The following is a 55,399-nucleotide window of genomic DNA, read 5'->3' on the forward strand; positions in this document are numbered from 1 at the left end:
CCAGTATGATCCCTGCACCGAGGCACGCAATCCGAATCATCAACATTTCAGAAAACCTCCATGCCTGAAGTCCCGGTGAGCGACGATGATGCGACGTCGCTTCGGGAGGTCACCATGGACTGGTTCTGCACTCATCGGACTCTGTGTCGTGGCGTGGCCGCGCTCGTGCTGCCCGCCGCGCTGATCGCGACGATCGTCGTTACCGCACCCTCCGGCACCGCCGCGCCTGATCCGCTGACCGGTGTGGTCGATTCGATCGCCGGCATAGCGGGCATCGAGCTGCCTGCCACCTACGGGCCCGAGACGGCGATCGTGGTGCTCGGATACGGGCTGCTGCCCGACGGCACGATGCGGGCCGAATTGGGTAATCGCTTGCATGCGGCCCTGATTCAGGCCTACATGTCACCCGAGTCCCCGGTGATCGTCACCGGTGGTAACCCGCGCAACGGTGTCACCGAGGCTCAGGTGATGGCGGACTGGCTCAATGTTCGCGGCATCGCCGGGCACCGGCTGCACGCCGAGACCGAGGCCGGATCCACGGTGCAGAACGCGGAGTTCTCGGCGCGCATGATGGAAGCCCTCGGCGTGCACAAAGCCGTCCTCATAACCTCCGCCGACCACATGCGCCGAGCTCTGGACAATTTCCTGGCCGCCGGCATCCCGGTAGTCGCCACGATGACACCGGACGTAGCCCCCCTGTGGGCCCAGCCGTACGGCACGGAGAAGTAACGCATAGGGCACAGAGAGGTAGTAAGTGACCCCCGCTAACCGATAGCCGCGCCGATGTCGGTGACGCCGTTTACTATGCGACTGGCGTCATCGCGGGTTGCGATGACGCTGTCGATGTATGGCAGATAGGGGATTTCGATGGACAGGCCACTGTGGGCGCCGGAGGGTGTCGACATGCGGCATCCGAGCCCGGCTCGGATGTACGACGCCTTGCTCGGTGGTTCGCACAATTTCGCCGTCGACCGGGATGCCGCGGAGACAGCGATCAGGCTCGTACCCGACCTGCCTCGGTTGGCGCTGAGCAATCGCGCGTTCCTGCGCCGTGCTGTCCGTTTCATGCTCGATTCGGGGATCCGGCAGTTCCTCGACATCGGGTCGGGCATCCCCACCGCGGGCAATGTGCACGAGATCGTGCACGAGCTCGACCCGGAGGCGCGGGTGCTCTACGTCGATATCGACCCCGTGGCGGTCGCCCATTCGCGAACCATCCTGCAGGGCAACGAACGTGCGGGCGCGATCGAAGCCGACTTGCGCAAGTCCGCCGACCTGGTCGACGCCGTGCGCGGGACCGGGCTCATCGACTTCGACGAGCCGGTGGGATTGCTGCTGATCGCGGTGTTGCATCTGGTACCCGATGTCGACGATCCGGTCGGTAAGGTGGCCGCGCTGCGGGAAGCTGTGGTACCGGGTAGTTTCATAGCCATTTCACATCTCACGTCCGAGCTTCGCCCTGATGACGCCGGTAAACTGGGTACGCACTCGGTGAACCAGTCCAAGGTCGGAATTCATTTCCGGTCCAAGGATCAGATCGTCGCACTGTTCGAGGGATGGGATTCGGTCGAGCCCGGCGTTGTCGAGCTGCCGCTGTGGCGGCCCGAGTCCGAGCGTGATCAGCACGAAAAGCCCGGCCGTTCACTAGGCCTGGGTGGAGTCGCGATCAAGAAGTAGACCGCCTGACATGGCGGTGCGATAGACGATGACAGGTGGATGAAGCAGTGGGGTCGTGGGAGCTGGCGCAGCGGTGGGCGGATGCCCTCGACGGCGTTGTAGCTCCTACTCTCAACCGCTCGCAGATCGAAGACATGCTGGCCGCCCTCTGTACCGGTCTGATCGACGCGGCGCGCGGCGGGGACGATCCGGATATCGCGCGCCGGGCCGCTCGGATGCTGGTCGCCGCCAACTACCGTGATCCGGCGGCGGTCAGCCGTTCGGTACCGGTGATGTGCGCCGATCTGGTCGAGATCGCCTCGGAGGGCCCCAGCGACCCCGCGCTGCCGCGGATTCGCGACCGGGCGATCCGGCTGGCCGCCGACTTCGCGGCAGGCTTCACCGCGGCGCTGCGGGCCGCCGCGCTGGCCGAGCAGGAGGCAACGCTGGCCGCCGTGCTCGCCGCGGCGCAGGAAGCCGAGAACCGCCGAGCGCTGTCGGAAGCCCGTTTCGAGGCGGTTTTCGACGGCGCTCTCGTCGGTATCGGCACCGTCGACATGTCCGGTCAGGTGGTGAACTGCAATGCCACCATGGCCCAGATGCTCGGCCGGACCCCGGAGACGATGCCGGGCCGGACCGTGGCCGATATCCTCGGCCCCCACAACCTGAACTTCGCGTTCGAACAACTCCAGCACATGGTCGCGGGCGAATCCGAGAGCTTCCGCACCGAGACCGAGCACCTGCACACCGACGGCCGGGTCACCGCGATCGACCTGTCGATGTCGGCGGTGCGCGGAACCGACGGCAGTATCGAGTTCCTGATCGGCGTCGCGGTCGATGTCACCGAGCGCAAGCAGCTCGCCGACCGCCTGTGGCACGATGCCAATCACGACGCGCTCACCGGTCTGCCGAACCGCCCGCACCTGTTCAACAGACTCGCCGACGCGACATCCCCGATCGGGGTCTGCTACCTCGATCTGGACGGCTTCAAGGAGATCAACGACCTGTGGGGTCACACGATCGGGGACCGTGTGCTGCAGGTCGTGGCCGACCGGATGCGCGACGCGGTGCGCCCGGCCGCCGCGTTCGCCGCCCGCATCGGCGGTGACGAGTTCCTCGTGCTGGTCGAAAACTGCTCCGGTGAAGCGCAATTGGCGAAGCTGGCCGACGAGCTGCTGACAGCGCTGACCGAGCCGCTGGCGATGGACGGACACACGCTCGCCGTCGGCGCCAGTATCGGGGTCGCCTTCTTCGAGCAATTGCCCGGCGCCGTAGACGAATTGGTGCACGCGGCCGACGCGGCGATGTATCGCAACAAGAACGACGCGCGCCGCGATCCGGCCCGGTAGCGGCCGGGCCGGAATCGATCAGACCGTTTCGCGCCGGCGCTCCGCCGCCCGTGCGAGTGAGCGATCCCGCTGTTCCTCGAAGCGCGACACGTCCCCGCGCAGTCGCTCGAGGAATGCCGCCAGATCCTCGCGAGCCCGCTCGCCGCGCGCGCCGAAGTCGTTGCGCTCGAAGATTTCCCACTTACGCAACACCGGCATCAGGACTTCTTCCAGATGCTGGCGCAGGTCGTAGATGCCGTGCTTGGCCATCAGCACGCCGTTGCGCCGCCAGCCCGGCATGCCCGCGCCGGGCATCTGGAAGTTCTGCACGATGGTGTTGATCGCCTCGATGGTCTGGTCGGGAGCCAGGTCGAGCGAGGCGGCGCACAGGTTGCGGTAGAAGATCATGTGCAGGTTCTCGTCGGCGGCGATGCGGGCGAGCATGCGGTCGGCGATCGGATCGTCGCAGACTCGACCGGTATTGCGGTGGCTGACCCTGGTGGCCAGTTCCTGGAAGGTCACATACGCGACGGAGAACAAGAATCCGGCACCGGTCGAGGTGTGGATGTCGAAGCCCGGCGCCTTGTCGTCCACGACGGCCATCGCCGAATATCCGTTGGTCATGTGGATCATTCGTGCCTGCTCGAGCGCGACCGGGTCGACCCCACGGGTCACCACGAGGTAGTCGCGCAGGACGATCCCGTGGCGGTTCTCCTCGGCGGTCCAGCGGCCTACCCAGGTGCCCCAGGCACCGTCCTTGGAGAAGTTCTCGGCGATCTCACGGTGGTAGGAGGGCAGGTTGTCCTCGGTGAGCAGGTTGGTGACCATCGCCGCCTTGGCGAGTTCGCTGAGGGCGGATTGTTCTGGGTCCCAATCGATTCCGCCCATGGCCGCGAAGTTGCGGCCGCGGTCCCACGGCACATAATCGTGCGGGTGCCAGTCCTTGGCCATCGAAAGATGGCGGTTTACATTGCTCGCGGCGATGGGTTCCAGCTCGATCAGTAGTTCCAGTTGGGTCAGGTTCCTGGCCACGCTCGTTAGCCCTTTCCGGTTAGTGAAAAGCGAGAGTTGCGTCGGTCCGGTAGTGTTGCCCGTCGTCACAATAGACCCGGCGCATCGCGCCTGGAAACGACACGGTGCTCCTCGGCACTGTTCGGAATTTGGGCGCGTCGCGTCGTGTGCATATACGCTCCACCAGTTCAGCTCCATCAGCGGTTCCCGTTCAGTCGTGGCATAGCTAGAGAGAGTGAGCGAAAAATTATGACGGACATCGTGGTCACGAGCCTGGCGGCGACCACGTCGATCGCGGGCGACGTCGACTCGACCTGGAAAGGTCTGCTCAACGGCGAGAGCGGAATCGACGTCTTGGAAGACTCCTTCATCGACGACTTCGAACTTCCGGTGCGGATCGGCGGCCACCTGAAAGTGTCGCCCACCCTCTCGCTCACCCGCGAAGAGGCGCGCAAACTGTCCTACGTCGAACAGATGGCGGTGGTCCTCGGCCGCGAGGTGTGGCGCAACGCGGGTAGTCCCGAAGTGGACCGCGACCGGCTCGGCGTCTCGATCGGCACCGGCCTCGGCGGCGCGGAATCGCTGATCTACGCCCGCGACCGGCTCCGCAACGGCGGCTACCGCAAGGTCTCCCCGCTTACCGTGCAGGCCATCATGCCCAACGGCCCCGCGGCCTGCGTCGGCATCGAATTGGGTGCGCGCGCAGGGGTTTCCACGCCCGTTTCGGCCTGCTCGTCGGGCTCGGAGGCCATCGCCAACGCGTGGCGGATGATCGTGATGGGCGATGCCGACATCGTGGTCACCGGTGGCGTCGAGGGTTCCATCCAGGCGGTGCCGATCGCGGCGTTCACGCAGATGCGGGCCATGAGCACCCGCAACGACGATCCCAAGGCGGCCTCGCGCCCCTTCGACGCGGACCGCGACGGGTTCGTCTTCGGCGAGGCCGGCGCGATGATGGTGATCGAGACCGAGGAACACGCCAAGGCGCGTGGCGCGACGATCCACGCGCGCCTGCTCGGCGCGGGCGTCACCTCCGACGGATTCCACCTCGTGGCACCGGATCCCGAGGGCACCGGCGCCGCGCGGGCGATGACGCGGGCGATGCAGACCGGCGGGATCAGCCGCACCGACGTCACTCACATCAATGCCCACGCCACCGCGACCCCGATCGGCGATACCGCCGAGGCCAATGCGATCGCCAAGGCCATCGGCTCGCACGCCTCGGTGTACGCGCCGAAATCGGCACTCGGGCATTCGATCGGCGCGGTCGGTGCGCTCGAATCGGTCCTGACCGTGCTCAGTGTGCGCGACAGTATCGTTCCGCCGACCCTGAATCTGGACAATCAGGACCCCGCTATCGATTTGGACGTCGTATCGGGTCAGGCGCGGCGCGGTCGCATCGATTACGCGGTGAACAACTCCTTCGGTTTCGGCGGTCACAACGTGGCGATCTCGTTCGGGCGGTATTGACGATTCGCCTATCCGTGGCGGGTTCGGAGTCAATGTGCGTTGAAAAGGATTGGGAATGATCGGCGAGACTTTCGACGACTATGTAGACGAACTGGGGACTATCCGGATTCCCGGCGATCAGACCTTGATCGACTTCGTCGACAAACACAGCGAGGCCAACGGGGACGACCTGGCCTACCGCTTCATCGACTACTCAACCGAACGTGAGGGGAAATACCAGGAACTGACCTGGCGCGAATTCGGCGTGCGGCTGCGCGCGGTGGCCGCGCGATTGCAACAGGTGACAAAGCCGGGTGACCGGGTGGCGGTGCTGGCGCCGCAGGGGCTGGACTACGTCGTCGCGCTGTTCGCGGCGGTGTACGCGGGGAATGTGGCTGTGCCACTGTTCGATCCGGAGGAGCAGGGGCACAGCGACCGGCTGCACGCCGTCCTCGGCGACTGCGAACCCGCCGCAGTGCTCACCGTCGGCAGCGCGGCCGCGGGGGTGCGCAACTTCTTCCGCGAACAGCCCGCCGCGCAACGGCCGAGAATCATCGCGGTCGAGGCGATTCCCGACACCGTCGGCACGCGGTGGCGCAGGCCCGACATCAATATCGACAGCGTGGCCTACCTGCAGTACACCTCGGGATCCACTCGGGTGCCCGCCGGTGTCGAGATCACCCACCGCTCGGTGGGGACCAACCTGCTGCAGATGATCGATGCCATCGGGATCACCGAGAACGCGCGCGGGGTCACCTGGCTGCCGCTGTTCCACGACATGGGACTGCTCACGGTGATCCTGCCGACCATCGGCGGCAAGTTCATCACCATCATGTCGCCGAGCGCGTTCGTGCGCAGGCCCGCGCGCTGGATCAAGGAACTGGCCGCACAGGCCGACGGTGCCGAAATCTATTCGGCGGCACCGAACTTCGCCTTCGAACACGCCGCGATGCGCGGGTTGCCCAAGGGTGACGAAAGCCTCGACCTGTCGAATGTGATCGGCCTGATCAACGGCAGCGAGCCGGTGTCGGTGGCCTCGATGCGCAAGTTCAACGAGGCTTTCGCGCCGTACGGGCTGTCCAAGACCGCGATCAAGCCGTGCTACGGGATGGCCGAGGCAACGCTGTTCGTCTCGGCGACCAAGCGCGATGACGAGGCGCGCGTGGTCTACGTCGATCGTGGCCAGCTGAACGACGGCCGGATGGTGGAGTGCGACGAGCATGCCGCGAACGCGGTGGCGCAGGTGTCGTGCGGACACGTCGCGCGGTCGCAGTGGGCGGTGATCGTCGATCCTGGCACCGGGGCCGAGCGCCGCGACGGCGAGGTCGGCGAGATCTGGTTGCACGGTGACAATATGGGCATCGGGTACTGGGGGCGGCCGGCGGAGACCGAGGAAACCTTCCACAACCGGGTGAGCGCGCGCCTGCCGGTCGGTAGTCGCGCCGAGGGTGCGCCCGATGACGCGAAGTGGATGCGGACCGGCGATTACGGCGCCTATCACGGCGGCGAGCTGTTCATCACCGGGCGCGTGAAGGATTTGGTGATCGTCGACGGGCGTAACCACTATCCGCAGGATCTCGAGTACTCGGCGCAGGAAGCCAGTACCGCCCTGCGGCCCGGTTTCATCGCGGCCTTCTCGGTGCAGGCGGGCCAACTGCCCGCGCCGGTGCTCGAGGCCGGGCCCGTGTCCGATCCGGCGGCGGAGCAATTGGTGATCGTCGCCGAAAGAGGTACGGGTGCGGCGAAACTCGAGCCGGGGCCGATCACGGACACGGTGCGTGCGGCCATCGCGCGCAGGCACGGGGTGATGGTGCGGGATCTGCTGCTGGTGCCCGCGGGGTCGATTCCGCGGACGTCGAGCGGCAAGATCGCCCGACGAGCCTGCAAGGCCGCGTATCTGGACGGCACGCTGCGCGGCGGATACCGGCAGCAGGCATATCCGGACGCTCCGGAGGAGTGAGGACCGTTCGGCCACTGGATATTCCCGGTGGCCGAACGTGTCACCGGGCAGCTCAGTTGACGCAGGGGATGGTGCTGTCGATAGTGGTGGACAGCGGTTTCCCCGCGTCGGGCAGTGGCGTCGATCCGGATGTCGTGGTGGTCGGGGGCGTGGTCGTCGATGTGGTCGGGCTCAGCTCGGTGGGCAGGGTGAAGTCGGAGCCGAGGGCGATCCGGACCCGTCCGTCCTCCACCGATGGCGACGCGGACACCGGTAGTCCACCGAGGAGTTCCGCCAGTGCGCGCGCGTCGTCTTCGGCGCCGAGGCCGTAGGTGACGGTCGAATACTGACCGTCGCTCGAGTCACCGTTGCCGATCACGCCCGCACCGTAGCCGCGGGTTGTCAGCGCGGCCGAGAGCGCCGCGGCCTGACCGCTCGCCGAGCCCACATTGTGCACATCCACCACGCTTGCCGGAATCGGGGCCGTGGTAGAGGTTTTCGGTACTTCCTGGCCGAACGCCGCCCGGACCTCCCGTTTGATCGCGGCCGGGTCGACGATGTTCACGTCCTGACCGTCGATCACGTCGTAGCGCAGCACCGGCAGCGTGTGGAACTCCACCGGCACCGACCCGGCGGCGCCGAGGTCGCGGGCGAAGTCGAACAGATTCCAGCCGTCGGAGAGCACCACATCGCGGTGCGCCACATCCATCAGCGCCGACAGCTTGCTCAGGTTGGTGAGCGTCCCGGAGTCTTTGAGCGACTTGGCGACCGAGGTGAGAAACGCCTGCTGGCGGTGGGTGCGATCGAGGTCGCCGTTGAGCAGGCCGTGGCGTTGGCGAACGAACGCGAGGGCCTGCGAACCGTTGAGATGCTGCCTGCCCGCGGGGAAGACCGCACCGGAGAACTCGCTGTCGTCGACGGCGTGGTTGAGGCAGACGTCGACGCCGTTCAGCGCGGTGGCCAGGTCGTAGAAGCCCGCCAGGGAGATCTCGGCGAAGCGGTCGATCGGCACGCCGACGAGATTGCGGACAGTGGTGACGATGGACGCGCGTCCGGCCTCACGGCCGCGGCGCTCCAGCACCACCGGATCCTTCTCGCCCTGCTCGATCAACTTCGCTTGCACCGCGGCCTTCTTCAGGCCGTACGCCTCTTTGATCTTGATCTGCTGGTACCCGGGAATGCCGGTCACCGGAACGTAGTCGTCACGCGGGATGGAGAAGGCAACGACCTTGCTCACGTCGGCCGGAATGTGGAGCAGGATCAGCGAATTCGCGTTGTAGCCGCCCTCGGTGCCGTCACCGGCGTGCAACTGGTCGAGAATCTCCTTCGGCAGGTCGTTGCCGTTGAGGTCTTTGCGGGTGTCCAAGCCGATCAGCAGGATGTTGACGGCGCCGCCGCCCGAACGCGGCGCGTCCTCACCGATCGCGGTGGAATGGGTGAAGCCGGAATCGAAGTCCTGCTTGGCCGACCAGGCGAGGCCGGTGCCCGCGAGTACCGCCAGCGCCGTCGTCGCCACGAGCATCCTGGCCATGATCAATCCGGCGCGGCGGGCGCTTCCACGCCGGGGCGCGCGGTGGTCGACGATGTGACTGCCGACGCGCTGTGGCCCCCGCCTTGTCGTCTCCCGGGGCGCCCCCACCGGAAATTCGTTGTCCCCGTTCACCGCAGTGCGCTACCTGCCTGCCACTGTTCCCACGGCACACTCCAGTCGCCGTTCTGCCACACCTCGAGCGGGGCGCCGCCGGTATTCCTGATGTCGACCACGTCGCCGGGTTGGGAGAAATCGTAGAACCAGCGCGCGTTCTCGCCGCTGAGATTGAGACAGCCATGTGAGACGTTGGTGTTGCCCTGCGCCCAGATTGTGTCGTCGAGTTGGTGCAGATAGATGCCGTCGGTGCTGATCCTGGTCGCCCAGCCGATGGATTCCTTGTAGCCGAGCCGCGAGTTCACCGGCAGGCCGTAGGTGGAGGAATCCATGATCACCGGGTTCGCCTTGTCCATCACGGTGTAGACCCCCGGCTGGGTCCAGAAGGTGATGGTCTTGCCCGCGACGGTCTGGCTGCCGCCCATACCCAGTGAGGTCGGCATCGTCTTGATCAGTGTGCCGTTCTCGTACACCTGCACCTGCTTGTCGTTGTCGTCGACGATCGAGACGTGCGAGGGGCCGATGGTGAAGCTGGTCCTGGTGTCTTCCTGGCCGTAGAGGCCGCCGCCGAGGTCTTTGCCGTAGATGTCGGCGGCGAGCGTGACTTTCGTCCCCGGCGCGTAGTAGTTCGCGGGGCGCCAATGGGCGTTGCGATTGTCGAGCCAGTACCAGGAGCCGGCGACGGGCGGGTCGGTGGTGACCGACAGGTGTTTCTCGGCCGTCGCTCGATCCGGCATGTCTTCGTCGAAGTGCGCGACGACGACGGTGCCGACGCCGAAGGTGCTCGACGGGGAGAGTTCGGTACCGCCGGTGGTTCGGAAATAGACCTTGGTCTGGTTGTTGGGTGCCAGGGTGGTGAACGACGAGGTGATCGGCCCGACCCGGCCGGTGACGGTGACCGCCTCGGCCGTGACCGTGTAGGTGTGGCCGTAGCCGAGCGGTTCCGACGGCTTCCATGCCGACTGGTCGGGGGTGAGGATGCCCTCGACCGTGCCGCCCTGCTCGTTGGTCATCGTGACCGCGGTGAGTTGCCCGTCGCTGGTGCTGACCCGGACCGGGGCGAGCGGATCGAACTCGGTCGCGCCGTCGACCGGTGCGACCGAGATCGCCGGTGCCGGTGGGGCGGCGGATTCGGGCTCGGAGTCGGTGGGCGAGCTACCGCAGGCCGCGACCAGCACCATGAGCGCGGCGGCGAGGCCTGCGCGAAAACGTCGTCCTGACATGCGCTCTCCTGTGCTCGGCGCCGCTCAGCTCCGCAGCTGACCTCGACCCCGGTCTCTCCTCACTGGGCGACCCGGCCGTGTACGGCCGGCGGGCGTGAAGCGATAGCGCCAACCAGCGTAGCTCCGTTCACCGCGGGCGGGTCAGTCCTCGCTGGTGGCGCGTTCGCCGAGAAACCGGAGCAGGGCCGGATCGGCGGAGGTGAAGCGGTCTACTTCCTGTCCGCCGGTGCATTCGTAGAGGGCGATGGTCACCGCGTCCGGTCGGCGCCCGACGACCCGCCAGATCGCGCCGGAATCCTGCCAGCGGACGAGGGTTTCGACAGGGTCGGCGCTCACCCGATCCACCGTAGTGCGCCGCGAAGGCGGAAGGGTTGTCGCTCAGCTTCGTTCGCGGTAATTCGCGGCCACGAGCGCGAGACAACACGCGGCGGTCGCGGCGGTGACCAGGTACATGGCCGGGTAGCCGAAACCGAGGCTGCTGTGCAGGGCCGACAGGACCGCGGGCACGCCGAAGCCGAGGTAGCTCACCGAGTAGAAGACGGCGTTCAGGCCGGCCAGATCGCCGGGGCCCGCGATGCGTTCGATCTGTTGGAGGCCGGCGACGAGGCCGATGCCGTAGCCGCTGCCGAGCACGACGGCGGTCAGTAGGGTCACCCAGATGCTCAGGGTGGCCGCTGTCCACGCGGCCAGGACCATGCCCGTGGTGAGCAGCACCAGCGCGATCACCCCGGCGCGTGCGGTGCCGGGGCGGTCGATGCGTCGCGCCGCCGATTGGATGGTGAATCCGCAGCCGAGCGTCACCATGGTGACCAGGGCGGAGAAGGCGATCGGGGCCTGCTGCACGCGTGGCGACATCAGGGTCGGCAGGACGGCGTAGGCCGTGGCGTTCGCGGTGAACAACCACAGCGCGATCGGCACCGCCACGCGCAGGAATCGTCGGTGCCCGGCGGCGGGGATCTTCAGGTCGTCGCGCAGTCTGCCCGGACTCGCTCGGCGGGTCACGGTTTCCGGTGTTCGAGCCACCCAGAACGCGGTCGCGACGCAGAGCGCCGCGTTGACGAGATAGGCGGTCGAATCCGGCAGTGGACCCCACTGCGCGAGGGTTCCCGCCACGCCCGCGCCGAGGGCGAAGCCCGCGGTGAGGCTCATCGCGGATCGGCGGGCCCCTTTGCCCGTGGCGGCCGCGGCGAACGGCGGTTGCGACAGTTCCTTGAGCCAGCTGCCACCGACCGCCATCGCCAGTCCGAGCGCGACGCCGCACAGCATCCGCCCGGCAGCCAGCATCGGCACCGAGGCCGCGCCCGCCGCGAGCAGCAGCGAACCGGCCGCGGCGATCAGCGGTGCGGGCAGCATCAGCGGGCGGCGGCCGAACCTGTCCGAGAGCGGGCCGCCGATGAGCAGGGCGGGCACGATGCCCAGGACGTAGTAGAACAGCAGCAGGTCGACAGCGGTCAGCGCGAGACCGTGGGCCTTGTACATCACCAGCAGCGGCGTGAACTCGTTGCCGCCCCACGCGATCGCCACCATGGCGGCGGACACGCCGAGCCAGGCGCGGCTGACGGAGACAGCGCTGGGCCGCTCGGTGGTGAGGATCGCCATCACAGGCCCTTTCCGTACTCCCGCCACCCGCGAATGGGCGAAATGGTGGCAACCGGTCTCATTTTAAGGGCGGCCGGTCGCTGTACTACCGTCGGCCTGTGCGTGAGCTGCGGATGGGGTGTGCGATGTGGACCCACCCCCAGTGGCAGCAGCGGATGCCCGCGTCGGGGGAGCGGCTGCGCGCATACGCCGGGCATTGCGGTGCGGTCGAGGGCAACACCACGTTCTACGCGACGCCGTCCGCGTCCACCGTCGAGTCGTGGGTCAGGCAGACCGCACCCGATTTCCGGTTCGTGCTCAAACCGCCGAGGGCGGTGACGCACGAGCGCAGGCTCGTCGACGCGGGTGCCGAACTCGGCGCGTTTCTCGACGTGATGGCGCCGCTCGGGCCGCGGGTACACGCGCTGTGGATCCAATTGCCCGCGTCGTTCGGGCCGACCGATCTGGGCGCGCTCGCCCGCTTCCAGCGGGAGCTGCCCGGTGGGCTGCGGTGCGCTGTGGAGGTGCGTCATCCGGCGTTCTTCGACGACGAACGGGCCGCGGTGCAGCTGGAACGGGTGCTCGGGCGGATCGGGGCCGAATGGGTGCCGTTCGATACGACGGTCCTGTTCGACGGTCCACCCGGCGACCCGTCGGAATACGAGGCGAGGGCGAAGAAGCCGCGGGTGCCGCGCCGGATGCGGGCGCTGACCGAGTTCCCGATCGTGCGATATCACGGCCGCGCCGACGCCGAACGCACCGTAGCGGGCTGGCAGCCGTGGATCGAGACCGTCGCCGGATGGCTGCGCGAAGGTCGCTCGCCCACGGTCTTCGTGCACACCCCCGACAACGCCGCCGCCCGTGGATTGGCCCGCCGCTTCCACGACGAGGTCCGCGCGATCGTCCCCGAGTTGCCCGCACAACCCGTCCCCGAGCCCGATGAACCGATGACCCTCTTCTGAGGACGGGCCGGACAACGTGAGGTGACCTGCACCGATTTCGCGAACACTTGTCGTACCCCCGTGTAATGCTGTGCGCCACCGCTGGGGAGTGGGTGGGCGAACTCGAAGGGGACGAGTATGTCGACGGATGGAGTGTTGTTGTCGCCCGCGCCGCACTGCGAGCCGCAGCTGGAGGGCGGGGCCGTGGTACATCGGTCAGCGGCTGTGCATGTTGTCGGGTCCCAACCAGTCAGGGGATCGATTCGGCGCAGGGCGACCGGTGGCACACCGGCCGGTATCCGCAGGGCAGTGCGGGCGTCGTGCCCGCAGGGCGCGCCGCCCGCCGCCGGACCGTCCACGAGTGCGAAGCGATTCACCGAGCAGGTCTTGCGGCTCCTGCTCGAGGTCGTCGATCGGCGCAGATCGTCCACGCATCTGCGCGCGTTCACCGACGCGAAGGCGCTGGCGGCCATCAACACGATGCTCGCGCAGGATTCGGCTCCCGACCGAAATCTCGGGACCGCCACCTTGACTCGCTTCCACCTGACCTCGGTGGAGGGCGATGCCGCCGAAGTCTTCGCCACGTACCAACGCGGCCCTCGGACATTGGCCATCGCGGGTCGCATCGAATCTTCCAAGGACAGTTGGCGATTGGTCGCAGTACGAATGTTCTGACGGGCACCTCAGCGCAGGGCGGTGACCCCGGAGAAGTCGTGAGGTGCGCGGTGATTGCGGTCGGGGAGGCTGCCGAGGGCATGGTCGGGGTGCAGTCCGAAGTACTGCTTGCGGGTTTTGCTGGTCCAGGCCAGTGCGGCCGCGGCGGCGATGCGGTGGAAGTGGACGGTGTAGCCGCGTTCGTAGATGCGCAGGAGGGCGTAGCCACCCGGGTATTCCTTCACGGCCGCTACCTCGAGGTACTCGACACGGCCGGAATCGGGGCGACTGCGGCGATTCCGGTGGGTGTGGCCGCTGTGGTGCAGAAAGACGCCGGGGCTGGTTCCGTAGCACGCTTGGAGTGCGGCCGCGCTCGCGCGATCGAGAACGAAACCGGGGCCGCCGGGATTGCTCAGCGCCGCATAGCGCGTTGCGGGGTGGTGTCCGAAGATCAGCGTGGGTCGATCGGGGTCGGTGGCGAGTGTCGTGCGGAGCTGGGCGAGTTGATCGGTGTCGATCGTCCCGCCGGAACCCCGTTTGCGCGTGGTGTCGAGGGCGATCACGCGCAGGCCGTCGAGTTCATGACAGGCGAGCTGCCCGAAAGGCTGAAAGACGCTGCCCCAGTGATCATCGGCCCCGTGTGGAACGTCGTGATTGCCGCGGCAGACGAAGTGATCGCGGCCCGCCGAGCCCCAACTATCCAGGCGCGCAGCGATGCCCGCGGATTGTTCGGCGGTGCCGCGATCGGTGAGATCGCCCGCGACGACGAGGTGGTCGACAGCGCGCTCGGGTCGGCGGATGTCGTGCAGCAGCGCTTCGGTCATCACCTGGGGGTAGTGGCCGTCGTCGTGTCGCAGCCCCGGCGGCAGCCCCGCGACGATCAAGCCGCTGCGATCCTCGCCCCAGTGCAGGTCGTTGGCGAGCGCGATCGTGCGCAGCAGTCGCCCCTGCGGCGGCGGTGCTGTCAGGAAAACGCCCGTGACCTCGGGAGTTCCGGGTCGTCGGGTCACCCAGGTGCGGCCGGGTACCGCGGGTTCGCCGTCCGAGCAGGCAACGAAGCGATAGCGGCGGCCGGGCTCCAGCCCGCGCACCTCGGCATAGTGGTGTGCGGTACGACGGCTGTCGAGGTATCGGGTGACAGCGGTGGCCGAGCTGTCGGCGGGGGCGAGTCGCACCTCGGTGTCGGCCGCTGCCGGACGCAGCTGTCCCGCACGGTCGCGTCGATGCGTGGACCAGGTGAGGATCGCCGTGTCGTGGGTAACCGTCACGACCTCGAGATCGGTGACCACGAGCCGATCACGCACGCCGGTCAGCGAATACGGCCGAGCCATCGGCGCCCGAACCGTCGCCGCCGCGGCGCCCGAGGCCGCGTTGACCAACCATGCCGTGTGTAGTCGCGGATCGAGCATGTCGGGCTCCGTTCGCCGTCTGATGCTGACGCTACGGTGCCCGACTGAACACGCGTGGACGGCGATGTGGCCGTTGATCGCCCAGGTAGCGACAGTGAAGTGCCTGTTACTCGGATCGTGGGTTGTTCCGGCTCGGTTGTGCCCCACCGCTTTCCGGGGTGTCGCCGTCGAGTCCGTCTGGCAGCCGCCGAGCGCCGCTGGCCACCTCGGCGATGAGATCGTCGTAGCCGCGGGACAATTCGTGCAGGCGTAGCTGCGCGGCGTGGAGTTCGGCTTCGGCGCCGTAGGCCAGCGCGCGGTAGGTGAGCGCGGCGAAATGGGCCATGCGGTCGACGACGGCGCCGATGCTCTCGGTGTGCATCGGCGCCGACGTCGCCGGAGTGGGGGAGCGCAGGACGACCCAGCGGTCGATCTCGCAGACCAGACGCGCACGCGCCCAATCGATGTCGCTGGTATCACCGGGTATCTGCTGTTCGCGGCGTTCGTGCAAGGTGGCGAGTTCGTGTGCGGCGGCCAGGACTGGATCACCGATACCGGTGACTCCGCAGACCGCCTGCATCATCTGTGTTCGGTCCGGCAGTACCGGTTCCGGTCCGGGTCGTCCCGTCGAACCGCTGCCGTCCGTGTCCACTGCTGCCGCACCGTCCTCACCGTCGGATCTGTACCGCTTGTCGAAGGACATTCGTCTCGGCGGGGACGACGGATAGGTCACGAAATGACCCCTCAACAGCGAAAACCGGCCGCGAACAGGTGTTCGCGGCCGGTCGGGATCAGCTACCGAGCTGGCGTATCACAGGCTCCGGGCGATGATTTCCTTCATGATCTCGTTGGTGCCCGCGTAGATGAGCTGGACGCGGTTGTCGACCCACATGCGTGCGATCGGGTACTCGTTCATGTAGCCGTAGCCACCGAACAGCTGCAGACAGGTGTCGGCGATCTGCATCGCCTTGTCGGTGGTCCACCACTTCGCCATGGCGACGGTCGGGATGTCGAGCTCGCCGCGCAGGTGCTTCTCGACGCAGTCGTCGATGAACACGCGCGCGATCCGCGCCTCGGTGGCGACCTCGGCCAGCTTGAACTTGGTGTTCTGGAATCCGAACACCGCACGGCCGAACGCCTCGCGCTCCTTGGTGTAGCGCAGCGTGTGATCGAGGGCCACCTCCATGCCCGCGACCGCGCCCATCGACACGATCAGGCGCTCCTGGGGCAGCTGCTGCATCAGCTGGATGAAGCCCTGACCCTCCTGGGTGCCGAGCAGGTTGGTGACCGGGACGCGCACGTCCTCGAAGAACAGCTCGGAGGTGTCCTGGCCCTTCTGGCCGATCTTGTCGAGCACGCGACCGCGACGGAAACCCTCGCGGTCGGCCTCGACCAGCACCAGCGAGACGCCGGCCGCGCCCTGGGTGGGGTCGGTCTTGGCGACCAGGATGATCAGGTCGGCCTGCGCGCCGTTGGTGATGAAGGTCTTGGAGCCGTTGATGACGTACTCGTCGCCGTCGCGGATCGCCTTGGCCTTGACCGCCTGCAGGTCGGATCCGGTGCCGGGTTCGGTCATCGCGATGGCGCCGACGACCTCGCCGCTGGCCATCTTGGGCAGCCAGTGCTTCTTCTGCTCCTCGGTGCCGTAGGCGAGGACGTAGTGGGCCACGATGCCGTTGTGCAGGCTGATGCCCCAGGAGGTGTCCACCGCGCGGGCCTGCTCCTCCATGAGCACGGCCTCGTGCGCGAAGGTGCCGCCACCGCCGCCGTACTCCTCGGGGATCGAGATGCACAGCAGGCCCACTTCGCCTGCCTTGTTCCACAGGTCGCGGTCGACGTGGTGCTGCTCGCGGTACTTGTCGATATTGGGGACCAGTTCCTTGGCCATGAACGCACGGGTCATGTCACGCAGGGCGTCCAGGTCCTCGTTCATCCAGCTGGACCGATTGGCGGCCATCGAGTCTCCTTGTTCGGCTCGGTACAGCACCGGTCCAGGCGTGACCGGTGGTTACGGACACCAGTGTGCCGCAGTATTGGCGTAGTGACAATAGTACCGACGAAATGGCCTCTCACCAGCGGATCATGGGCAGCGGTGAGAGGGGATGGATGAGCGCGCGCCGTACCGTGAGCTCCACCAGCTTGAAGTGGAACCCGCTGTCGGGGTAGCGCCGCATCAGCGCGGAGTAGGCCGCGTACGGCAGGCCGTAGCGGCGCGCGCCGAACGTCACGTCGATCAGATCGGCCCGCCGGAACAGCTCGACCGGGTCGGTGGCGTTGCCCGCCGAGCGCACGCGATGGTGGTCGCGGATCATCGCGGCGACCAGCTCGGCGATGTCCTCGCGGTTGTGCGCGATCAGCCAGTCGCCCGCCAGCGCGCACGACGGTTCGAGATAGTCGAACGTGGCGGCTGCCCAGATGCCGAGATCGTGGAAGGTCGCCGCCGTGCGGAACTCCTCGCGCGCGCTCGGTGGCGGCCCCGATTCGCCGCTGCGGGCGAACAACAGGTCGGCCGAGCGGAGTACCCGAAGCACGTGATGGAAGTAGGCCTTGCGGTCGGCGCCGAGCCGTGCGGTCCACGGTTCGAGCCGTTCGGCGATCGCTTGGTCGAGTTCGCTTGTGTGCTGGGTCAATTCGCTTCTCCGGAGTCGATCTCACGGGCGTGCACGAACCCCCCGGCACCCCCACCCAACCCTAGGTGGCCGTGGTTCGGGACGTCCGAGGAAACAAAGTTTCACCCGGGCGGTCGATGATCCGAGCGCGCGTGGCCGCGACGGCACCGGGGCGCTGATCCGGTCGGGTCGGGTTGTCGGCGCGCGGTGTTCGGCCACGGTCAGGCACCGAACCGCTGGAAACTCCGGCTCCGGCGGCGGCGGGGGATTATCTTCGCAGATCCGGTCGCCGCCCGAAATTGTTGGGCGTGTCGCGCGCGGCGCGCCGTGTACGGGCAGCCGTGTGGGAGCATCGGTTTCGCGCTCGAGGGTATATCGACTAAGAATGGCCTGTGCCGTTCACACCTGTGGTCACCTGCCTGCCTTCGCGCGCCCGGGGCGGTGGTCTGGCATGACGATCGAGTCCGGTCTCGAGGACGACGTCAGCCAGCTCGCCCAGCGAGTCGAACGTGCCCGGGGTCGCCTCGCCTACCAATTCGATCCAGCCCTCACCGACGCGCTCTCCGAAGACGAGCTGCGCGCCGAACGTGAACTCGCCGAACGCATCCGTGAACAGGATCGCGAGCAGCGCTGGAAGCACACCCAGGCGATGGCGTCCGCATCGGACCGCAGCCGACAGACCACCGAAGCGATCGAGAAGGCCGACATGCGAGATCTGCTGCTCGCCAGGAAGGCGATGGCGTCCCAGCGTCGCGAATCGAGCCCACACGCGAAGCTCGCCTCGCTGTATCGGCACCGGTCGTGGTCGCTGAAGGCATTGGCCGGCGTGGTGGGCGCCGGCATGCTGTGGTCGGCGGTGAACGTGCAGCAGAACATCGCGCCCGGTGGGCCGAGTGATCCGCTGTTCTGGTTCAGCTATCTGCTCGAGGCGATGATCAGCGTGTGTCTGATCATCATCATGGTCGGCACGAACAAGGTCGCCGAGTGGGGCGTGATCGACAACCGGCGCCAGGTCGCCCTCGCCGAGCTTTCGCTGCTCGGCCTCACCGTCACCCTCAACACCTATCCCTACGTGCGTGACGGGCGGTGGTACGACGTCGCCGTGCACGCGGTCGCGCCGGTGATGATCGGTGTCGCGCTCCTGATCCACGACGCGGTCAGCGCCCGCTACGGCTTGGCCATCACTCGGGCGACCAGCCAGGTCAGGGACCTGCCCGACCCGGCCGACAACCTCCTCGGCCGTCAGGCCACCGAGGGCGTCCGCCTCACCTACACCCCGCCGATGACGGGCATGGCTCGGGCGGAAACGGCCGCCGTCGCGGAAACGGCCGCCACCACCCCCGTCACCCGCGAACCCGCGTGGACGCCCACCGAGCCGATCACCAACGGCAACGGCCGCCCGCCGGAGAAGCGCAAGCGCTTCGGCATCGGCAAACCGTCCTCCGCCGACAAGGCCACCGCCAAGAAATCCGCCCCCGCGCCCGTCGTGGCACCGGAGCCCCCCAAGGAACCGGTCAAGCCGGAGCCGGCCACCGACTCGGTCCCCGCCGCCCGCAAGAGCGCGATCTCCGATATCGAGGCCCGCGTCGAAAAGGCTTTCGCCGAAGCCAATTTCGGCTACGAGGCGATCGAGCCGACCAGCATCTACGACACCGGCCAGTTCCGGATCGCGGAGAGCCTGGAACAGGAACTCAACGACATGCGTGAAGCCCGTCGCCAAGCCCGCAAGGAGCGCGCGAACTAGCAGACGAGACAAAGGCCGATACCCGCGAGTGAGCGGGTATCGGCCTTTGCTGTGTTCGGGGTCAGCCGAAGATGCTGCCGCCGGTGCCTGCCTGCTGGCCGCCGCCGGTGCCGCCGATGAGACCGCCCGGAGGCAGTTCGGACGGTTGGACGATGACGAAGCCGCGGCCGGAGAAGGCCAGGGTGCTCGCCTCGCCGGTGCTGCGGCCCATCAGACGGCCGAGGCCGAAGGAGTCGTTGCGCTTGATGCCGGTTTGCAGGCTGGACGACCACGCCACGGCGGCGTTGGGGTCGGCGTAGGTGGCCTGGTCGACGGTGAGGACGACGGGGCTGCCGTGGGTGGTGATGGCGATGCGGCCGCGCCCGGTGAAGACGCAGTTGAACAGGCCCGCGTTGGAGGCGTAGCCCGCCGCGCCCTGGACCCGGCCGATGTCGTAGCGCAGCGTGGAGTCGAAGGCGAGCACGTTGGCGCCGTTGATGGTGAGGCCGTCGGTGCCGTCGAGGTCGATGATGTGCACGTCGGCGGCGCTGTTGGCCAGGAACAGATCGCCTCGGCCGCTCACCTTCATCAGCGGCACGCCTTCGCCGGTGAGGTGCTGACGGATGGCGCGGCCGATGCCGCCGGAGCCGAGCGCTTCGAATTTCAGGTCACCCTGGTAGGCCACCATCGAGCCGGAACGCGCCATCACCTCCCCGTTCATGCCGACCTTCACCATCTTGCCGCCCTGCTTCTGGATACCGAGGCCGTTGACCTCGGCATGCGAGGGGTCGAACAGATCGCTGTGCACGGGCTGGGCTCCTTGCTGAGAAGAGAACGAGGGTTGCGGCTGGTGCGCGGGCGGCGGGGCGAACTGGCCCGGAGCGCCGTGACCGGGGTAGGCAGGTGGGGGAGTGGCCGGCTGCGCGAACTGTCCCTGCTGAACGGGGTTGCCCTGGGTGTAGGTCGGCGGAGGCGCGGAGGGGTAGCCAGGTGGCTGACTCGGCGGTACCGGCGCACTCTGCGCGGCGGGAACTTCGGGCTCGTCGTCGAGATTCACGCCGAAAGCCGAAGCGATACCGGCCAATCCGTCGTCATAGCCCTGCCCGATCGCCCGAACCTTCCACGCCCCGTTGCGCCGGTAGATCTCCACGCACACCACACCGCTCTCGGTGGTGAGCCCCGAAATCGGGAAAGTCAGTGCGGTGGAGCCGGATTCGATGGTGGCGGTCAGGGCGCCGACCGAGGCGAAGGTCGTGGGCCCACGACCGTCCAGACTCGCGGTGACCACCACCTTGTCCACATCGGCGGGCAATGCCGAGGTCTGCACGCCCACCACGTCGGGCCCACCATTGCCGTGCCGGTACACCACGCCCGGTCCGGTGGGCTGATTGAAGAAGACGAAGTCGGCGTCGGAACGAACTCTGCCCGCGCTGTTCACCAGCAGCGCCGACACATCGACCGACGCCGAACTCGCCACGGTGATGGTCAATTGATCACCGGGCGCGGGCCGGTTCTCGCCGGGAGCGAGTGCGGTCACGACACGATGCCCGAAGATCGGGTGATTTGTCCGATTCCCATGAGATCCACGATCTCGATAGTGCCGTGTATGTCGCCGCTTCGCCAGCGTCGACGCGCAAGGGGCCGATGCGTAGTGGATTGCCGGGTCGATCGTTACTGCTGCGAATGGCCGTCGGCGGCGATACGCTGCGGCCATGAGCTCCGCGGTCCATGGATTCACCGATGACGCACTCGGCACACACGACGCGGTCGGTGTCGCCGCGGCGTTGCGGGAGGGGGAGGTGAGTCGGGCGGAGGTGATCGACGCCGCGATCGCCAGGACCCGGCGGGTCGATCCGAGTTTGGACGCCGTGCAGATGACCTGTTTCGAGCGTGCGGCGTCGACCCCGGAAACCGCCGGCGTGTTCGCGGGCGTGCCCGCGTTCGTCAAGGACAACACCGATATCGCGGGCCTGCCGAGTTGCCACGGCTCGGCCGCGTTCACCCCGCACCCGGCCACGGTGACCAGCGGTCCCGGAGCGCAGTTCCTGCATTCGGGCGTGATCGTGCTCGGTAAGTCGACGCTGCCGGAGTTCGGCCTCACCGCGAGTACCGAGTTCACCCATCGCGCGCCGACCCGCAATCCGTGGAATCCGGAGTACTCGGCGGGTGCGTCCTCTGGCGGATCGGCGGCGCTCGTCGCGGCGGGGGTGGTGCCGATCGCGCATGCCAACGACGGTGGCGGCTCTATCCGCATCCCCGCCGCGGCCAACGGTCTCGTCGGCCTGAAGACCACCCGCAATCGCCTGCTCGACCAGCCGGGCGCCCGCAAACTGCCGGTGCACCTGGTTGCCGAGGGCGTGCTCACCCGCTCGGTCCGCGACACCGCGCACTACCTGGCCGCCGTCGAACGATTCGACCCGACGTCGAACCTGACGCCGGTCGGGCTGGTCGAGGGGCCGAGTACGCGACGGTTGCGGATCGGTCTGATCACCGCCGATATCCTCGGCCGCCCGGTGCACGCCGACAACGGCGTCATCCTGGCATCCGCGGCGAAGGTGCTCGAAGGTCTCGGCCACGAGATCGTCGAGATGCGCCTCGACGTGGATCCGCGCTTCGTCGAGGACTTCAAGCAGTACTGGGCGGTGATGGCCGCGGCGATGGCGCTGTCGTTCCGGCTCGGGCATCGCGGGCACTTCGATCCGCGCAAGCTCGACCCGTTCACCACCGGTCTGATCGGGCTGGCCAAGCGCAATCCGCTCGGTGTGGTCGCGTCGACGTGGCGGTTGCGCGGGGGTGTCGCGGCCTACGACAAGCATTTCGCCGACATCGACGTAATGCTCACCCCGGTGCTGTCCCATCCCGCGCCGCGCATCGGCGAACTCGCACCCGGCCAGCCGTTCGACGCGCTGTTCACCAAACTCGCCGACTACGTTGGCTTCACTCCGCTCAACAATGTCGGTGGGGGACCTGGCATTTCGCTGCCGCACGGGCTACTGCCGAGCGGTCTGCCCGGCTCGATCCAGTTCGCCGCTCGTCGTGGTGACGAGCGGACCCTGCTGGACCTGGCTTACCAACTGGAGGCGGCGAGCCCGTTCCCACGGATCGTCGATCGGGCCGCCGCCGCAGGTGCCGCCTGATCAGTTGTTGCGTACCGCGACATTGATCGGGCGCAGCCGTCCCGGGCTGTCGGTGCCCGCGTCGAATGCCCAGTGCTCGCCGTCCCAGCCGGGGTAATCGGCACGCCAGCGATCGACGAGACGCGCGTCCTCCAGCGAGGCGACGACGCCGGCCGAGCCGGTGTACTGCAGCCGCTCGTATTTGTGCCGGGTGACAGTGTCGACGGTGGATGAAGCGGTGGCTAGGACTGACATTGACCCTCCGGGATCGGGGCGAACGATGACGTGACGAGTGCGCTACCCGAGCCGTCGGCCCGGGTGCTGCGGTGGCGCGTCACCGCTCGATCCGAGAGTATGCCGCTCGCCGTGACATCGCGCAGGTTTTGAAAATCCAGTTCTTCGGATTAATTGAGTACCCGATATGAAATCGTCGGGACGCGTCGATTGGTTACGGGGGTGGCGACTGTTCACCAGCTCGGGCGGACCCGTCCTGGGACGACGACACGGCGCAGTGCGGCGCCGACCTGGGTGAGAGTCGCGGCGCCGAGGGCGTCCGACCAGGTCTGGGTGAATTCGGCCAGCGCGGCGTCGGCGGCCCGGGTGCACGCCCAGCCGCGGTCGGTGAGGGTGATCAGGCGGGCGCGCGCGTCGCGTGGGTGTGGGTTGCGGTCGGCGTAGCCCTTGCTGACCAATTCGTCGACCAGCTGGCTGGCCGCCTGTTTGGTGACGCCGAGGTGCTCGGCGATCTCGCCGACCGTCGCGCCGTCGGGCGCCATGCGCACGAAGGCGAAGCCGTGCGTCGGCCGGATATCGGTGAACCCCGCGGCGGTGACCCCGGCGTGCACCGCCTGGGTCACCTCGGCCGCTGCCGCGAGCAGCAGGAGGGGGAGGTCTGCGTTCGCGGGCACGACAGTCATTCTGGCACTTGACACAATGGTCAATCTACTTGACTATATAGACAAGTTGCTTGACCTTATGGAGGTTCGAATGCCGGTAATCCGTTCCGCCGACGCGCAGGTGCACGAGGTGCACAACGCTCGGTTCACGTCTTTGGTCCGTCCCGGCACCGGCAGTGCCGAACTGTGCGTCTGGCAGACGGAGGTCGCCGCCGATTCGGTCGGCGTGCCGCACCGCATCCTGGGGGAGGAGGCCTTCGTTCTGCTGTCGGGCGAGGTGACCATGACCATCGACGGTGAATCCGCGCCGATGAAACCGGGTGACGCGGCGGTCGCGCCCGCGGGCTCGGTGATCGCCCTCGCGAACTCGGCCGACGAGCCGGCCACGCTGGTGGTGTCCGTGCGCGTCGGCTTCGCGGCGGAACTCCCCGATGGCTCGACCTTCACCCCGCCCTGGGCATCCTGAGCCGTCTTCGCGACTGTTTCAAGACCAGAACTTGAAAGTTCGGTGACCCGAACAATATAATTCTGGAATGAGGGTTGGGTTCTACCGTTCGCCGGTGCGACGCCGGGTGCTCGCGGCATGTGTTCTGAGTGTCATGGCGTTCGCGCTCACCGCCTGCGGTGGGATCACCTCCTCCGACGACGACCGGAAGGTGGTCCTCACCACGTTCACGGTGCTCGCCGATATGGCTCGGAATGTGGCGGGCGAGCACCTGCGGGTGGAGTCCATAACCAAGGTCGGGGCCGAGATCCACGGTTACGAGCCGACCCCCGGCGATATCAAGAAGGCGGCCAAGGCCGACCTGATCCTGGACAACGGGCTCAACCTCGAGGCCTGGTTCAACCAGTTCGTCGCTGATCTCGATGTGCCGCACGCGGTGGTCAGCGAGGGGGTGGCGCCGATGGACATCAGCGAGGACGCCTACCGGGGCAAGCCCAATCCGCACGCCTGGATGTCGCCGGTGAACGCGCAGATCTACGTGGACAACATGGTTCGCGCGTTCACCGATCTCGACCCCGAACACGCCGACGCCTACCGTGCCAACGGTGATGCCTACAAAACCCAGCTCGGCGCGGTACGCGACGAGCTCGTCGCGGCGGTGAACACCCTGCCCGCCGACCAGCGCGCCCTGGTCACCTGCGAGGGCGCGTTCTCCTACCTCGCTCGTGACGCGGGGCTGACCGAGAAGTACATCTGGCCGGTCAACGCCGAACAGCAGGCCACCCCGCAGCAGATCGGCTCGACCATCGACTTCGTCCGCCAGCGCCGTGTGCCCGCCGTGTTCTGTGAATCGACCGTGTCCGACGCGCCGATGCAACGCGTGGTCGAAGCCTCCGGCTCGCGGTTCGGCGGCGTCCTCTACGTCGACTCGCTCTCCGAAGCCGACGGCCCGGTGCCGACCTATCTGCAGCTGATCCGCCACGACGCCGACACCATCGCGGCCGCACTCGCCGGAGCGTCCAAATGACCGCACCGGTTGTCGAAATCCAGGACGTGACAGTCCATTACGGTGATGTGCTCGCGCTCGACAATGTCGAACTCACCTTGAAATCGGGCCGGGTCTGCGGGCTGATCGGCATGAACGGCTCGGGTAAATCGACGCTGTTCAAGACCGTGATGGGTCTGGTGATGCCCGACCGAGGCCGGGTGCTGATCAACGGTCGCGCCCCGGCGGCCGCGCGCAAGGCGGGCAGTCTCGGATACGTGCCGCAGTCCGAGGACGTGGACTGGAGTTTTCCGCTGTCGGTGCGCGATGTGGTGATGACCGGGCGCTACGGGAAAATGGGGTTCACCCGCCGGGCGAGCAAGGCCGACCGCGCCGCCGTCGACGCGGCGCTGGCCCGCGTCGAGCTCACCGACCTGGCCGACCGGCAGATCGGTCAGCTCTCCGGTGGTCAGAAGAAGCGCACGTTCGTCGCCCGCGGCATCGCCCAGGAGGCGACGATCCTGCTGCTCGACGAGCCGTTCGCCGGTGTCGACAAGCGTTCCGAGGCGACCATCACCGCGCTGTTGCGTGAGCTGGCCGCGGACGGGGCCACGATTCTGGTCTCCACCCACGATCTGCACGCGTTGCCCCAATTAGCCGACGAGGCAGTGCTTTTGAACCGCCGGGTGCTCGAACACGGCGACCCCGATGTGGTGTTGCGTCCGGAGAACCTGGCCAAGGCCTTCGGCCTGGATGTGGACGGAGACCGATGAGCCTCGAGGAATTCTTCATCGACCCGCTGCGCTACGAATTCATGGTGCGCGCACTGGCCACCACCGTCACGGCGGCGGTGGTGTGCGCGGTGCTGTCGTGCTGGTTGGTGCTGATCGGCTGGTCGCTGATGGGTGACGCGGTGTCGCACGCGGTGCTGCCCGGGGTGGTGCTGGCCTATATCGTCGGCTGGCCGTTCGCCGTCGGCGCGGTGATCTTCGGGTTCCTCGCTGTCGCGTTGATCGGGGTCGTCCGCGATACCAGTCGCGTGAAAGAAGACGCCGCGATCGGCATCGTGTTCACCACCTTGTTCGCGTTCGGCTTGGTGCTGGTGTCGGTGACGCCGAGCCAAACCGACTTGAACCACATCGTTTTCGGCAACCTGCTCGGCGTGAGCCGCGGTGAGATGGTCCAGATCATGATTCTGGCCGCCATCGTCCTAGTCGCCCTTGTCCTCAAACGGCGCGACTTCACCCTCTACGCCTTCGACGCCACCCACGCCCACGCCATCGGCCTCAACCCCCGCGTCCTCGGTACCGCTCTACTCGCCCTGTTGGCGCTGACCTCGGTGGTCGCGCTGCAGGCTGTCGGCGTGGTCCTGGTGGTGGCCATGCTGATCATCCCCGGCGCCACCGCCTACCTGCTCACCGACCGTTTCTCCCGCATGCTCGTGATCGCCCCCACCGTGTCGGTGCTGTGCGCGGTGACCGGCCTCTACATCAGCTACCACCTCGATACCGCCGCGGGCGGCATGGTCGTGGTGACCCAGGGCGTCGCCTTCACCTTCGTCTACCTCTTCGCACCCCGCCACGGCGTGATCGGCCGCCGGATCACCGCCTCGCGCGCCCGCAAGTCGGTGACCACCATCGGGGTGGTCGACTAGGGTCCCGACGGCATCCGACCGGGGTGTCGGTGTGTGCTGTCAGGATGTAGATCATGAAGGTCACCGGGGACGACGTCCGCGCCTACGTCCTGTCGCTACCGCAGACGACGGAGCAATTCGCCTGGGGCATGCCGATTTTCAAGGTCGCGGGCAAGCTGTTCCTCACCCTTCCCGAGGACGAGACCTCGATGGCGGTCCGCTGCCCGATCCTCGACCGCGACGAACTGGTCCTCGCCGAACCCGACAAATTCTGGATCGCCTCGCACGAGTCCGGTAACCCCTGGGTCCGCGTCCGCCTGGCGTCGCTCGACGATCGCGAGGAACTGGAAGCCATAGTCACCGACTCCTGGCGCCAAGCCGCCCCGCGGGCCTTGCTGGAGGCAGACCAGTGAGCGCGTGACAGTCCACCGGTCCGCGAGATCGACTACAGCACCGGCGTGATCGTGGCCTCGATCGTCTGGATGGAGTCCACCGGGATGACGAAGGTCTCGGTGATCTCCACGGTGGTCAGGCGGATGTCGCCCACTCCGGTGTCGAGGAGGTAGTGGGTGGTGACCGTGTCGCCGGATTCGGACATGGTGAGGTCGCGAATGCCTCGGATCACGCGGTACTGGAGGCCGTTCTCCAAGTCGGCGCTCAGCTGCGGGCCCGAGTAGCCGGTTTGGAAGCCGACCTCGACGCGGGTGGCGTCGGGGGCGAAGGGGACCGCGCTCGCGTCGTGGGAAACCAGGGCGTCGAGGTAGGCGCGGGCAATGGCCTGACGGGGTGAGTCGGCCGCATTCGGTTCTGCCGCAGCGGTTGCCGTGCCGAGTGCGAGGAAAACGGCGGCCAGAGCCGAAACGTGAGTGATTCTCATGTACAGATGCTGGCGGTCCGGACCGGTAAGTGCAACCGGGAGTGCGCGAGTAGTCGACGTGGCGGCCCGGTAGGGTCGGAGCTCCTATGGCACTCAGCGCAACACTGCACAATTTCGCCGTTCAGCTCGCCGATGTGGACCGGGGGGTGTACGAGGATCTCGAATTGCGGGTGGCTCGGCATCCGTCGGAGACGCTGGAATACATGATCACGCGGATCCTCGCGTACTGCCTGCAGTACGAGGAGGGGATCGTCTTCAGCGACGGCGGGATTTCGGCGACCGATGAGCCCGCGGTGCAGGTTCGGGATATGACCGGGCAGACCACCGCGTGGATCGAAGTGGGTGCGCCTGACGCCGACCGTATTCATCGTGGGAGCAAACTCGCAGGTCGTGCGGTGGTTTATACCCATCGCGACCCGGCGAAGGTACTCGCGCAATACGCGGGCAAGAAGATCCACAACGCCGCGCGGATTCCGCTTGTCAGTTTCGATCGCGCGTTCATCGACGAGGCGGCGGCGCTGGTCGATCGTCGTAATACCGCCACCCTCTCGGTCACCGAGGGTGTGCTCTATCTGGACCTCAACGGCACCAGCTTGCGTACCGATGTCACCGAGCAACCCCTCGGCTGACGCCGGTACGGGGTAGCTTGGCGTGCACCGGCGACGCTCGGCCCGAGCGCTTCGACTGTGCCGGTCTCGTCGTCGAGTGGAGGTCGCGGTGCCCGGTGTGATGAGTCGGTTCGTGATTCCGGGATTCCTGCGGGTCACCCGGCGCAACCGGAACTACATCGATGCCGAGATGGCCACGGCACACGTGCGTGAGCGCGGGCTGCGGCCCGTCGCCTACGGTCCGCCGCGCAAACTCCGCGGTGTGGAGATCTCGGTGGCGCACGAGGGCGGCTGGCCGATCTACACCTTGACCCCGTCGGACGGCATCTCGCGCGGCGGCCTCGTGTACGCGCACGGCGGCGGCTGGGTGGGCGAAATCGCTACGCAACATTGGCAACTCGCGGCCCGCATCGCCGCGCAGACGCACCTCGTCGTGACGGTCCCGATCTATCCGCTGATCCCCTTCGGCACCGCGGCGCAGGTGATTCCCCGCTTCGCCGAACTGGTCACGGCCGCCGACAAGCGCTACGGCCCGACTTTCCTCGCCGGCGACTCCGCGGGCGGTCAGATCGCGCTGTCCACCGCGCTGCATCTGCGCGACGCGGGCCATACCGTTCCCCGCACGATTCTGATCTCGCCCGCCCTCGACCTCACCCTCGAAAATCCCGAGATCGACGAGGTGCTCCGACGTGATCCGTGGCTCGGTCGCGACGGCGGGCTGGTGTTCGGCAGGATGTGGAGTGGCGAACTATCGATGAAAGATCCCCTGGTCAGCCCGCTGTTCGGCGACCTCGTCGGGCTGGGTCCGCTCACTCTGTTCACCGGAACCGACGACATCCTGAACCCCGATGCCCGCCTGCTGGAGGCGAAGGCGCGTTCGGCGGGCGTCGACCTCGACTACCACGAAGAACCCGGACTCGTGCACGTCTACCCGCTCACGCCCAGCGCCGAAGGCGCGACGGCCCGCCGCCGGATCATCACCATCCTGCGTGCCGAACTGGATGCGGCGCACAGCATCTCGTGAGATCTCAACGCTCGGACAGGTGCACCTTGAACAGGATCGTCAGCTGAGTGACCGCCTGGTCGAACGGGTGTGACGACTTGAGCGCGCGGCTGTGCACGATCGTGCCCTCGATGGTGGTGAGCAGGAAACCGGCCAGCGACACCGCGGTGGAGCGTTCGATCCCGGTGGCCACGATCCCGTCGGCCAACCGGGCGGTCCATTCGGCGAAGGCCTGGCCCGCGATGGACTGGACGGCGGGGTCGAGCTCGTCGAGAGCGGCCGCCATCATGAACGAGCCCGCGGCGTAATCGGATTTTTCCAGCGGAATTCGCCAGAAGGCGAGTAGGTCGGTGAGCCACTGCTGGGCCGAGGGCGCGGTCTGGAGGGCGTCGGCCATCGAGCTCACGTGCGAGTACACCAGACGGGCCACGATTCGTGCCGCTGTCTGCACCAATTCGCCCTTGCCGGAAGGGAAGTGCTGGTACAGCGAGTTACGCGAGGTCCTACTGCGCTTAAGTAGTTCACTCAGCGCGGCCGCGTGCACACCGTGTTCCTGGACGGTGCTGATCGTGTGCTCGATCAGTCGGGCGCGTGGTCCGGCAGCCATCCGATCTTCTCCTACCCCTTGATTGAACCGATCGGTTCATGTTAGACCTATTTATACGTGAACCGATCGGTTCATATGGAGAGGATGCCATGCCCACCCCCATTGCCACCGCGGTTCCGGTCACCCACGCGGGAATTCTCGGCCTCGGCGTGTACCGCCCGCGCCGTGTCGTGCCCAATGCCGAGATCGTCGACGCGATCGAGTCGTCGGACGAATGGATCAAGACCCGTTCCGGGATCGCCGCCCGGCACTGGGCCGAGCCCGACGAGACGATCGTCTCGATGAGCGTCGCGGCCGCGCGTGACGCGCTCGCGGCGGCGGGGGTGAGCGCCGAGCAGGTCGATGCGGTGGTGCTCGCGACGTCGTCGCAGATGGTGCTCGGCCCATCGGCGGGCGCGGTGGTGGCGACCGAACTCGGCATGCACGACACCGCCGCCTTCGACATTTCCGCCGGCTGCGCCGGCTTCTGTTACGCGTTGGCCGATGCGGCGAATCTGGTGCGCTCGGGTCAGGCGCGGCAGGTGCTGGTGATCGGGGTGGAGCGGCTGTCGGATCTGCTCGACACCACCGATCGCGGGTGCGCGTTCATCTTCGCCGACGGCGCCGGTGCGGTCGTCGTCGGCGCGGCCGAACAGGAGGGGATCGGCCCGGTCGCGTGGGGTTCGGATGGCTCGCGGACCTCGGCGATCAAGCAGGACAAGGACTTTCTCGAGTATTTCGCCGAAGTCGCCGCGGCCGAGGCCAGTGGTGGTACTTCGCAACGTCCCTATATTCGGATGAACGGCACCGAGGTATTCCGGTGGGCTGTCACGTTCTTGGAGAAAGCCTGTCGTGACGCGCTCGATCACGCGGGGCTCACGGCCGCCGACCTCGACGCTTTCGTCCCGCATCAGGCCAATATCCGCATCACCGACGCGCTGGTCCGCACCCTCGGCCTGCCCGAGAAAGTCGCCGTCGCTCGCGACATCATCGAAACCGGTAATACGAGCGCCGCCTCCATTCCGATGGCCATGGAACAACTCGTGCGCTCCGGCGCCGCCAACCCTGGCGACACGGCGCTACTGCTCGGCTTCGGCGCCGGTCTGGCGTACGCGGGCCAGGTCGTTCATCTGCCCCCGATCGCCTAGTTCACCAGCGCGCGCAGATATCGGCGACGGTAGAAGCGTTGCGCGACAAGAAGTATCGGAAAAGCGAAGCGCCATGGTCCGGTCGGTGCCGGTCTCGTCAGCGAGCGAAGGGTGAGCGAGACGGTGCCGACCGAATCTCGATGCACGACAAAGGCTTCCTCGCCGCTGACCGGATGGCCGGGCAGGGTGCCGTAGGCGAAGCCGCACCGGTTCTCGGTCTCGACCACCGCGACTACGCGAACCGGCTCGTGGACGGAGGCAGGCCCCCATCCCGCGCTGATCCGGTACTTCGCGTCCGTCGACACCGCGACATCGGGAGCGATGCGAAAGCCACTGCGGCGCTTGATGCCCCACGTCATGACGGCCTCGGACGCGGCGGCCCACGTCGGCTCGCCGTAGCCGATCACCACCGTGGCGTCGAACCGGCGGAATCCGGGGAATTCGCCGGTCCAGATTTCGTCGGCCGGGCTGGTCGCGCCGGCCGGGGCGTAGGTGAGTTCCTCGTGCATGAGGTGACGATAGGTGCCGTCAGGTGGTCATGCGTTCGCCTTCTCGCGCAGCGACCGCTGGGTCACCGGGACCGCGTAGGCCGCGCCGTCGCGGATGCCGAATTCGAAGCGGCAGGGGAACAGTGAGGGTAGGCCGGTCGCGCGTAGGTCGAAGTTCGCGGCGAGGGTTTGCATGGCCCAGTTCTGTAGCGAATCCGGGAGCTGCAGGGTGGTGCCGTCGACGCAGCACACGTAGGCGTGGGTCTGCTCTCCGTCGACAGGCAAGGGGTTGCGCAGACCGACCGCGCCGATTTCCAGAATTCGTCCGGCGTTGCGGGAAGTAGCGACGCTCGGCAAATCCAACTCGATGTCGTCCATGCGGAAAACCGTATCGCAGCAACTATTCAGGGAACACCGAAATCGCGTGGTCTTGACGAACTTCGCTGATGTCGCAAATACGGGAAAGGGCGAGGTCGTCGCCGCACCGCGGCGGAGCTCGGCGCGGTGCGCGCCGGGCCCTGCCGCCTCGGTGTCAGCCGATGGCGAAGCGCAGCAACGCCTGGCGATCGCCCTGCTTGATCTTGCCCTTGCGGTCGAGGACCTCCAGCTGCCACACCGGACCGTTGCGGAAGGTGCGCGCGATCGCGTTGGCGTTTTCCGCGCCGAGCAGTGACGGCCAGATGTCGGCGACGGGCTGGGAATCGCCGCCGGTGGCGTCGTAGATCTTGAACGAGACGTTGTTGGCCTTCTCGAAGGAGCTGCCCTTCTTGAACGCGACGGCGACGAAAACGATGGAGTCGATGGCGGGGGGAACATTGCTGAACGTGACGTGCACGGTCTCGTCGTCGCCCGCGGCCGCACCGGTCTGCTCGTCGCCGGTGTGCAGCACCGATCCGTTGGCGAGCGGGTCGAGCGAATCCAGACCGGCGAACCGCACCGGTTCACCACCTTGGAACAGCACGGCGATCAGATCCAGGTCGACACCGCGCTTGCGCCGGGCCATTCCGAGAATTCCACCGCTGGAACCTGCCGACGGATCCCAGCTCACCCCCACACTCATCTTGGTGATACCGGCGAGATCGGCTGCGCCGTCTTCTTTCTTGAGAGTAATCACGATTTTCAGGCTACGGACTTCGCTCGTCGCGTGCAGGGCCGCGGAATCGGTCAGCCGGAATGGGTCGCGAGGTAGACGAGGGCGGTCACCGCCAGGGCTATCGCGCCGAGGATCCCGCCCGCGATCGTGTCGGCGCGGTTGGTGGCCACCCCGCTCTCGATCCGGTCCCAGCCGACGAACGCGGCGGCCACGGCCCCGATTCCGGCGGGGGCGGCGACGAACTCGCTGACCACGGGAATGAACGAGACCGCGCAGGCGATGATGCCGAGCACCAACGCCGCGAGGCCGACGCCGTTGCGTGGCGGCGGCAGGGGCTCGGGACCGGGCATGGGATGAGGGTAGCCCTCGGTCACAGCTTCGTCATGGTTGGTCGCGCGGGGGTCGGGTACTCCATGGAAATGGCAGCCCTGCGGGGATTCACTCAGAGTCCCGGGTTTCCGGGCTGTGTAGTTCGAAAGGGGATAAGGTTTGTCGATTTCAGGTGACGAATCGAAAAGTCGAAACCCGGACAAAGGTTATGTAGCCCTATTGGGTTGGAGTTTGAACGCGGTCGAGGCGATCGACCGGTTCGACCGACGCTATATCGTAGTCGCGCCCGAATGGGCGGAAAGTTATTGTACCGAGCACGACATTCCATATATCCCCTGGGATTTCGAGCGGCTCAACGACCGTTCGATGGAGATCGCGGAGACCCTGAAGAAAAAGGGGGTCGACGTCGCCATTCCGATCTTCGAGGAGACGGTGGAGTGGGCGGGTGCGATCAATTCCGTACTGCTCGATAATCCTCGGCTGCTCGGGCAGTCCATGCTCCTGCGTGACAAGTCGTTGATGAAACGGCGCGCGCAGCTCGGTGGTATCCGGGTCGGCATCTTCGAAGAGGCGCACGAGCGCGACGATGTGATCCGCTTCCTGAAACGGGTCAATCAGACCCTGCTGAAGCTCGACGGTGATCCCAACGATCCGATTCACCTCAAGGCCTTCGACAAGGCGGGCTGCCTCGGCCATCGGATCATCCGGACCCCCGACGAGGTCGACACCATCCCCGACGACGAGTTCCCGATGCTGATGGAATCCCATTTGGACGGCTGGGAGTTCGCGGTCGAGGCCTGGGTCCACAACGGCCGTATCTGCTTCCTGAACATCTCGGAGTACGTGACGCTCGGATACTCGGTGTTCGTGCCCGCGACGCCGGAGCTGGAGAAATACCGGCCCGAGATCACTCGGCAGGTCGAAAAGCTGATCAAGACCTTCGACATCGAGTTCGGCTTCATCCATCCGGAGTACTTCGTCACCAGCGACGGGGAGATGTATTTCGGCGAAGTCGCCTACCGGCCGCCGGGTTTCAAGGTGTTCGAGCTGCTGGAACGGACATACGGTTTCAACGCCTATCATGCGCTGGTGCTGGCTTTCGACCCGAAATCCACCGACGAGGAGATCGAAGCGTTCTTCCCGAAGGAAGTGGTCGATGCCACCGGCCACGCGGGATGTTTCGGCGTGTATCCACGTCGGCGTGTGGTCAGCCGACTGTCGGTGCCGCCCGAGACCGAAGATCACGATTACTTCGAGACGCACGAGCTCACGGCGCCACAGGCCGAAAAGGTCACCAAACGTACCGCATTCGGTAATCACTGGGGTCTGCTCTATTTCTTCGGCGAGGACCCGTACACTCTGCGGGATCTGTTGAAGCGACAAGAAGAGCTCGACTTCTACATTTGATCCGTTGCCAGGGGCAACGGTGTGCGAAGGGATCGGCGATTGAGTCCGGATGGCCACGACGGGACGAGCCTGGACCGGCGCCTCGCCACGATGGACCACGCCACACAGTCCCTCGCGGACGCAGGCGATTTCGGTAAGCAGGTCAAACTGCCCAGGGTGATGGACTCCCTGCGGCGGGTGTTGCTGCTGCCCGGCGGTTGCGCCGCGGTGCGCGAACGTGCCGAGAAATTGGAGTCCGCGGGCCTGTTCCTCGGTACGGATTGGGCACAGCCGCAGATCCTCATCCCGGCGCTGAGCACCGGCTCGTTGCGCAGCGCCAACACCGACACCATGGTGTTGGAGGCGGTGAGTGATCTGCGGCTGCTCGCGGTCGCCAAGGGTGACTACCAGCATGCGCTGGTTTCGGCCGAACAGGCCAATGATCATCTGTCGCAGGTGCTCGCGGTGAATCTGTCGCTGCTGTTCTCCCCGCCCAGCGAGGCCGAGCGGGAACAGCAGGGGCGGATGGCGCAGGTCTCGCGCGAGCTGCTGCACTACCTCGTCGCCGAGGTCGGGTACGAGAAGGTGCTCGAGAATCTGGTCGACGAGATCTGGCGCATCCTGCGGCAGCGGCCCATCCAGGTCGACGGGGTGAAGCGGATGATCACCCAGATCGCCGTCGCCCGTGCGAATCCCGATGTCGACCTCGGCGCCAGTGGTCTCGGCGCCGACCGGCTGATCAGCAGCCTCTACGGAACCACCGAGGGGTGCAGGGAAGACCCGGGCGTCGAGATCTACCGCACGCGCCTGGAATCGATGGACGACAGCGCGTTGCAGTACGAGGCAACGGGATTCGCGCGTTCCATGCACGATACGGGGCTGGTCTCGCCGTATCACGCTGTGCTGCTGCGCTTTCTGCTCACCAAAGGTGCGTACCTGCTCGGTGAGGCGATGGGCTTGTCCAGCACCGGCCGTGACAGCCTGCTCTGCTATCACGAACTGGTGCACAGCCTCATCGAGCAGGCTGTGCACGCCGAAACCGCGCAGTGCATCTACGGACTCACCTTGATGCTCGAACGCGGCATCCTCTATCAGCCGCCGGTCGCGCCCGCGCTGTGGCGCCAACTGGCGCTACGGCTTTCACCGCACTCGTGCGCACGGCTGACCGCGGTGTTCGGGCCGACACCTGATCCGCGGGCGTGGTTGTTGTCGGGGATGCTGTCGGTGCTGGGTCTGCCGCTGGGGATCGGGCAGGGCGACAACCCGACCTGTCAATCGGCGCGGGCGCTGTCGATGTGGGCCTACAACGATCCGGACTATCTGTTGCAGACGCTGGTGTGGGCCGCGCGCGACGACGAGATCGTCATGCACTTCGAGGGCCAGCCGATTTCCTCGCGCCCGGCCGTCGATGCGGAATCGAGTGCGCTGCAACTGGATCTGGACCCGGTATCGCTGCTGGTGGTTCCGCACCTGGACCGGATCTACGCGGAGATGGGACAGCGCTGTATCGGTCGCGAAGGCGATCCGCATCGCTGGATCAATCCGGAATTCCACGGCTGGTGGTCCGGGCGCGGCTTCCGGATCAATGTCGACGTGGCCACCGGCCACCTGACCGACCTCGACGAATTCCTACGCCACTTCTACGCCGGCTACCACCCCTTCTACAACGGCAACCAGCCGGTGATCCATCCGCAGCCCGCCGGGATCGCCGTGACCGACAGCGCGGCCCGCTTCGTGGGGTGGCACGCGATCACCGTGCTCCGGGTCAGTCTCGATCCGCAGGACACGATGCGGGTGTATTTCTACAACCCGAACAACGACAGCGGCCAGGACTGGGGCGACGGGGTGGTCGTCGGAACAGCCGGGCACGGTGAGCGTTTCGGCGAAGCGTCGCTGCCCTTCGAGCAATTCGCCTCGCGCCTCTACATCTTCCATTTCGATCCGCTCGAGCCGGGTGAACTGGCCGCCGTCGAGCGGGCGGAACTGGACCGGGTGATCGGCTACATCCACCGCAGTTGGGGCGCCGACCGCATGCCCGTGGAATCGGGTGCGGCCGAAGAGGATTGATCACAGCCAACGTTCAGAGTCGAACGCTAGGGTGTGGGCGTCGGCGCGCTTCGTGCCGCGATGATCAAGGGGAGATTTCGATATGGGTGTCAGCTTGTCCAAGGGCGGCAATGTCTCACTGACCAAGGCGGCGCCGAATCTCACCGCCGTCGCGGTCGGCCTGGGCTGGGATCTGCGGACCACCACCGGCACGGACTTCGACCTCGATGCCAGCGCCATCGGCCTCGGCGCCGACAAGAAGGTGGTGTCGAGCGGGCACTTCGTCTTCTTCAACAACCTGAAGTCGCCCGAGGGCGCGATCGAGCACGCGGGCGACAACACCACCGGTGCCGGCGACGGTGACGACGAGACGATCAACGTCGACCTGGCCAACACGCCGGCCACGATCGACTCCATCGTGTTCCCGGTCTCGATCTACGACGCGGCCGCCCGCAGCCAGTCCTTCGGCCAGGTGCGCAACGCCTACATCCGCGTCCTCGACCGCAGCAACGGCGAGGAACTGGCGCGCTACGACCTCTCCGAGGACGCGTCCACCGAAACCGCCATGGTCTTCGGCGAGCTGTACCGCAACGGCGCCGAGTGGAAGTTCCGCGCCACCGGCCAGGGCTACGCCTCCGGTCTGGAAGGCATCGCCCGCGATTTCGGCGTCAACCTCTGACGCGTCAGCACTGCCGGTCGGCTGCGTGAACCCCGGATGGCCGGGGCGATCACGCAGCTGACCAGCATGTCGGTCGACGTCTGGCTGCGATGCCCTCCTCAGCGGGCATCCTCCATCGGTCGACCTCACCGGCGCCGAGTTCACCCGTGCGGGGTGATGCGGAGGGCGCCGTGAGTGCCGAGCATCGGGTGGACGCGTCGACCGAGCTGAGGAGCGGATGCACGATGGCATTGGACTATGACGATCGCACCGATTTCGAGAATGCCGATCGCGGGTTCATCAAGACCCTGACGCCCATGCGGATCAGCAAGGCCGACGGCACGGTCGTCTTCGATACCAGTGGGTACGGCTTTCTCGACGGGCCGTGTCCGGAGACGGTCGACCCGAGTTTGTTCCGGCAGGCCCAGCTCTGCGTGAAGAACGGGCTGTTCGAGGTCGTGGAGGGCATCTACCAGATCCGCGGCTTCGACATCTCCAACATGACCCTCGTCGAGGGCGATACCGGCGTGATCGTGATCGATCCGCTCATCTCGGCCGAGTGCGCGGCGGCCGGGCTGGCGTTGTATCGCCAGGAGCGCGGTGACCGGCCGGTGACCGGCGTCATCTACACCCACTCCCACGCCGACCACTTCGGTGGCGTCGACGGCGTGCTGCCCGACGGTCGTGGCGAGGTCCCGGTTCTCGCTCCCGCCGGTTTCATGGCGGAGGCCGTCTCGGAGAACGTCTACGCGGGCGTCGCGATGACACGGCGCGGCACCTACATGTACGGCCTCGGGATGACGTCCGGACCCGAGGGCCAGTGCGGCACCGGGCTGGGTATCCAAACCTCCCACGGCACCGTCGGTCTGATCCCGCCCACCGTCGACATCACCCATACCGGACAGCAGGAGACCGTCGACGGCGTCCCGATCGTCTTCCAGATGACGCCGGGCACCGAGGCACCCGCGGAGATGAACTTCTATTTCCCCCGCCACCGCGCCCTCTGCCTCGCCGAGAACGCGACCCACAACCTGCACAACCTGCTGACCCTGCGCGGCGCCCAGGTGCGTGATCCGCGGATCTGGTCGCGCTACATCGACGAGGCGATGGAGATGTTCGCCGTCGACGCCGATGTCGCGTTCGCCTCGCACCACTGGCCTACCTGGGGCGCCGACAACATCATGGGATTCCTGTCGCTGCAGCGCGATCTGTACATGTACCTGCACGACCAGACCTTGCGGATGATGAACGTGGGACTCAACGGCCCGGAGATCGCCGAAGAGTTCGAATTGTCGCCAGCCCTGGCCGACGCGTGGAGCGCCCGTGGTTATTACGGGTCGGTGAGCCACAACGTCAAGGCGGTCTACCAGCGCTATCTCGGCTGGTTCGACGGGAACCCGACCTCGCTCTGGGAGCACCCGCGCACGGCGAAGGCGGTCCGCTATGTCGAGACCATCGGCGGCATCGATGCGGTGATCGAGAAGGGCAGGGCCTACGCCGACGCCGGCGACCTGCGCTTCGCCGCCGAATTGCTCACCCACGCCGTTTTCGCCGAACCGAACAACAAGGCCGCGAAAGACGCACTCGCCCAGACCTATCAACAGCTCGGATTCGGTGCGGAGAATGCCACCTGGCGCTGCTTCTACCTCACCGGCCACAACGAATTGCGCCACGGAGTCCAGCGGACCGAGCTCGACCTCGGCGGCGGCATGGCGGCGGCACTGTCGGTCGAGCAGCTGTTCGACTCGATCGCCATCCGGGTGAACGGTCCGCGCGCGGCGAAGGATTCGTTCCGGATCGAATGGCACTTCACCGACCAGGACTCCGTCGTGCGTCTCACCCTGTCCAATGGCGTCCTGATCCAGACTCCCGATCCGCGGTCGAAGGCCGACATCGATCTCACGCTGACGCTCACCAAGGCGCAACTGCTCGGGATCCTCGCGGGCAAGGGCCTGGACGGGATCGACCACAGCGGCGACCCCGGCGTCCTGCAGCGACTGTTCGGCCTGCTCGACACCCCCCGACCCGAACTTCGCGGTCGTCACACCGTGACCTGCGGCGATGCGGCCGCGTCGAAACTGGACGCTGCCGCATCGCCCGGGCCGGTAGTTCGTTCCATTCGTCCAAGACCGACGACGGCACTCGGTCATAGCGTTGCCATATGACAACTTCTCCTGGGTACGCGGTAGACGACGAACTCCTGGCCGTGCTCGACGAGTGGCAGGTGGCGATCGTCGCCAACGACGCGGACCGGATCGGTTCGTATATGGCCGACGAGTGGATCATGGTCTCCGAGAACGGCATCACCACCGCCGAACAGTTCCTGGCGTTCGTCCGATCGGGCGATCTCACCCATTCGGCGATGCAGCGCGTCGGCGAGCCGAGGATCCGCTATCACGGCGAACTCGTCCTGCTGACGACCCGAATCACCAATACCGCTCACTACCAAGGCATTCGATTCGACGCCGACGAATGGACCACCGATGCCTTCCTGTACACCGATGGCCGATGGCGCTGCCTGCTGACCCAGATCACCGCCACGAAGAAGTAGCGAGGTCGGCTGCCGGCGTCGACTCGACACTCAGACTTCGGTCGGGGTTCCAGGTTGCGACGGCCCAGATGACGGTGAGGTCGATGGCGATGATGATCACCGACCACCACGGGTAGTACGGCAGGGACAAGAAATTGGCGATGATCGAGAGGGCGGCCAGGCTGTAGGCGAAGATTCGGGCCCAGGTCGCGGTCAGCATCATCCCGATGGCGACGGCCACGAGGAGTATGCCGAGCGACAGGTGGATCCAGCCCCAGTTGCTGACGTCGAGTTGGTAGCTGTACTCGCTCGGTATCAGGAATATTTCGTCCTTGGTGACGCCGGCGATGCCGCGCACGATGCTCAGAATGCCCGCCACCAGGAGCAAGATCACCGCGAGCATGGTGATGCCGGCCGCGAGAACTTGGCGGACGGGATACGAGGTGATGGTCATGGTGTCGACGTTAGGGGCCGTCGACGGCGATCCGAATCCCCCGTTCCGGGTGAACCCGCGCGGCGGCCAGGACGGATTCACCCGAATCGGATGATGTGTGCGACCGGGGTTCTTCGCGACGATGGCGGCATGGATGGAACCGTGACCACCGGCCGGTGGTCACGCTCACAGAAGTGAGGGTCGAATATGTCGTCGGTGTGGGACGTTATCTGGGTCATCATTGTCAGCTTCTGCTTTGTCGCCTACCTGATGTTGTTCTTTTACATCCTCACCGATCTTTTCCGTGATCGGTCGACCTCGGGCTGGCTGAAGGCGGTGTGGGTGGTGTGTTTGATCCTGCTCCCGCTGATCACCGGACTGCTGTATCTGATCTTCCGTGGCGGCGGCATGGCGGAACGGACCGCCGAAGCGCACAAGCAGGCCCGCACGGAGGCCGACGAATACATCAGGCAGACCGCGGGCACCAATTCCGCCGCTCAGATCGCCGACGGGAAGAAGTTGCTCGACGCCGGCGCCATCACCGAGGCGGAATTCCAGCAACTCAAGGCCAAGGCCCTCGGCTGAAATCCGCAGCGCCGCAGCTGATGACCAGCCAGCGGGATGGCTCGACCAGCATCGCGGCCGACGATCCCGAACCCACTTGCTCACGACGGAGCACATGACGAAAGCCGATGTGGTCGCCGGGATTCCGGGCGCGATCGGCGGCCTTCACATCGAATTCTTCCCGGCGACAAGCGTTCTCGGTGAATCGGTACTGGCCGCCTAGCCGGAAAGGACCGCCATGCTGAGTTTTCTGGTCCCCCAGGAGCAACGCCGATCGTTGGCGGAGCTGACCGACAAGCTGGATCTGTCGGTGGGCCAGGTCGACTCGAAGCGGTCGGCGTTCTGGATCATGCTGGTGATGTCGGCGGTGATCGCGATCTCGGGCGTGATCGGCAATTCCACCGCGACGGTGATCGGCGCGATGATCGTCGCGCCGCTGTCGATACCGATCCTCGGTGTCGCGCTGGGGGTGGTGACCGGTCGTGCGCCATTGCTCGGCCGGAGCCTGCTGCTGGTCCTGTCGGGGATCGTCGTTGTGGTCGCGCTCGGTTTCCTCTTCGCGCAGTTTCTGCCCAATCCCGTCAATGTTCTGTCCAACCCGCAGGTGGTCGGCCGGACCTCGCCGGCGCTGATGGATCTGACCGCCGCGATAGCGACCGGCCTCGTCGCGGCTATCGCGATCGCTCGTCGTGACGTGGGCGACGTGCTGCCCGGCGTGGCGATCGCGATTTCGCTGGTCCCGCCCCTCGGGGTGGTCGGCGTATGTCTGGGTTCGCACGCGCCCGCACTCGCCGGTGGTGCGTTCGTGCTGTTCGCGTCCAACGTGGTCGCGATGATCATCACCTCGACGATCGTGCTTCTCATCGCCGGGTACGCCGATGACGCGGATCCGACGACTGTGCGCCGCGGCAAGGCGTATCTGGCGCTCGGCGTGGCCCTTGTGCTGGTGGCGATTCCGATGGTGCTCAATTCGCTGTCCTCGTTGTGGGCCGGTCAGATCGCCGACGCGGCCGTGCTCTGGCTGGGCGACGCACCGGATGCGCAGGTCACCGACGTCACCCTGCAGGGTGGCACCGCGACGGTCTCGGTCCTCGGACCTCAGCAGTTGCCGCCGCGCGCGGAGTTGCAGCAGGCGGTGAACAACCTCGTTCCGTGGGATCCGAGGGTTGTCATCATCCACACGGTCGGTGGTCGGGTGCAGTAACCGAGTGCACACAACGAATGCCCCCACCGGTCGGTGGGGGCATCGTCAGTTGGGCGCTCAGCTGAGCAGTTTGGCCTTCGCGGCGGCGAATTCGGCGTCCGACAGGGCCCCGGAGGAGTGCAGTTCGGCCAATTGTCCGAGCTGGGCTACGGTGTCCTGGCCCGCGCTCGCGGCAGCGGGCGGTGGGGGAGCCTGTTGTGGTGGTGGCGGCGGTGCCTGTTGTTCGGAATAGCCCTGCTGTTCGGCGGCGCGGCGCGCGCCCCGGCGGTTCACCGCGTTCGAGGTCGCGGTGGCGGTACCCGCGACAACGGCCGTCCTCGCGACGGTGCCGAGTAGTCCTGGTCGCCCGACGCGACCCCTCCGAAGTGGCATAGCGGTTCCTTCCTAGGTGAGGGCGAGCACGGCATCGACGGCATCGCGCGGTACCTGTACATGCAGCGCGACCTCGCCGTCGGCCGCGCGTACCGCACCGGCCAGGCGCCGCGCCCACGTTTCCTCGAAAACCACGACGACAGCGGTCGTTTCCGGCTCCATCGACGCGCGGACGACGTCGAGGTCGTCGTCGCTGACGAGGTCTATGTCGGCCGCGGTCAGACCCGTCAGGCCCACCTCGGAGATGTCGTCGTCGATCTCGCGTTCGGTGACGGTGCCCGCGGCGTCCATGGACAGCACGACCAGGTCGAGCAGGGTGACCGTGCCCTTCGTGACGACCTCGGCCAGTGCCGCCGAGACGGATTCGTCGATCGCGGTGCCGGGAAAGGTGAGCACAAGGAATTCGACCGGTCCGAGCGTTGCTGGTGATCCCATGGGCCGAATCATGCCGTCGGTGGGTCCCTGGATGCTTCACCCGATTCGGATGAAAACAGGGGTGCGCAGTTCACCCGGAAGGTGTGAGGCGTGCCGGGAACGGCAGGCTTAGCGTCGTGGCATGGGCTCAGTAATCGGCGGTCTGTTGCCACTGGCGGTGGGTGTCGCGGTCTCGCCGATCCCGATCATCGCGGCCATCCTGATGATCCTGTCGAAGAACGCGGGCGGTGCCGCGAAGGGCTTCGCCGTGGGGTGGGTGGCCGGAATCCTCGTTGTGACCGGCGTGATGACCTTGCTCGCCGGGACGTTGGGCGGCTCGGACAGCGAACCGTCGACCGGGGCCTCGATCGTGAAGATCATTCTCGGCGTCGCGCTGGTGGTCCTGGCGGTGATCCAGTGGCAGGAACGGTCGCAGACCGAGGTGCCCGGCTGGATGAAGGCGATCGACACGCTCACGCCGGTGAAGGCGCTGGGGCTGGGAGCGCTGCTGTCGGGCGTCAATCCGAAGAATCTGCTGCTGTGTGTGTCGGCGGGTGTCGCGATCGGGGCAGGCGGTCTGAGCGCGGGGGGCGACCTGGTCGCGATCGTGGTGTTCACCCTGCTCGCCTCGGTCACCGTCTTGGCGGTGGTCCTCGGGTACATGCTCGCGGCCGACAGACTCGGTCCGATGCTCGACAGTCTGCGGGAATGGTTGCAGCTCAACAACCATGCGGTGATGGCGATCGTGCTGCTGATCATGGGCGCGGTGGTCCTCGGTAAGGGCATCGGCGGGCTGTAGCGAGGAGGAACCGTGGCGCTGTCGATACCGGCGTTCGAGTCACTGCACGGCTACCGGCGGGCTTGGCTGCGTCCCGATGTGATCGCCGGTCTCACCGTGTGGGCGGTTCTTGTTCCCGAGGCCTTGGCCTACGCCTCGATCGCCGGGGTGCCGCCCGTGGTCGGCTTGTACGCGGCGGTGCCGTCGCTGGTGCTCTACGCGCTGGCAGGCAGTTCGCGGCACCTGGTCGTCGGCCCGATGTCGGCGACCGCGGCACTGTCGGCCGCCGTCATCACGCCGCTCGCGGGCGCCGACAGCGGCCGCTACATCGCGCTGACGGCGGCGCTGGCCATCGCGACCGGCATCGTCGGTCTGCTCGCCGGTCTCGTCCGGCTCGGCTTCATTGCCGCGTTCATCTCCGAACCGGTGCTCAAGGGCTTCATCGTCGGGCTCGCCCTTGTCATCATCATCGGGCAGGTGCCGAAGTTGCTCGGCGTCCCCAAACATGACGGCAACTTCTTCACGCAGGCGTGGGGCGTCGTCACCGAGCTGGGTCATCTCCAGTGGCGCACCGTGACGGTCGGCCTGATCAGCCTCGCGCTGGTTTTCGCGCTGCGCCGGTGGCTGCCGTTCGTCCCCGGTGCGCTGGTGGCGGTGCTGGTCGGCATCGTCGCGGTGGCGGTGTTCGGACTCGAAGACGAGGGTGTCGCGATCGTCGGCCATATCGATGCGGGACTGCCCACGCTCGGCATGCCGTCCGGGGTGTCCTTCGGCGACTGCCTCGACCTGCTCGGACCAGCCATCGGGGTGTTGTTGATCGGCTTCGCCGAGGGCCTCGGCGCCGCGAAAACCTATGCGGCCAAAGCCGGTTACCCCATCGACGCGAATCGGGAGCTGCTCGGGCTGGGTCTCGCCAATCTCGGTTCGGGGCTCAGTTCCGGGATGGTCGTCAACGGCAGCTTGTCCAAGACGGCGGTCAACGGTGGCGCCGGGGCGAAGACTCAGCTCAGCGGGCTCGTCGTGGCCGGGCTCACCGTTGTGACCCTGCTGTTTCTGACCGGGCTTTTCGAGAACCTGCCGGAGGCCACGTTGGCGGCGGTCGTGATCGCGGCCGTCATCGAGCTGGTCGACATCGCCGCCCTGCGCCGCCTCTATCGGGTCTGGACCCACATGCTCGCCAGCATCTACGGCAAAGCGGCGCGCGCCGACTTCCTCGCCGCGATGGCCGCGATGCTGGGTGTGCTGGTCTTCGATACGCTGCCGGGCCTCCTCATCGGCATCGGCGCGGCGATCGTGCTGCTGGTGTATCGGGCCTCGCAACCGCATGTGGTCGAACTCGGCAAGGAAGGGTCATTGTGGGTCGCCGCCGACCGGCACCCGGACGCGGCGACGCGGCCCGATGTGCTGGTCGTTCGGGTCGAGTCCGGCTTGTTCTTCGCCAACTCCGACTATGTGAAGGACCGGATCGAAGGGCTGTGCACCGACCGTACGCGCATGGTCGTCCTCGATGCCGAGACCTCGCCGTCGGTCGACGTGACCGCCGCGACGATGCTGCTCGCCTTGCGGGACACGCTGGCCTCCCGGCGCATCAGGTTCGCCATCGCGCGACCGATCGCCCAATTCGGTGACGCACTCGGCTCGGCCGAGCACGGTGACGTCCCGGTCCCGATCTATCCCACTGTCGCCGCCGCGACCGCCGCACTGGCCGGGTCGTGATCGTGCTCGCCCGTCGAAAGGAACACAGATGAACGGCATTCTGGTCGCCCTCGTCGGAGCGCTGTTGTGCTTCTACGGGATTCGCTCGGTCCACCTGGGCCTGCTCGCGATCGGGTTCGGTCTCGGCTGGCTGATCGCAGACCTGTTCAACGCGAACTTCTGGTGGCTGTTGCTGGCCGGACTGATCGGCGCGGTGTCGGTCTGGGCGGTCACCTCGTTGGTGTTCCATTTCGCCGCCTATTTCATCGGCGGTCTCACCGGCGTGATGATCGGCACCAAGCTGGCGACGGTGTTGCAGCCCGGCGACAAGAACGTCGCCTTGAGCATGATCGTCGCGCTCGCGGTGGGCGTGTCGGGCGCGTTCCTGGCGCAGAAGTTCCGGGCTCGCGCACTGCTGTGGTTGACCTCGATCGGCGGCGCGAGCATGGTGTGCACCGGTGTCGCGCAGTTCAGCGACTCGCTGTCGTTCCTGCGCGACCCCGAGCCCGGCTGGCAGCAGGTCACCGCCACCCTGGCCTGGGTGGGTCTGTCGATCCTCGGCTGGATCACCCAGCGCCACCTGTTCGCCGAGCAGCTCGGCATCCAGCACCTGGTCGGCGACGACGACGAGCCGGACATGAGCGACCGCAACGGCGGCTGGCCCACGAAGTGACCAGCCGGCGGTCGACACCACCGGCTGGTCGGTTCCGGGTCAATGGGCGGTGCCGCCTGTGGCCGGGGTGCGGCCGTGCTTCATCACCAGGGCGAAAGTGAGGGCGACGGCCGAGGCCGCCGCGCAGACCCAGAAGCCCAGTTGGTAGCCGCGGTCACCGAACAGGTCGGGCAGCGGAGTGGGCGGTTGGGCCTGGCCACCGACGCTCACCAGAGCGGTCATGCCGTTGCTGTGCAGGAACGCGGTGACGATCGCGAGACCGATCGCGACACCCATGGACTGCATCACGCCGAGCATGCCCATGCTGACGCCCTGCTGTTCCTGCGGAACCGCCTCCACCAACAGGATCGGCATACAGGCGTAGTACATGCCGAAGCCGATGCTGAAGATCGAGTTCACGATCAGGAAGTTGGTGGCGGTCAGCGGCAGGACCGCGAACGCGACGGCCGCGGCCGCGAAGATGACAAGGGCGACGACGAGCGGCAACCGCGCACCGATTCGCCTGGCCAGCAGTCCCGCGACCGCGCCGAAGAGCATCGTGATCACCGAACCGAGCAGCGCGATCCGGACCGCGAACTCGAGCAAGGTGTAGCCACTGCCGTAGGTGTAGCCGGGGTCGAGGGTCACCTGCACGGCCTCGGGCGGTAGCGCCTGACCCGTCAGCTGCTGGATCTGGGCCAGCGTGCCCTGCTGAACTCCGGCGACGACGGTCGACTCCGGCGGGGTCTGCGACATATAGGCGATGGCGTAGGACACGATGCCGATCTGCAGGGACGCGAACAGCGCACCGGCGAGCACCAGCGCGACGCGCGGATGGAACAGCAGTTCCATGTCCATGATCGGTGTGGTGGCCCGCTTTTCGACGAGGACGAACAGCACGAGCAGTGCGAGGCCCGCGATCAGCCAGACCAGCGTGGTCGGCTCCGACCAACCCCAGTCGTGGCCCTTGTCGACGTAGATCAGAGTGAGTGCGGCGCCACCGGCGAGCAGCGCGGCGCCGACGATGTCGATGCGTTCGGTCACGCGGAGCTTGGATTCGGGCACGATGATCCACACCAGCGGCAACATCACCACAGTGAATGCCCCCAGTACCCAGAAGATGGCACGCCAGCTGTGGTTGTCGACGAGGTAGCCGCCGAGCAGCGGGCCCGCGATGGAGGCGACGCCGAACCCGGTTGCGGTGAGACCGAGGGCGAGCGGAACCATCTTGCGCGGCATCAGATCTCGGATGAGACCGTAGGCGATCACCGCGGTCGCGATGGCCGTGGCCTGCAGGCAGCGACCGAACAGGAACACACCCCAGTTGGAGGTGGTCGCGTCGAGTACGCAGCCGATGACGAACAGGGCGCCGCAGATGAGGAACATCCGCTTCTTGCCCCAGACATCACTCATCTTGCCGATCAACGGAGACGCGGCCGCGCCGATCAAGCCGAAAACGATGATGGCCCAGTTGATGTTGGCCCCGACGCCGGGGAAGCTCGGCGCGATCTTCTGTAGTGCCGCCGCGACGATCGTGTACTGCATCGGGGCGATCTCGGAGAACAGCACGATCACGGCTAGGACCGTGAAGATCCTCGCGCGTGAGGCGCCTTCGAGTCTTCCGGTGTCGTTGTGCTCCGGGGTGTCATTGCTATCGGGTTTGATGGTACTGGTGGACATGGCCACGCTCCGTTGTTCGGGAACTGCGTTCGAGATGGTGGATCAGGACGGTCAGGAGATGTAGGCGGTGTGGGGAAGGTCGGTGACGGAAGTGCCTGCCCGGACAATGAATTCGCCCGGTTCGCTCGCCCAGCCGTGCTCGCCCCAGTGCTGGAAGGCGCGAGCGGGCACTGTGACAGCGACCGTGCGGGTTTCGCCGGGCGCGAGGCTGACGGCGGTGAAGCCGGCGAGCCATCGGACGGGACGATCGATGCTGCTGTCGGGACGCGAGAGATACACCTGCACAACCTGTTTGCCTGGTCGGTCGCCGGTGTTGGTCACCGTCAGTGTGACGTTTCGGCCCTCGACCGTGAGGTCGCTGGTCTCCCAGGTGGTGTAGCCGAGGCCGTGACCGAATGGGTAGGCCGGTTCGATACCCGCTTTCAACCAGGCGCGGTAGCCGATGTGGATGCCCTCGGTGTAGTCGAGCACGCCGTCGACGGGGGTGGTGTCGAGCACGGGGACCTCGGCCATGGTCTTGGGCCAGGTGGTCGGCAGACGGCCACCGGGTTCGACTGTGCCGGTGAGGACATCGGCCAACGCGGCGCCGAACTCCTGACCGGGGAACCAGGCGAGCAGTACGGCGGCCACATCGTCGCGCCACGGCATCTCCACCGGCGCACCGGAATTCACCACGACCACCGTGCGAGGGTTCGCGGCGGCGATCGCCGAGACCAACTCGTCCTGGCGGCCCGGCAACCGCAGGGAGGTGCGGTCGACGCCCTCGCTCTCGATCTGCTCGGTGGTGCCGACCACGACAACGGCCACATCGGCGGCCGCCGCCTGGGCGACCGCCGCCGCGAACTCCTCGTCGTCGGCACGCTGGGGGCGGCGGATACCGAGCGTCGCGCCGAGAATGATGCCGAGGCCCGGCATCGCTTCCTCGATGCTGGTCACCACGCGGACATCGACCTCGTCGCCGACGGCGAATATGCGCGTGACGTGGCGCTGCGGCGGGTTGAGCAGTGCGGCGGCCGGGTCGCCGCCGTCGAGCACCATGTTCTCGTCGAGCACGGTTTCGCCGTCGAGGTCGAGCCGGATATGACCGACCCCGCCGAAACCGATCTGCCATTCCCCGGCCATGTCGGCGCGCAGGCGCGTGTGCAGTTCGATCGTGTTCGACTGCGCCGCGAGCTCATCGCCGAGCAGTACCAGTCGGCTCGTGGTGCGGTGCTGGGTGCCGAGCTCGGTCTCGTCCTCGAAATAGCGGGCAGACAAGCCGGACTCGCCGGTTACGGGGTCGGTCATGATGGCGAGCGGGGCGGGGATCAGCGCTTCGGACAGGTGCACGCCCGCGGTGTGCGTCAGCGGAAGTCGGCCGGTGAGACCTTCGACCGGCGTCGTGGTGTGGCCCGGAATGACAGTGGCACTGCCGCCACCGAGGAACCGGGGTTCGCCCGCCGACGGGCCGAGCAGGGCGACAGTGGTTTCCGGCGCGAGCGGCAGGATTCCGTCGTTGCGCACCAGGACCATCGCCTCGGCGGCGACCCGGCGAACCAGTTCCTGTGCTTCTGCGTCGCTGAAAGTCGGTGTGGGCTGAGGTGTTGCGTCGAGCGCGCCTACGCGGTGCGCGAAACGCAGGATGCGACGGACTTTGTCGTCGATCACGGATTCGGCGATCTCGCCGGACCGGACCTTCTCGGCCAGCGGGTCGCCCCACAGGTACCACGGCCCGGGCATGCACAGGTCGGTGCCGTTGGCCGCGCTCTCGGTGCTGCGGATCGCGGTCCAGTCCGAGACGACGACACCGTCGAATCCCCATGTGCCCTTGAGTGGTTCGTCGAGCAGGGGGTTCTCGGTCATGGTGGTGCCGTTGACCGAGTTGTAGGCGTCCATGAGCATCCACGCGCCCGCTTCGACGGTGCGCTCGAACGGGTAGAGGTACAGCTCGCGCAGTGCGCGGTCGCCGACCCGCACGTCGACGGTGAAGCGGTCGGTCTCGGAGTCGTTGGCCACGTAGTGCTTCGGACAGGCGCTGACCCCGTGCGCCTGCACGGACCGCACGTAGGCCGCGGCCATCTCGGCGGTGAGCAGCGGATCCTCGGAGAAGCACTCGAAGTGCCTGCCGCCCAACGGCGAACGATGCAGGTTCATCGTCGGGCCGAGGACCGCGTAGACGTCCTTGCGGCGTGCTTCGGCGGCGATGAGGGCGCCGATCTCGGTGAGCAGCTCGGGATCCCAGGTCGCGGCGACCGCGGTGCCGGAAGGGAGACTGACCGAGGGATCGCGCTCGTCCCAGTTCTCGCCACGCACCCCGGAGGGGCCGTCGGACACCGGCATCTCGGCGAGTCCGATCGCCGGATCACCGGCCATCCGGAACAGCCCTGCGCCTGAGATCAGGCGCAGCTTGCCCTCCAGGTCCAGCTCGGCGAGTAGTTCCTTGATGCGGTCTTCCATGGAAAACGCAGCCTTTCGTCGATCAGTGAGTGAGGGTGCTGGCTTGCTCTGACCAGTGCGGGTTGTGCAGGAATTCGCCGGTACCTGCGACGAATGCGTCATGGGCGGCCGGATCGTCGCGCAATTGGCCACGGAACCACGCTGCCGAATAGCCGAGGTAGCGGTGGACGCCTTCGGTGCAGCTGTAATTGGTGCAGTCGGGCTGGCCCTGGATGTCGTTGTGCTGGGCGCCGACCAATGCGGCGCGGGCCTTGGGCACGTTCGCGGGCAGGGCGTCGTAGTACGCCTGCATCGATTGCAGGCCGATCAGCTCGGGTGGCAGTGGTTGGGTCCCCGGCGAGATACCGTCGGCCGAACCGTTGACCAGCAGCACCGAGCCCGAGGTGATCGCGCTGGTGTCGACACAGGTGCTCTGGCCGTCGACCGGCGGCAGCGACGAACAGACCGCGGCCAGCGGCATCTCGAGGGTCACGGCGGTGTCGACCACTCCCGCGCCGCGGGCGAGCGCGTTCAGCGCGCCGAGCCCACCTTGCGAATGACCCATCGCACCGACTGAGTCGGTGTCGACCTTGCCGTGGAAGATGCTGCTCGGGTCACTGTTCTGCGCGGCGAGGTAGCGCACGGCGTCGAGCATCTGCACGCCGGTTCCGGTGTCGGTGCGGTCGGCGGCGATGACGATGAAGCCCCACGACGCGAGGTGTGACAGTAGATAGGCGTATTCACGGGGGTGAGCCATGGTGCCGTTGCCCCAGGTGATGACCGGGTGGGCGACGCCAGGGCGAAGGTCGGCCGGGTACCAGATGTCGTAGCTGTCGCCGGTCGACGTGCAGCAGTCGACACCGGTCCGCTCGGCCACCGCCCAGGGGCCCGGCGCGTAATAGGTGGCTTCGACCTGCGCGGCGGGTTGATAGGACGGCGCCGCCTGCGCTGGTGTCACCGCCGTCGCCGCGAGGACGAGCAGTGCGATGGAGATCAGCGCGGCCCGGGCGCCATCGCGCGGGCGCCGACCGGACAAGACAGTTTTATTGCTCACGATCTCGGACGATAGGGAGACCGGCCGCGGTGCACGGCGTGCCGCGCCGTCTTGCAGACTGTTTGCAGACACCCCACGCGGGAAATAGCGGCAACGTATTCTCGAGATGATGAACGAGTCGATCCGCATTGTCGCGGACCTCGCATGAGCGAGGTCGGCTCGGCGCTGCGTGTCGCACGAACGGCTGCGGGGATCAGCCTGCAGGGCATGGCCGCGCGCACGAATTATTCGAAGCCGTATCTGGGCCAGCTGGAGACCGGGGCCCGGGTCGTTCGCGCCGAGCACGTGGTCGCCTACGAATCGGCGCTGGCCACTCCGCTCGATCACCTGCACGACCGGCTCACCGTCGAATCGGTCAACGGACTCGACGATCTGCCCACGCAGCTGTCTTCGCTGTTGCTGCCGCCGGTCGCGCACCCGAGGACCGATCACCCGACCTTCGCGGCGACAGAGCTGGCCGCCGCCGAGCAGTTGGCGATCTGGGCGCGTGGCAGGCAATGGGCCGACGGGCAGGCGCCGCGCCAGGTCGTCACGGCCTGGCTGGCCGCGAATCTACCCAGGTTGCAGCAGCTTTCGGACCCGAGCAGGCACGGACGTGCCCTGCGAGTCGGAGCGGAGCTGGCCGATATCGCGGCCGCCATGAGTTGGGACGTGGAGGACATCACCGCCGCGCGTCGGTACTCGGTCGCCGCCGCGCGACTTGCCCACGCGGCGCGCGACACAGTGCTGACCGCTGCGATCCTCACCGAGTCGACCTGGCAGTTGCTCGACAGCGGGAGGCCCGCGGAAGCACTGGAAGTGGCCCAGCTCGCCCAGTACGTGGCGCGCCGGACGGCGACGCCACTGCTGCGGGTCGCCCTCGCCGAGTTGGAGGCCTACGCGCACGGCATCCTGGGCGAACATGCCGCGTTCCAGCGCGCGATCGTCGTCGCGGTGGAATGCCGTTGTGAAGCGGCGGAGACTGTCGCCGGTGACAGCGTCGCCGACCGGAGCCTCACCGCGGCCACCGTCGGCATGATCCTCGGACCGCGCCGGGACTGGCCAGGGCCAGGGCAGCAGTGGCGGCTGCTCGGCAACAGCTACCGTCACCTCATCGCTACCCGCCCCGACCTGGCTCGTCTCGCCTTCGGCGAGATGCACACGCCACTGTCGCAGGATTTCGTGACACCGGCGACGGCCGCGATCTCCTCGGCACGCCTACAGCTGATGCTCGGCGAGCCCGAACTCGCTGTCGACCAAGTCGGTCTCGCCTTGTCGCTGTGCGGTCGACGACCGGTGGGCCGCACGGCCGCACGGCTGTTGGATTTTCGGCACGAGTCGACCGAATTCGCCGCGGTCTCGGCGGTCGGCGAGGTCCGCACCGCCATTCGCGAGCTGGTCGCGCATCCCGAGTTCGCCCGCGACAGTCGGCAGACGCTCAGCCCGTAGCGGTCACGCCGCGCTGGGAGATCAGCATCCCGATGATCCCGGATTCCTGGCTCTGTGTGCTGATCATGTCGCGGGCCGCCTGTTCGACCGGCCCACCGGCGGACAGCTCGTCGAACGACTGGGCCATGGCGACGCCGCCCTGGTGGTGGCGATACATCAAGCGCAGAAACATCGCTTCGGCCTCGGCGCCGCGAGCCACAGCCAGGGCGTCGAGGTCGGCGCGAGTGGCCATACCGGGCATGGTCGTGGACGCGGCGCCGTGGTGACCGGTGGGCATCCACGACATCGGGTGCGGGTTGGTCGGGGTCGCCGCGGCCAACCGGAGCCAGCCGAGCATCATGCCGATCTCGAGGCGCTGGGCATCGGCGATCTGGTCGGCCAGCCGCCGCACGGTGGGATCGACATCGGCGGCAAGGCGCTCGACCAGGACGAGCGCCTGCTGATGGTGACCGGTCATGTCCTGCACGAACCCGATCTCGGTGGGCGTCAATACCGGTGTGACAGTGGCAGTTTCGGAGAAGAAGAGCGGTCGGATGGCCGCCCCGACCACCAGCAGCAGCAATACCGTCGCCGCACCCGCGACGCCGAGCAGCACCCGCCGGCTCATGAGCCGACCGTCGACCGCTGATCGGCGGGCGGGGTGTACACCTCGGGGGACAACTCCAAGGTGAGCAACCCGTTGTCGGCGCAGGTGGTCCACAGCTGATTGCCGCGCCACTCGGGTGCGGAGAAGCACCAGTCGGTGGAGAGGTCGCCGAAGGCCACGTCGCCGGTGCGCGAACTCAGTGCCTGCTCGGGATCGAGGACGCCCGCCTCGACGGCCTGCATCACCGACGGCGCGCTGAGCAGCGGCAGGCCGATGATCGAGGCGAGCGCGTGCGGGGAGTTCCACAGGTCGGCGTTCTGGCCGGTGCGCGCCGGTGGGTTGTAGTAGGCGATCTCGCGCACCTTCAACGGGTCGCGCACGTCGAAGATCCGGACGCCGGAGGAGATCCAGCCGCACGCCAGCGCGGTGGGGTTCACCGCGCGGTCGGCGGAGCAGTAGTGGGCGTCGTAGGCGAACAGCGACCCGCCCATCCCGGAGGCGAGCGCGGTGTCGCGGTGCTGCTGCAGGTTGATCTCCAGCTTGATCGAGTTCACCACGCGCGGATGCGTGTCGTCGGAGATGTCGATCAGTTTGACGCCGCCCGAACCTGCCTCGTCGGTGGTGAACAGATAGGGCACGCCGTTGTAGGTGACGGGGATGTTCTGCTGGGTCGCCCAGCCGTCGGTCCAGGTCAGCTGGGAGATGATCGGCACCTGCGGATCAGGGTCGCGGCGCTGTACCGCGGAGGTATCGAGGATGGTCAACCCGCCCATATTGTTGGCCAGGTACATCCGGTTGCCGTCGGCGCGCAAGCCCATCCCGTGCATGGACTGGCCGGGCATGCCCTGCCAGATCACGCGGGGGTCGGCCGGGTCGGTCAGGTCGACGGCGCTGACGATGCCGGGGATGACGCCCGATGCCCAGTAGGTGCGGCCGTCGGGGGAGAAGCCGCCTTCGTGGGCGGTGATCGGGACCGGCAGGCTCACGTCGGTGCCGGGTCCTGGGTTGAGCAGGCGTGGGTGCGCGCAATCGGAGATGTCATAGATCGAGATCAGTCCGGCGCCGGTGAACGCGGGAGCTCCGGTGCCGACCAGCAGCTTTCGCGCGGCGTTGACCTTCAGGCTCTCCCAGGTACCCGCCAGCATCGCGGGTTCGGTGAGGGTGGCGGTGAGCACCGGGTTCGCCGGATCGGCGACATCGATCACCTGCACGCCCTGTGCCGGACCGAGCAGGTTGCCGGGGAAGAAGCTACCGAGGTAGACGCAGTGATCGAACTGCGTCGAGGTGATTCCCGCGCCGCGGCCCGCGTAGCCGCCGATGCGGTTGATGTTGCAGCGGTAACCCTGGGTGCTGCGGCCGCTGTCACGATCGGCGGCGGGCACATCGCCCTGGAGGCCGGATTCGGGCAGGGAGCCGTCCGCGCAGCTCGCGCGGGCGACGGCGGTATCGGCGAGGGCGCGGTCTTCCAGGACGACTCCCACGGAGTCGGACTGGGCGAGGCCGATCGCGGAGGGCACCAGCAGCACCGCCGCGGTAGCGATCAACAGGTGGCGGAACGGAGTTCTCATTTCGCACTTTCGTGGTGAGTGGCCAGGGTGACCAGGGCCGCGGCGGTCTGGCGGCAGAACTGCTCGCCGTCCTCGTCGCCACGTGTGAGGGCGCGCAGCAGCGTTGTGCCGCGCAGGAATTCGAAGATCAGGTCGGGATCGCAGTCGGGGGAGGCCTGTCCGGACTCGATCGCCGCGTCGATGGTGGCGCGCAGCCCGACCCGGGCCAAGCCCTCACCGCGTTCGCGCAGCCTGCGGTAGCTCGCCTCGTCGTCGTGATAGGCCGAGAGCAGGCCGGGGATGCCCGACCGAGCCGCTGGATGGGTGGCCGCGGCGAAGAAGAGCTTGGTCCACCCGAGCAGATCCGCGCCGATATCGCCCGTCGGCTGCGGGACGACGCCGGTCTCGAGGGCGAAGATCGCGTCCTCGACGAGGTGGATCTTGTTGGGCCACCGGCGGTAGATCGAGGTGGCGACCACCCCGGCCCGCCGCGCGACTCCCTGGATGGTCGTGGCCTGGAAACCTTGCTCCACCAGCAATTCCTGGGTGGCGCGCAGCACCTGATCATCCAGGTTCGGGTCACGAGGGCGGCCCGGTCCCGGTCGGGTCTCGCGACGTTCACTCACCGTTCACTCCTCTGTAGGCGTCGGCAGAGCGTAGCCGAGAATCGGATCTTATTAAAAACGCTTCATGGTGTATTCGAATTAGCTAACTTGAAACGTGTTCTACCCCGACTCTCGAAGGAATAGCCCATGTTGACTCCCCAGGACGAGCTGCTCTGCCACCAATTGCCGACGACGTTCGACCACGTCGTCCAGAGCGATCTGCGCTGGACCGAGCGCATCGTGCTCTACGGCTTCGACACCACCGGCCGGGTCAGCGTCATGACCGGCATGGCGCGCTACCCCAACCGCAATGTGATGGATGCCTACGCGATGGTCACCATCGACGGCACCGCGCACGTGGCGCGGCTCTCGCGCGAGATCAGCGGCAAGTACGACGACCTGGGCGCCTGGCAGATCGGCCCCTACCGCTACGAGATCACCGAGCCGCTGCGCGGCGTGCGCGCGACCCTCGGCGACAACGATCACGGCCTGCGCCTCGAACTGAACTTCGCCGGCCAGTTCCCCGCCTACGAGCAGGAACCCGCCTTCTTCCGCACCCGTGGCCGGGTCCGTGAGGACGCCCGCCGCTACTACCAGAACGGCGAGATCTCCGGGTGGTTCGAGGTCGACGGCGAACGCATCGAGATCGACCCGAGCACGTGGTGGTTCGGTCGTGATCACTCGTGGGGCACTCGCCACGGCGGCGGTGGCGGCAGCCTCGGCGAGGGCGGCGGTCTGCAGCCCTCGGAGATCCCCGACGGCGTGCTGTACTTCATGGGCATCTTCCAGTTCGACGACGAGCTGGTCCACTTCGCCCAGCGTGAGACCGCCGACGGGCAGCGCTGGCACTTCGAGGGGTCGATCCAGCGCCCGATCGAGGCGGACGTACCGACCGTGCCGATCGTCAGCGTGACCCACGACCTGAAGTTCCGCGACGACTTCCGGATCGTGTCGGAGGGCTCGTTCACGGCTGAGGCCGCCGACGGCGGCGAGCGCACTT

Annotated in this window: 55 protein-coding genes and 1 pseudogene (1 of these 56 cut by a window edge); 29 read left to right on the forward strand and 27 right to left on the reverse strand. The window is 67.0% G+C overall.

What is annotated here, in order from left to right; all coding sequences use genetic code 11:
- The first annotated feature begins 60 nt into the window (after positions 1 to 60).
- The 3 genes from NS1_RS14375 to NS1_RS14385 all read left to right on the forward strand — a co-directional run bounded on the left by NS1_RS14375 (position 61) and on the right by NS1_RS14385 (position 3,005).
- The gene (locus NS1_RS14375; RefSeq protein WP_255284532.1) at positions 61 to 729 is read left to right on the forward strand and encodes a YdcF family protein; all 669 of its coding nucleotides are present in this window, start codon (positions 61 to 63) and stop codon (positions 727 to 729) included.
- Positions 730 to 867: 138 nt separating this feature from the next.
- Positions 868 to 1,677, forward strand: coding sequence for an SAM-dependent methyltransferase (locus NS1_RS14380; RefSeq protein ID WP_062985001.1), 810 nt, complete (start codon positions 868 to 870; stop codon positions 1,675 to 1,677).
- A gap of 35 nt (positions 1,678 to 1,712) precedes the next feature.
- Positions 1,713 to 3,005: a sensor domain-containing diguanylate cyclase gene (locus tag NS1_RS14385; RefSeq protein ID WP_255284533.1), complete on the forward strand. Its 1,293-nt coding sequence runs from the start codon at positions 1,713 to 1,715 to the stop codon at positions 3,003 to 3,005.
- A gap of 18 nt (positions 3,006 to 3,023) precedes the next feature.
- On the opposite strand, the gene NS1_RS14390 is transcribed toward NS1_RS14385, so the two are convergent.
- Positions 3,024 to 4,016 (reverse strand): acyl-ACP desaturase, encoded by a 993-nt coding sequence (locus NS1_RS14390; RefSeq protein ID WP_056821772.1) that lies wholly within the window; start codon positions 4,014 to 4,016, stop codon positions 3,024 to 3,026.
- Between the two features lie 201 nt (positions 4,017 to 4,217).
- Between NS1_RS14390 and NS1_RS14395 the strand changes: the two genes are divergently transcribed.
- Both NS1_RS14395 and fadD32 read left to right on the forward strand, forming a co-directional pair.
- The gene (locus NS1_RS14395) at positions 4,218 to 5,465 is read left to right on the forward strand and encodes a KasA/KasB family beta-ketoacyl-ACP synthase (RefSeq protein ID WP_255284545.1); all 1,248 of its coding nucleotides are present in this window, start codon (positions 4,218 to 4,220) and stop codon (positions 5,463 to 5,465) included.
- A 58-nt stretch (positions 5,466 to 5,523) separates the two neighbouring features.
- On the forward strand, positions 5,524 to 7,404 hold the full coding sequence (gene fadD32, locus NS1_RS14400; protein ID WP_157125224.1) for a long-chain-fatty-acid--AMP ligase FadD32: 1,881 nt from the start codon (positions 5,524 to 5,526) through the stop codon (positions 7,402 to 7,404).
- Positions 7,405 to 7,456: 52 nt separating this feature from the next.
- Here fadD32 and NS1_RS14405 read toward each other — a convergent pair whose 3' ends face one another.
- From NS1_RS14405 to NS1_RS14420, 4 genes are all read right to left on the reverse strand, one after another.
- Positions 7,457 to 8,914 carry an LCP family protein gene (locus NS1_RS14405; protein WP_084503733.1) on the reverse strand — a complete coding sequence of 486 codons (1,458 nt, stop codon included), beginning with the start codon at positions 8,912 to 8,914 and terminating at the stop codon, positions 7,457 to 7,459.
- Between the two features lie 128 nt (positions 8,915 to 9,042).
- Positions 9,043 to 10,251 (reverse strand): L,D-transpeptidase, encoded by a 1,209-nt coding sequence (locus tag NS1_RS14410; RefSeq protein WP_062985007.1) that lies wholly within the window; start codon positions 10,249 to 10,251, stop codon positions 9,043 to 9,045.
- Between the two features lie 141 nt (positions 10,252 to 10,392).
- Positions 10,393 to 10,587: a hypothetical protein gene (locus NS1_RS14415; protein ID WP_062985321.1), complete on the reverse strand. Its 195-nt coding sequence runs from the start codon at positions 10,585 to 10,587 to the stop codon at positions 10,393 to 10,395.
- A gap of 42 nt (positions 10,588 to 10,629) precedes the next feature.
- On the reverse strand, positions 10,630 to 11,850 hold the full coding sequence (locus tag NS1_RS14420) for an MFS transporter (protein WP_062985009.1): 1,221 nt from the start codon (positions 11,848 to 11,850) through the stop codon (positions 10,630 to 10,632).
- 98 nt (positions 11,851 to 11,948) lie between these two features.
- On the opposite strand from NS1_RS14420, the gene NS1_RS14425 reads away from it, so the two are divergent.
- Together NS1_RS14425 and NS1_RS14430 are read left to right on the forward strand one after the other, a co-directional pair.
- Positions 11,949 to 12,791 carry a DUF72 domain-containing protein gene (locus NS1_RS14425; RefSeq protein ID WP_245661382.1) on the forward strand — a complete coding sequence of 281 codons (843 nt, stop codon included), beginning with the start codon at positions 11,949 to 11,951 and terminating at the stop codon, positions 12,789 to 12,791.
- 117 nt (positions 12,792 to 12,908) lie between these two features.
- The gene (locus tag NS1_RS14430) at positions 12,909 to 13,445 is read left to right on the forward strand and encodes an Rv3235 family protein (protein WP_157125215.1); all 537 of its coding nucleotides are present in this window, start codon (positions 12,909 to 12,911) and stop codon (positions 13,443 to 13,445) included.
- Between the two features lie 8 nt (positions 13,446 to 13,453).
- On the opposite strand, the gene NS1_RS14435 is transcribed toward NS1_RS14430, so the two are convergent.
- The 4 genes from NS1_RS14435 to NS1_RS14450 all read right to left on the reverse strand — a co-directional run bounded on the left by NS1_RS14435 (position 13,454) and on the right by NS1_RS14450 (position 17,442).
- The gene (locus NS1_RS14435) at positions 13,454 to 14,833 is read right to left on the reverse strand and encodes a metallophosphoesterase family protein (RefSeq protein WP_062985015.1); all 1,380 of its coding nucleotides are present in this window, start codon (positions 14,831 to 14,833) and stop codon (positions 13,454 to 13,456) included.
- 106 nt (positions 14,834 to 14,939) lie between these two features.
- A complete protein-coding gene (locus NS1_RS14440) occupies positions 14,940 to 15,545 on the reverse strand; it encodes a DUF4254 domain-containing protein (protein WP_131817151.1) in 606 nt (201 codons plus the stop codon).
- A gap of 78 nt (positions 15,546 to 15,623) precedes the next feature.
- Positions 15,624 to 16,769 (reverse strand): acyl-CoA dehydrogenase family protein, encoded by a 1,146-nt coding sequence (locus NS1_RS14445; protein ID WP_056821759.1) that lies wholly within the window; start codon positions 16,767 to 16,769, stop codon positions 15,624 to 15,626.
- A gap of 112 nt (positions 16,770 to 16,881) precedes the next feature.
- On the reverse strand, positions 16,882 to 17,442 hold the full coding sequence (locus tag NS1_RS14450) for a hypothetical protein (RefSeq protein ID WP_062985017.1): 561 nt from the start codon (positions 17,440 to 17,442) through the stop codon (positions 16,882 to 16,884).
- A 430-nt stretch (positions 17,443 to 17,872) separates the two neighbouring features.
- On the opposite strand from NS1_RS14450, the gene NS1_RS14455 reads away from it, so the two are divergent.
- Entirely contained in the window at positions 17,873 to 19,165 is a 1,293-nt protein-coding gene (locus tag NS1_RS14455; protein WP_062985019.1) for a hypothetical protein, read from the forward strand.
- 61 nt (positions 19,166 to 19,226) lie between these two features.
- On the opposite strand, the gene NS1_RS14460 is transcribed toward NS1_RS14455, so the two are convergent.
- A complete protein-coding gene (locus NS1_RS14460; protein WP_062985021.1) occupies positions 19,227 to 20,681 on the reverse strand; it encodes an AIM24 family protein in 1,455 nt (484 codons plus the stop codon).
- Between the two features lie 175 nt (positions 20,682 to 20,856).
- Here NS1_RS14460 and NS1_RS14465 point away from each other — a divergent pair, with 175 nt between their 5' ends.
- Positions 20,857 to 22,281 carry an amidase gene (locus tag NS1_RS14465; RefSeq protein WP_062985023.1) on the forward strand — a complete coding sequence of 475 codons (1,425 nt, stop codon included), beginning with the start codon at positions 20,857 to 20,859 and terminating at the stop codon, positions 22,279 to 22,281.
- Here the strand turns inward: NS1_RS14465 and NS1_RS14470 are convergent, their stop codons facing one another.
- Together NS1_RS14470 and NS1_RS14475 are read right to left on the reverse strand one after the other, a co-directional pair.
- On the reverse strand, positions 22,282 to 22,515 hold the full coding sequence (locus NS1_RS14470; protein ID WP_056821736.1) for a hypothetical protein: 234 nt from the start codon (positions 22,513 to 22,515) through the stop codon (positions 22,282 to 22,284).
- Positions 22,516 to 22,727: 212 nt separating this feature from the next.
- Positions 22,728 to 23,168 carry a MarR family winged helix-turn-helix transcriptional regulator gene (locus tag NS1_RS14475; RefSeq protein WP_255284534.1) on the reverse strand — a complete coding sequence of 147 codons (441 nt, stop codon included), beginning with the start codon at positions 23,166 to 23,168 and terminating at the stop codon, positions 22,728 to 22,730.
- Positions 23,169 to 23,247: 79 nt separating this feature from the next.
- Between NS1_RS14475 and NS1_RS14480 the strand changes: the two genes are divergently transcribed.
- From NS1_RS14480 to NS1_RS14500, 5 genes are all read left to right on the forward strand, one after another.
- Positions 23,248 to 23,622, forward strand: a complete 375-nt coding sequence (locus NS1_RS14480) for a cupin domain-containing protein (protein WP_062985323.1) — start codon at positions 23,248 to 23,250, stop codon at positions 23,620 to 23,622.
- Positions 23,623 to 23,689: 67 nt separating this feature from the next.
- Entirely contained in the window at positions 23,690 to 24,628 is a 939-nt protein-coding gene (locus tag NS1_RS14485) for a metal ABC transporter substrate-binding protein (RefSeq protein WP_062985027.1), read from the forward strand.
- Positions 24,625 to 25,359 (forward strand): metal ABC transporter ATP-binding protein, encoded by a 735-nt coding sequence (locus NS1_RS14490; RefSeq protein ID WP_062985029.1) that lies wholly within the window; start codon positions 24,625 to 24,627, stop codon positions 25,357 to 25,359. Before NS1_RS14485 ends, NS1_RS14490 begins: the two co-directional genes overlap by 4 nt.
- Entirely contained in the window at positions 25,356 to 26,240 is an 885-nt protein-coding gene (locus NS1_RS14495) for a metal ABC transporter permease (RefSeq protein WP_062985031.1), read from the forward strand. The genes NS1_RS14490 and NS1_RS14495 overlap by 4 nt, the downstream gene beginning before the upstream one ends.
- A gap of 53 nt (positions 26,241 to 26,293) precedes the next feature.
- On the forward strand, positions 26,294 to 26,632 hold the full coding sequence (locus tag NS1_RS14500; RefSeq protein ID WP_062985033.1) for an MmcQ/YjbR family DNA-binding protein: 339 nt from the start codon (positions 26,294 to 26,296) through the stop codon (positions 26,630 to 26,632).
- Positions 26,633 to 26,664: 32 nt separating this feature from the next.
- Here NS1_RS14500 and NS1_RS14505 read toward each other — a convergent pair whose 3' ends face one another.
- Positions 26,665 to 27,096 (reverse strand): DUF8021 domain-containing protein, encoded by a 432-nt coding sequence (locus tag NS1_RS14505; RefSeq protein ID WP_056821727.1) that lies wholly within the window; start codon positions 27,094 to 27,096, stop codon positions 26,665 to 26,667.
- An 86-nt stretch (positions 27,097 to 27,182) separates the two neighbouring features.
- Between NS1_RS14505 and NS1_RS14510 the strand changes: the two genes are divergently transcribed.
- Together NS1_RS14510 and NS1_RS14515 are read left to right on the forward strand one after the other, a co-directional pair.
- A complete protein-coding gene (locus tag NS1_RS14510) occupies positions 27,183 to 27,725 on the forward strand; it encodes a YaeQ family protein (protein WP_062985035.1) in 543 nt (180 codons plus the stop codon).
- A 100-nt stretch (positions 27,726 to 27,825) separates the two neighbouring features.
- A complete protein-coding gene (locus tag NS1_RS14515; protein WP_062985325.1) occupies positions 27,826 to 28,728 on the forward strand; it encodes an alpha/beta hydrolase fold domain-containing protein in 903 nt (300 codons plus the stop codon).
- 4 nt (positions 28,729 to 28,732) lie between these two features.
- On the opposite strand, the gene NS1_RS14520 is transcribed toward NS1_RS14515, so the two are convergent.
- Entirely contained in the window at positions 28,733 to 29,314 is a 582-nt protein-coding gene (locus NS1_RS14520) for a TetR/AcrR family transcriptional regulator (RefSeq protein ID WP_056821725.1), read from the reverse strand.
- Positions 29,315 to 29,403: 89 nt separating this feature from the next.
- Here NS1_RS14520 and NS1_RS14525 point away from each other — a divergent pair, with 89 nt between their 5' ends.
- The gene (locus NS1_RS14525; RefSeq protein WP_062985037.1) at positions 29,404 to 30,441 is read left to right on the forward strand and encodes a beta-ketoacyl-ACP synthase 3; all 1,038 of its coding nucleotides are present in this window, start codon (positions 29,404 to 29,406) and stop codon (positions 30,439 to 30,441) included.
- On the opposite strand, the gene NS1_RS14530 is transcribed toward NS1_RS14525, so the two are convergent.
- The 4 genes from NS1_RS14530 to NS1_RS14545 form a co-directional block, all read right to left on the reverse strand.
- The gene (locus NS1_RS14530; RefSeq protein ID WP_062985039.1) at positions 30,438 to 30,950 is read right to left on the reverse strand and encodes a DUF1990 domain-containing protein; all 513 of its coding nucleotides are present in this window, start codon (positions 30,948 to 30,950) and stop codon (positions 30,438 to 30,440) included. The genes NS1_RS14525 and NS1_RS14530 overlap by 4 nt on opposite strands.
- A gap of 27 nt (positions 30,951 to 30,977) precedes the next feature.
- The gene (locus NS1_RS14535; RefSeq protein ID WP_056821718.1) at positions 30,978 to 31,307 is read right to left on the reverse strand and encodes a hypothetical protein; all 330 of its coding nucleotides are present in this window, start codon (positions 31,305 to 31,307) and stop codon (positions 30,978 to 30,980) included.
- Between the two features lie 154 nt (positions 31,308 to 31,461).
- On the reverse strand, positions 31,462 to 32,043 hold the full coding sequence (locus NS1_RS14540; RefSeq protein ID WP_056821894.1) for a TerD family protein: 582 nt from the start codon (positions 32,041 to 32,043) through the stop codon (positions 31,462 to 31,464).
- Positions 32,044 to 32,093: 50 nt separating this feature from the next.
- Positions 32,094 to 32,372 (reverse strand): hypothetical protein, encoded by a 279-nt coding sequence (locus NS1_RS14545; protein ID WP_062985041.1) that lies wholly within the window; start codon positions 32,370 to 32,372, stop codon positions 32,094 to 32,096.
- 346 nt (positions 32,373 to 32,718) lie between these two features.
- Here NS1_RS14545 and NS1_RS14550 point away from each other — a divergent pair, with 346 nt between their 5' ends.
- The 5 genes and pseudogenes from NS1_RS14550 (at position 32,719) to NS1_RS14570 (ending at position 38,993) form a co-directional block, all read left to right on the forward strand.
- Positions 32,719 to 33,759 (forward strand): ATP-grasp domain-containing protein, encoded by a 1,041-nt coding sequence (locus NS1_RS14550; RefSeq protein ID WP_255284546.1) that lies wholly within the window; start codon positions 32,719 to 32,721, stop codon positions 33,757 to 33,759.
- 90 nt (positions 33,760 to 33,849) lie between these two features.
- Positions 33,850 to 35,805, forward strand: a complete 1,956-nt coding sequence (locus NS1_RS14555; RefSeq protein ID WP_218019927.1) for a hypothetical protein — start codon at positions 33,850 to 33,852, stop codon at positions 35,803 to 35,805.
- An 82-nt stretch (positions 35,806 to 35,887) separates the two neighbouring features.
- Positions 35,888 to 36,463, forward strand: coding sequence for a TerD family protein (locus tag NS1_RS14560; protein WP_056821714.1), 576 nt, complete (start codon positions 35,888 to 35,890; stop codon positions 36,461 to 36,463).
- 224 nt (positions 36,464 to 36,687) lie between these two features.
- Positions 36,688 to 38,494 (forward strand): annotated as a pseudogene (locus NS1_RS14565) (alkyl/aryl-sulfatase).
- Between the two features lie 109 nt (positions 38,495 to 38,603).
- Positions 38,604 to 38,993, forward strand: coding sequence for a nuclear transport factor 2 family protein (locus tag NS1_RS14570; RefSeq protein ID WP_062985045.1), 390 nt, complete (start codon positions 38,604 to 38,606; stop codon positions 38,991 to 38,993).
- On the opposite strand, the gene NS1_RS14575 is transcribed toward NS1_RS14570, so the two are convergent.
- Positions 38,974 to 39,426, reverse strand: a complete 453-nt coding sequence (locus tag NS1_RS14575) for a DUF7144 family membrane protein (RefSeq protein ID WP_062985047.1) — start codon at positions 39,424 to 39,426, stop codon at positions 38,974 to 38,976. The genes NS1_RS14570 and NS1_RS14575 overlap by 20 nt on opposite strands.
- A gap of 186 nt (positions 39,427 to 39,612) precedes the next feature.
- On the opposite strand from NS1_RS14575, the gene NS1_RS14580 reads away from it, so the two are divergent.
- Together NS1_RS14580 and NS1_RS14585 are read left to right on the forward strand one after the other, a co-directional pair.
- On the forward strand, positions 39,613 to 39,990 hold the full coding sequence (locus NS1_RS14580; protein ID WP_062985049.1) for an SHOCT domain-containing protein: 378 nt from the start codon (positions 39,613 to 39,615) through the stop codon (positions 39,988 to 39,990).
- A gap of 217 nt (positions 39,991 to 40,207) precedes the next feature.
- Positions 40,208 to 41,173, forward strand: coding sequence for a DUF389 domain-containing protein (locus NS1_RS14585; protein WP_062985051.1), 966 nt, complete (start codon positions 40,208 to 40,210; stop codon positions 41,171 to 41,173).
- 57 nt (positions 41,174 to 41,230) lie between these two features.
- Here NS1_RS14585 and NS1_RS14590 read toward each other — a convergent pair whose 3' ends face one another.
- Positions 41,231 to 41,545 (reverse strand): SHOCT domain-containing protein, encoded by a 315-nt coding sequence (locus tag NS1_RS14590; RefSeq protein ID WP_062985053.1) that lies wholly within the window; start codon positions 41,543 to 41,545, stop codon positions 41,231 to 41,233.
- A gap of 12 nt (positions 41,546 to 41,557) precedes the next feature.
- Entirely contained in the window at positions 41,558 to 41,980 is a 423-nt protein-coding gene (locus NS1_RS14595) for a DUF6325 family protein (protein WP_062985055.1), read from the reverse strand.
- Between the two features lie 121 nt (positions 41,981 to 42,101).
- On the opposite strand from NS1_RS14595, the gene NS1_RS14600 reads away from it, so the two are divergent.
- The 3 genes from NS1_RS14600 to NS1_RS14610 are packed head-to-tail and all read left to right on the forward strand — an operon-like array spanning position 42,102 to position 45,105.
- Entirely contained in the window at positions 42,102 to 42,758 is a 657-nt protein-coding gene (locus NS1_RS14600; RefSeq protein ID WP_062985057.1) for a GAP family protein, read from the forward strand.
- A 12-nt stretch (positions 42,759 to 42,770) separates the two neighbouring features.
- The gene (locus NS1_RS14605; protein WP_062985059.1) at positions 42,771 to 44,453 is read left to right on the forward strand and encodes a SulP family inorganic anion transporter; all 1,683 of its coding nucleotides are present in this window, start codon (positions 42,771 to 42,773) and stop codon (positions 44,451 to 44,453) included.
- 28 nt (positions 44,454 to 44,481) lie between these two features.
- Positions 44,482 to 45,105: an ABC-2 transporter permease gene (locus NS1_RS14610; RefSeq protein WP_062985060.1), complete on the forward strand. Its 624-nt coding sequence runs from the start codon at positions 44,482 to 44,484 to the stop codon at positions 45,103 to 45,105.
- A gap of 39 nt (positions 45,106 to 45,144) precedes the next feature.
- Here the strand turns inward: NS1_RS14610 and NS1_RS14615 are convergent, their stop codons facing one another.
- From NS1_RS14615 to NS1_RS14625, 3 genes are read right to left on the reverse strand one after another with little or no spacing between them, the layout of a single operon-like run.
- A complete protein-coding gene (locus tag NS1_RS14615; protein ID WP_062985061.1) occupies positions 45,145 to 46,764 on the reverse strand; it encodes an MFS transporter in 1,620 nt (539 codons plus the stop codon).
- Positions 46,765 to 46,815: 51 nt separating this feature from the next.
- Positions 46,816 to 49,200, reverse strand: coding sequence for a beta-glucosidase family protein (locus NS1_RS14620; protein ID WP_062985062.1), 2,385 nt, complete (start codon positions 49,198 to 49,200; stop codon positions 46,816 to 46,818).
- 22 nt (positions 49,201 to 49,222) lie between these two features.
- Positions 49,223 to 50,233: a poly(ethylene terephthalate) hydrolase family protein gene (locus NS1_RS14625; protein WP_169812778.1), complete on the reverse strand. Its 1,011-nt coding sequence runs from the start codon at positions 50,231 to 50,233 to the stop codon at positions 49,223 to 49,225.
- 144 nt (positions 50,234 to 50,377) lie between these two features.
- Between NS1_RS14625 and NS1_RS14630 the strand changes: the two genes are divergently transcribed.
- Complete coding sequence (locus NS1_RS14630) at positions 50,378 to 51,661, forward strand: helix-turn-helix domain-containing protein (RefSeq protein ID WP_062985064.1); 1,284 nt, start codon at positions 50,378 to 50,380, stop codon at positions 51,659 to 51,661.
- Here the strand turns inward: NS1_RS14630 and NS1_RS14635 are convergent.
- From NS1_RS14635 to NS1_RS14645, 3 genes are read right to left on the reverse strand one after another with little or no spacing between them, the layout of a single operon-like run.
- Entirely contained in the window at positions 51,651 to 52,268 is a 618-nt protein-coding gene (locus tag NS1_RS14635) for a DUF305 domain-containing protein (RefSeq protein WP_062985066.1), read from the reverse strand. The genes NS1_RS14630 and NS1_RS14635 overlap by 11 nt on opposite strands.
- Positions 52,265 to 53,815 (reverse strand): LVIVD repeat-containing protein, encoded by a 1,551-nt coding sequence (locus NS1_RS14640; protein WP_062985069.1) that lies wholly within the window; start codon positions 53,813 to 53,815, stop codon positions 52,265 to 52,267. The genes NS1_RS14635 and NS1_RS14640 overlap by 4 nt, the downstream gene beginning before the upstream one ends.
- Positions 53,812 to 54,420, reverse strand: coding sequence for a TetR/AcrR family transcriptional regulator (locus NS1_RS14645; protein ID WP_056821683.1), 609 nt, complete (start codon positions 54,418 to 54,420; stop codon positions 53,812 to 53,814). Before NS1_RS14645 ends, NS1_RS14640 begins: the two co-directional genes overlap by 4 nt.
- Positions 54,421 to 54,546: 126 nt before the next feature.
- Between NS1_RS14645 and NS1_RS14650 the strand changes: the two genes are divergently transcribed.
- Positions 54,547 to 55,399 carry the 5' portion of an Rv3169 family protein gene (locus NS1_RS14650; RefSeq protein ID WP_062985070.1) on the forward strand. The gene runs 263 nt beyond the window's last position, so 853 of the gene's 1,116 nt are visible here — the first part of the coding sequence; it begins with the start codon at positions 54,547 to 54,549; its stop codon lies off the right edge, out of view.

This window comes from Nocardia salmonicida NBRC 13393 (genome assembly GCF_001613085.1).
Taxonomy (GTDB): domain Bacteria; phylum Actinomycetota; class Actinomycetes; order Mycobacteriales; family Mycobacteriaceae; genus Nocardia; species Nocardia salmonicida.

What these genes read in the sequence shown, in the direction of transcription:
- NS1_RS14520 (WP_056821725.1), bottom strand. Translation starts at nt 29,314, where the DNA reads ATGGCTGCCGGACCACGCGCCCGACTGATCGAGCACACGATCAGCACC.
- NS1_RS14550 (WP_255284546.1), top strand. Translation starts at nt 32,719, where the DNA reads ATGGAGATCGCGGAGACCCTGAAGAAAAAGGGGGTCGACGTCGCCATT.
- NS1_RS14445 (WP_056821759.1), bottom strand. Translation starts at nt 16,769, where the DNA reads ATGGCCGCCAATCGGTCCAGCTGGATGAACGAGGACCTGGACGCCCTG.
- NS1_RS14615 (WP_062985061.1), bottom strand. Translation starts at nt 46,764, where the DNA reads ATGTCCACCAGTACCATCAAACCCGATAGCAATGACACCCCGGAGCAC.
- NS1_RS14455 (WP_062985019.1), top strand. Translation starts at nt 17,873, where the DNA reads ATGACGATCGAGTCCGGTCTCGAGGACGACGTCAGCCAGCTCGCCCAG.
- NS1_RS14630 (WP_062985064.1), top strand. Translation starts at nt 50,378, where the DNA reads ATGAGCGAGGTCGGCTCGGCGCTGCGTGTCGCACGAACGGCTGCGGGG.
- NS1_RS14480 (WP_062985323.1), top strand. Translation starts at nt 23,248, where the DNA reads ATGCCGGTAATCCGTTCCGCCGACGCGCAGGTGCACGAGGTGCACAAC.
- NS1_RS14420 (WP_062985009.1), bottom strand. Translation starts at nt 11,850, where the DNA reads ATGGCGATCCTCACCACCGAGCGGCCCAGCGCTGTCTCCGTCAGCCGC.
- NS1_RS14410 (WP_062985007.1), bottom strand. Translation starts at nt 10,251, where the DNA reads ATGTCAGGACGACGTTTTCGCGCAGGCCTCGCCGCCGCGCTCATGGTG.
- NS1_RS14470 (WP_056821736.1), bottom strand. Translation starts at nt 22,515, where the DNA reads ATGTCAGTCCTAGCCACCGCTTCATCCACCGTCGACACTGTCACCCGG.
- NS1_RS14490 (WP_062985029.1), top strand. Translation starts at nt 24,625, where the DNA reads ATGACCGCACCGGTTGTCGAAATCCAGGACGTGACAGTCCATTACGGT.
- NS1_RS14465 (WP_062985023.1), top strand. Translation starts at nt 20,857, where the DNA reads ATGAGCTCCGCGGTCCATGGATTCACCGATGACGCACTCGGCACACAC.
- NS1_RS14560 (WP_056821714.1), top strand. Translation starts at nt 35,888, where the DNA reads ATGGGTGTCAGCTTGTCCAAGGGCGGCAATGTCTCACTGACCAAGGCG.
- NS1_RS14640 (WP_062985069.1), bottom strand. Translation starts at nt 53,815, where the DNA reads ATGAGAACTCCGTTCCGCCACCTGTTGATCGCTACCGCGGCGGTGCTG.
- NS1_RS14405 (WP_084503733.1), bottom strand. Translation starts at nt 8,914, where the DNA reads ATGGCCAGGATGCTCGTGGCGACGACGGCGCTGGCGGTACTCGCGGGC.
- NS1_RS14505 (WP_056821727.1), bottom strand. Translation starts at nt 27,096, where the DNA reads ATGAGAATCACTCACGTTTCGGCTCTGGCCGCCGTTTTCCTCGCACTC.
- NS1_RS14530 (WP_062985039.1), bottom strand. Translation starts at nt 30,950, where the DNA reads ATGCACGAGGAACTCACCTACGCCCCGGCCGGCGCGACCAGCCCGGCC.
- NS1_RS14375 (WP_255284532.1), top strand. Translation starts at nt 61, where the DNA reads ATGCCTGAAGTCCCGGTGAGCGACGATGATGCGACGTCGCTTCGGGAG.
- NS1_RS14515 (WP_062985325.1), top strand. Translation starts at nt 27,826, where the DNA reads ATGAGTCGGTTCGTGATTCCGGGATTCCTGCGGGTCACCCGGCGCAAC.
- NS1_RS14590 (WP_062985053.1), bottom strand. Translation starts at nt 41,545, where the DNA reads ATGCCACTTCGGAGGGGTCGCGTCGGGCGACCAGGACTACTCGGCACC.
- NS1_RS14575 (WP_062985047.1), bottom strand. Translation starts at nt 39,426, where the DNA reads ATGACCATCACCTCGTATCCCGTCCGCCAAGTTCTCGCGGCCGGCATC.
- NS1_RS14545 (WP_062985041.1), bottom strand. Translation starts at nt 32,372, where the DNA reads ATGCCCGGTCCCGAGCCCCTGCCGCCGCCACGCAACGGCGTCGGCCTC.
- NS1_RS14610 (WP_062985060.1), top strand. Translation starts at nt 44,482, where the DNA reads ATGAACGGCATTCTGGTCGCCCTCGTCGGAGCGCTGTTGTGCTTCTAC.
- NS1_RS14500 (WP_062985033.1), top strand. Translation starts at nt 26,294, where the DNA reads ATGAAGGTCACCGGGGACGACGTCCGCGCCTACGTCCTGTCGCTACCG.
- NS1_RS14485 (WP_062985027.1), top strand. Translation starts at nt 23,690, where the DNA reads ATGAGGGTTGGGTTCTACCGTTCGCCGGTGCGACGCCGGGTGCTCGCG.
- NS1_RS14510 (WP_062985035.1), top strand. Translation starts at nt 27,183, where the DNA reads ATGGCACTCAGCGCAACACTGCACAATTTCGCCGTTCAGCTCGCCGAT.
- NS1_RS14525 (WP_062985037.1), top strand. Translation starts at nt 29,404, where the DNA reads ATGCCCACCCCCATTGCCACCGCGGTTCCGGTCACCCACGCGGGAATT.
- NS1_RS14620 (WP_062985062.1), bottom strand. Translation starts at nt 49,200, where the DNA reads ATGGAAGACCGCATCAAGGAACTACTCGCCGAGCTGGACCTGGAGGGC.
- NS1_RS14570 (WP_062985045.1), top strand. Translation starts at nt 38,604, where the DNA reads ATGACAACTTCTCCTGGGTACGCGGTAGACGACGAACTCCTGGCCGTG.
- NS1_RS14430 (WP_157125215.1), top strand. Translation starts at nt 12,909, where the DNA reads ATGTCGACGGATGGAGTGTTGTTGTCGCCCGCGCCGCACTGCGAGCCG.
- NS1_RS14435 (WP_062985015.1), bottom strand. Translation starts at nt 14,833, where the DNA reads ATGCTCGATCCGCGACTACACACGGCATGGTTGGTCAACGCGGCCTCG.
- NS1_RS14495 (WP_062985031.1), top strand. Translation starts at nt 25,356, where the DNA reads ATGAGCCTCGAGGAATTCTTCATCGACCCGCTGCGCTACGAATTCATG.
- NS1_RS14595 (WP_062985055.1), bottom strand. Translation starts at nt 41,980, where the DNA reads ATGGGATCACCAGCAACGCTCGGACCGGTCGAATTCCTTGTGCTCACC.
- NS1_RS14585 (WP_062985051.1), top strand. Translation starts at nt 40,208, where the DNA reads ATGCTGAGTTTTCTGGTCCCCCAGGAGCAACGCCGATCGTTGGCGGAG.
- NS1_RS14580 (WP_062985049.1), top strand. Translation starts at nt 39,613, where the DNA reads ATGTCGTCGGTGTGGGACGTTATCTGGGTCATCATTGTCAGCTTCTGC.
- NS1_RS14555 (WP_218019927.1), top strand. Translation starts at nt 33,850, where the DNA reads ATGGACCACGCCACACAGTCCCTCGCGGACGCAGGCGATTTCGGTAAG.
- NS1_RS14535 (WP_056821718.1), bottom strand. Translation starts at nt 31,307, where the DNA reads ATGGACGACATCGAGTTGGATTTGCCGAGCGTCGCTACTTCCCGCAAC.
- NS1_RS14600 (WP_062985057.1), top strand. Translation starts at nt 42,102, where the DNA reads ATGGGCTCAGTAATCGGCGGTCTGTTGCCACTGGCGGTGGGTGTCGCG.
- NS1_RS14635 (WP_062985066.1), bottom strand. Translation starts at nt 52,268, where the DNA reads ATGAGCCGGCGGGTGCTGCTCGGCGTCGCGGGTGCGGCGACGGTATTG.
- NS1_RS14380 (WP_062985001.1), top strand. Translation starts at nt 868, where the DNA reads ATGGACAGGCCACTGTGGGCGCCGGAGGGTGTCGACATGCGGCATCCG.